The sequence below is a fragment of the Janthinobacterium sp. FW305-129 genome (assembly GCF_020858115.1).
Classification (GTDB): Bacteria; Pseudomonadota; Gammaproteobacteria; order Burkholderiales; family Burkholderiaceae_D; genus Janthinobacterium.
On sequence record NZ_JACYMM010000017.1, the window covers coordinates 1 to 57,035 of the forward strand.

Genomic DNA, 57,035 nt, shown 5'->3' on the forward strand with positions numbered 1-57,035 from the left:
AGCGGGATCGAACCGCTGACCTCTTGCATGCCATGCAAGCGCTCTCCCAGCTGAGCTATACCCCCCGGGCGCAGAAATAATAAAAGCCGCACTTGGCGACTTTGTTCCACTACTTGCTTTCCATCCAGATTCCGCTTTTTACGGGCCTGAACTTACAACAATCAGTACAAACAACTGCCACTACTATACCACAACTACTTGGCGTCCCCAAGGGGATTCGAACCCCTGTACTCACCGTGAAAGGGTGATGTCCTAGGCCTCTAGACGATGGGGACCGCGGAACTTCCAAACAACAACTGCACCACTTCAACGACTAACAAAACCTGACTGCGATTTTGCTGCTGGTGGAGGTAAGCGGGATCGAACCGCTGACCTCTTGCATGCCATGCAAGCGCTCTCCCAGCTGAGCTATACCCCCGTTGGTGCAGAAACAAGAGTATAGCAAAGAAGTTTCACTCTGCAAATACCCTTTTTCGTCTATGAGCAACTTTTCATAGGGGCGGTTTCCGCACGCTGTTTCTGCGACTATTTCAGCGCTTATTTCAGAGCGCCGCTTACAGCCACTTTGCCAGGCGCGCCAGCACGGTGTCGCGGCCGAACATCACCACCACCTGGTCGATGGCCGGCGTCTGCAACTGGCCCGTCAGAATCAGGCGCAAAGGCATGGCCAGCAGCGGCATCTTGATGGCGTGGGCTGCCAGCACTTCCTTGATCATGGCGGCCACGGCTTCCTTGCTCCACTCCACCGTGGCGATGCGCTCGGCAAACTGCGCCAGCACGGGCTTGATCGCATCCGTGATGTGCTGCGTTGCCAGCTCCGCTTCCGGCTGCGGCTCGCGGAAGAACAGCATCGAGCCGGCAGCCAGTTCATTGACGGTATTGGCGCGCTCTTTCATCATGCCCAGCACTTGCGCCAGATCAGGCGCGCCTTCGAAGACGGCGCCGGCTTCCAGCATCTGCGGGCGGGCCAGGTCGGCCAGGCGGGTGTTATCGGCCTGCTTGATGTACTGGTTATTGAGCCACTTGAGCTTTTCCAGGTCGAACTGCGCGGCCGACTTGGTCAGGTGGTCGAGGTTGAACCACTCGCAGAACTGCTCCACCGAAAATACTTCATCGTCGCCATGGCTCCAGCCCAGGCGCGCCAGGTAGTTCAGCATCGATTCCGGCAGGAAGCCCTGCGCCGGGTAATCCATCACGCTGACGGCATCGCGGCGCTTCGACATCTTCTGGCCGTCCGAACCCAGAATCATCGGCAGGTGGCCGTACAGCGGCAGCGGCGCACCGATGGCGCGCAGGATGTTGATCTGGCGCGGGGTATTGTTGACGTGGTCATCGCCGCGCAGCACGTGGGTGATGCCCATGTCCCAGTCATCGACGGCCACGCAGAAGTTATACGTGGGCGTGCCGTCCGGACGGGCGATCACCAGGTCGTCCAGCTCGCGGTTCGAGATCGTGATCGTGCCCTTGACCACGTCGTCCCACGTCACGTCGCCATCGAGCGGATTCTTGAAGCGCACGACGGGCTTGCGGTCGGCAGGGATGGCAGGCAGGGTCTTGCCCGGCTCCGGACGCCAGGTGCCGTCGTAGCGCGGCTTTTCGCCGGCCGCGCGCATGCGCTCGCGCATCGCTTCGACTTCGTCGGGCGACGAGTAGCAATGGTAGGCAGTACCCTCGGCCAGCATCTGTGCCACCACTTCGCGGTAGCGGTCCATGCGCTGCATTTGGTAGAACGGGCCTTCGTCGTGGTCCAGGCCGAGCCACTGCATGCCTTCAATGATGGCTTGCACGGCTTCCGGCGTGGAACGCTCCACGTCCGTGTCTTCGATGCGCAGCACGAAGGTGCCGCCGAAGTGGCGGGCGTACGCCCAGCTGTACAAGGCTGTGCGGGCGCCGCCCAGGTGCAGATAGCCGGTCGGGCTGGGAGCGAAACGGGTGCGGACGGGAGTAGCGGTTGTGGTCATCGAAGTAATCAGGCCTGAATAAGTAAAACGCCATTTTACTCTGTTGACCGCCGCCGCTCCACAAGCGCCGTCACAGCTGCAGCAAGCGCCTTTTCACCTCGTCCGCCTGCGCATGCAGCGCCTGCTCGAACAGCGCGACCAGTTGCGACAGGGGCCGGTGCAAGGGTTTCACGAGATTCACCGTGAACGGGAGGGACACGGCAAAGCGGCGGATCTGCAAGCCCTGCCCCGCATAATCGAGTGCGGTGAGCGGATTGACGATGGCCAGCCCCACGCCTTCGCGCACCATGGCGCACACGGAGGCGGCGCTGTGCGTGTCGAGCGCCATGCGCCGCTCCACGCCCGCCTGCGCGAAGATGGCGTCGATCTGCTGGCGGTAGGGGTCGACGGCGGCCAGGCTGATGAAAGGCTGGCCCGCAAAGTCCGCCGGCTGCAGCACGGCCTTGCCAGCCAGCACATGGCCGTCGGGCAGCACGCACACTTCATCGACGGACATCAAGGTGGCCAGCGCGGTGCCGGGCGGCGCATTGTCCACTTCCGTCAGGCCGATATCGTGGCGCTGCGCCGACAGCCACTCTTCCAGCAGCGGCGACTCCTGCGGGGTGATGCTGATGCTCACCTTGGGAAAATCGGCGACGAAGCGCTTGCACGCCTGCGGCAGCAAGGACTGTGAAAACACGGGCAGGCAGGCGATCGACAGCTGCCCCTGGTCGAACTGGCGCAGGGCCGCCGCCGTGCTGACGATGCGTTCCAGGCCAAAGTACGCGCGCTGCACTTCCTCGAACAGCTGCAGCGCCTGGGCCGTGGGGCGCAGCCGCCCCCGTTCGCGCTCGAACAGGGTCAATCCCGTCAAGTGCTCGAGGCGCGCCAGCTCGCGGCTGACGGTGGGCTGCGAGGTGTGCAGCATGGCGGCGGCGGCCGTCACGCTGCCGGTCGTCATGATGGCGCGGAACACTTCGATATGGCGCAGGGAGATAGTCATGCCCATATCATAAATGAATAAGGTAGCCTCAAATGGATATTTTATGTTTACACAGAAAACCCGCATCATGACCAGCATCGTAGGATTAGCGGGCAAAGCCCGCGCAATCCGACACCACCTCCGACGCCACCCATCACATAATAAAGACCACCGCCATGAAACCAGTGCCAGACGCCACCCTCGCCCAACTCGCCCAGGAACACGGCACGCCCCTGTGGGTGTATGACGCGGCCACCATCCGCGCGCGCATTTCCCAACTGGCGCAGTTCGACACGGTGCGCTTCGCGCAAAAGGCCAACTCGAACATCCATCTGCTCACCGTGATGCGCGAAGCGGGCGTGCACGTGGACGCCGTCTCGCTGGGCGAGATCGAGCGCGCGCTGCAGGCGGGCTTTGCGCCAGCGCAAACGAATGGCGCCGCCGGCCTGGTGTTTACCTGCGACCTGTTCGACCGCGCCACCCTGGCGCGCGTGGTGGAAGCGAAGATCGAGGTCAATTGCGGCTCGGTCGACATGCTGCGCCAGCTGGGCCCCGTGTCGCCCGGCCACCGCGTCTGGCTGCGCATCAATCCCGGCTACGGCCATGGCCACAGCAACAAGACGAATACGGGCGGTGAAAACAGCAAGCATGGCATCTGGCACGAAGAGCTGCCAGAGGCGCTGGCCGTCATCCGCGCGCATGGCCTGCACCTGGTGGGCCTGCACATGCACATCGGCTCCGGCGTCGATTACAGCCACCTGGAAACCGTCTGCGGCACCATGGTCGACCTGGTCAAGAGCATGGGCCACGACCTGGAAGCCATTTCCACGGGCGGCGGCCTGTCCGTGCCATACCGCGAAGGCGAGCAACCCGTCGATACGGACCATTACTTCCAGCTGTGGGATGCGGCGCGCAAGCAGATCGAGGCGCACCTGGGCCATCCCGTGCACCTGGAAATCGAACCGGGCCGCTTCCTGGTGGCCGACGCGGGCCTGCTCGTGGCCGAAGTGCGCGCCACCAAGCAAATGGGCGGCAACCACTTCACCTTGCTCGATACGGGTTTCAATGAACTGATGCGCCCCGCCATGTACGGCAGCTACCATGAAATGTCGGTGATCGCGCACGACGGCCGCGCCCTCGACGCCCAGCGTGCCACCGTGGTCGGCGGTCCCCTGTGCGAATCGGGCGACGTGTTCACCCAGCGCGACGGCGGCGTGGTGGAAACCCGCCTGCTACCTGCAGCGCAGGTGGGCGACTACGTCGTCTTCGAAGGCGCGGGCGCGTATGGCGCGTCGATGTCGTCGAACTACAACAGCCGCCCCCATGCGGCTGAATACCTGGTCGATGGGGCGCAATCCCGTTTGATCCGCCGCCGCCAGACGGTGGCCGAGCTGATTGCGCTGGAACAACTGTAAATCCTCGCCCGCGTGCGGGCATGCGCATCTGCTAACATCGGGGCAACTCGATGAAAGCCCGCCATGCCCGCCCAAGCACTTCCCTTCCGCAGCGCCACCCGGCTGCTGCTGTCCCTGCTGCTGTCCGCCATCCTCGCCGGCTGCGCTACCCTGCCTTCGCTGGACAGCCGCATCCCCTCCACCGTCCTCACCGATACGGCCGATACCCGGCTGGCCATGGCCATTGCGCCCATGGCGGCGCAGCATCCCGGCGTGTCCGGCATCTACCCGCTGGTCGACGGGCGCGACGCCTTTGCCGCGCGCGCCCTGCTGGCCGCCGCCGCCCAGCGCAGCCTGGACGTGCAGTACTACATCTGGCACAAGGACATCACGGGCACCTTGCTGTTCGATGCCTTGCGCCAGGCGGCCGAACGGGGCGTGCGCGTGCGCCTGCTGCTCGACGATAACAACACGGCGGGCCTGGACCAGACCCTGTCCATGCTGGGCAAGCAGCGGAACCTGGAAATCCGCCTGTTCAATCCCTTCGTGCCCCGCGCGCCGCGCGCGCTGGCCTTCGTCACCGATTTTTCGCGCCTCAACCGGCGCATGCACAACAAATCGTTCACGGCCGACAACCACGCCACCATCGTGGGCGGGCGCAACGTGGGCGATGAATACTTCGGCGCGGCCGGCGATGTGCTGTTTGCCGACCTGGACGTGCTGGCCATCGGCCCCGTCGTCGAGGATGTCTCGCACGATTTCGACCGCTACTGGAACAGCGCTTCGGCCTACCCGGCCAGCCTGCTGCTGACCCGCCCAGTCGACGGCGACGCAGCCACCATCGCCGCCGAGGCGGACCGCATCGACGATACCAGGGCCGCCGAGGAATACGTGCAGGCGCTGCGCACCTCGCCCTTCGTCAAGCAGATGATGGAACGCACCCTGCCCTTCGAATGGGCGCGCACGCGCATGGTCAGCGACGACCCGGCAAAGGTGCTGGACCAGGCCCGGCCAGGCACGGGCGTGGCGGACAAGCTGCAAAACCTGCTCGGTGTGCCGGAAAAGGAAGTGGATCTGGTGTCGCCGTATTTCGTGCCCGGCAAGGCCGGCACGCAAGCCTTTGCCGACCTGGCCAGCAAAGGCGTGGGCGTGCGCATCCTGACGAATGCGCTGGAAGCGACCGACGTGGCGGCCGTGCATGCGGGCTATGCAAAGTGGAGGAAACCGCTGCTGGAAGCGGGCGTGCTGCTGTACGAGTCGCGCCGCTCGTGGGAAGCGGGCGACGCGCGCGAGCAGCCGGGCCGCTTCGGCAGCTCCGCATCGAGCCTGCACGCGAAAACCTTTGCCGTCGACGACCGGCGCATCTTCGTCGGCTCCTTCAATTTCGATCCGCGCTCGATCGACTTGAACACGGAAATGGGCCTCGTCATCGATAGCCCCGTGCTGGCCAGCCAGCTGGGGCAAGCCATGCGCACGGCCATCCCGCAGCGCGCCTACCAGGTACTGCTGAACCCCGACGGTTCGCTGTACTGGCTCGCCCGCGACGCCAGCGGCGCCACCACGCGCTACGACACGGAACCTGGCGCCAGCGTGTGGAAGCGCATGGGGGTGGCGATTCTGTCGGTGCTGCCGATAGACTGGCTGCTGTAAACACCATGAACCTCCACGGTAAGCGCGAAATGAACCTGTTCAATCTGCTGTCATGCAAGCTTGAAAATTTCATCAACATCCGGCCAGCTGCGTGCGCAACAGGGCCTGTTTTTTACCAGGAAAACGAGGTATCGCTGCTCTGCGTCGCCGCCAGAAAACGCAATGGCGCAATTTGCTACGCAAGCCGCTGGCACGATCTGTTTTCTGTCGGCGCTTTTGAAAAGACCATGTCGAAGCAAGGCTATACGGAAGCGGATTGCCATGCGCTGCTGCTGTTGCTGGGACGGTTCGGCTTGCTGCTCGAAATCGACAACCGTCAACGCAGCAACAAGGAATATTTTATTTTTTTCTATCTGATCCAGCTGATCAGCCTGAAAAACAGCCATTGCGACGCCGATGCACGGTGGCGTAACCACATGCTGCGCTTCCTGCTTTTTGAATTAAGCATGGACGACGAAGCCTATCGTCGCTTCAGCATCCGCGACCAGCAGCTGCTCATGTCCACCGATTGCCAGGGACAAGTGACTGTACTGGACATGATCGAGGTGGCATACAAAGCGATCAGGGCGGATGACAGAAAGGAGCATGCAATACTGAGTACCCTGAAAAGTTATCAGACAGGCGTAGTCAAGCTATTGACGCAAGCTGATGACACGAGGTACCGCTTCAGCCTTGACGACAGGTATAGCGAATTGATGTACCCCGACGTCTTCCTGCATGCCTACGCTCATGACCGGCCCCTGGTATTTGCGGCCTTGCAGGACACCGTCAACCCGCTTCAATCGACGGAAAACCTGTTCGTTTCCAATATCCTGCTGATGAATTACGCGTTTTATATTTTGAAAAACAATCCTCGCGATATTCTGGCATTGAAAAAATACGTAAATGACCAAGTGGTGTTCGGAAAACTGCTGGAGGCAATCATCAAGCGCCGCATGGCGGTCGGCAAAGCGTCGTTTGAAAAGATCGCCATCGGCCACGACTTATCCCTGATCGCTGAACCTCCGGGCGCGTTCTACAATATTCTGTATACCCTGTAACCGGACACCAGCACCGGCAATGCCAACACTGTTGCCGGATGACGGGGGGCTACCGGACTGCCTCGGTCAAAATACGCCCCTCCGACGCCGACGGCTGGCGTATGCGCAGCAAATGGGCCAGCGTAGGCGCGATATCGACCACTTCCGCGTACTGGCCATAGGCGCCCGGCTTGATCCAGCGGGGGCCGAAGACCATCAGCGGCACGTTGGTGTCGTACGTGTACGGCGTGCCGTGCGAGGTGCCGCCGCTGCCCTTGCCGAAGTACCAGGCCGGCTTTGTGACGACCATCAGGTCGCCCGACAGCTGGCGGTTCCAGGCGCGGCGCATCAAGGTATCCATGCGCGTGGCCACCGCCCCTGTTTCCATCTGCGTGCGCGTGTAGACTTGCGCCAGGCCGTCCTGCTGCAGCAGGAAGCGGGCCGCCGCGTCTTCCAGGGCCGCGCGATGGACGCCGCTCTTTTCCGCCAGCGCGTAATCGAGGTAGATGTTCGGCAGCGACGACGTCGTCACCAGTTTATCGATGCCCAGGCTGGTCGCCAGGTGCTGGTTCAAGGCATCGACCAGCTTGGCGCCATCGATGCGCCTGGCCGAGAAGCCGCGCGTTTCGGCGAATTCCGGCACGTTGGCAAAGCCATGGTCGGCCGTCAGCACCACCAGCACGTTGTCCATGCCGACTTTTTTATCGAGATCGGCAAAGAAGCCGGCCAGCATGCGGTCCAGGCGCTGCAGGTGGTCATGCGACATCTTGCTTTCCGGGCCGTAGGCATGGTTCACATAGTCGTGCGCGGACAGGCTCACGCCGAGGATGTCGGGCACGCCGGCCGGGTTGCGGCCCAGGTTTTCGCCATCGATGGCGGCGCGGGCGAATTCCAGCGTCAGCTCGTCGAGGAAGGGACCGGACTTCAACCGGCTGTAGTACTCGCCATCGAGCTTGCCGCTGTCGCTGTAATAGGCGAACGGGAAGGTGTTGCGCGTGCCCGGCTTGGCCGCCACCAGATCGTCACGGGCGTCGCGCGCATAGGCTGAATCGGCCAGCAGCGGCGTCCAGCTCTTGCCATAATAACGGTCCTGCGGTTTGGCAGCCTGGTAGCGCTGCACCCATTGCGGATGCTGCTGCATGTAATAGGTGCTGCTGGCGAAATTGCCCGTCTTTTCCATGTACATATAGGCAGTGCCCGTTTTCCCGGCCAGCAAGATGGCGCCCCGGTCCTTGCCCGACACGGTGACGACCTTGGCCTGGTCGCCCGTGGAATAGCGCAGCTCGTCGCCCAGGGTGCTCACGCGCAGTTTGGTCGGCGCCGTGCCGTCGTCGGGCTGCGTTGTTTCGCCGATGTAATGGAAATTGCCGTCCTCGGTGCAGTACACGGATTTTTTCGTGACGGGATCGATCCAGTTATTGCCGATCACGCCATGCTGATAAGGATAGGCGCCCGACAGCACGGCCGAGTGGCCGATGGCGGTCACCGTGATGCCATGCGCCTGGTGCGCATCGCTGAACCACGCGCCCTGCTCCAGCAGGCGGCGGAAGCCGCCCTGGCCGAACTGGTCGCGGTAGCGCGTTACCTGTTCCTGCGGCAAGCCGTCGACCACCAGCACCACGACCAGCTTCGGCTGCGCCGCAGCATTGGGAACAGCCTTGGCCGCGTGCGCCTGGCACGCCGCCACGCTAGTCACCAGCAGCAGCGCCTGCGCCAGTTGCCGGGAAAGGGAGAAATGTTTCGTCATATCCGCTCATCAAAAGTTAGGCCACCGGCCAGCATACGCCGACTATATGACACAATAATGACAAGAGGCAACAATATGAAAAAGGCCAGACTCCATCGCTGGAATCTGGCCCCATGCCTAAACAAATGAATATGCCCGAGTTACTTGACCGTCACTTTGATGCTTTTGCTCAACTCCGGCCCATACGACTGGTGCGCGCCGTTGGCGAACTGCATCGTCAGGGTGTACTGGCCCGGCGGCAAGGTGACGTCCGTTTCCGTTTGACCTTTGCCAAAATGCAAATGTTTGTCATCCATGGGTATCATCTCGCCCGCCTTCATCGGCCCCGTATTGATGAGCAGATGATGGTGGCCCGTCTTGACCGTCATGTCACCGGCCGGCTTGACGTCCATGCCGCTGACGGCAAATTTCACTTTGAACGGGCTCGTCACCGTCGCACCATCGACTGGCTCGACGAACGACACGGATTGGGCGAAGGCGCTGGCGGCCAGCAGGCTGCCGGCAACCAGGACTGCGGCCTGGCGCAGGAATACGGTGGTCAATTGCATGATGTCTCCTCTTGTTTAATAACAACACGGACTGCATGAAACCATATTCCTGCCGGCAGTGGCGCATAGGAGCGCCAAGTCCAGCCGCTAGTCGTTCTTGATGACGATCGACGGGAATTTACTTGTCATATCCTTCGTCTTTTCCGCCACCTTGATGGCGATGGTGCGGGCGATCTGCTTGTAGATGACGGCGACGGGGCCTTCCGGCTCGGCCACGACTGTCGGCGTGCCCGAGTCCGTCTGCTGGCGAATCGCCATGGTCAGCGGCAAGGCGCCGAGGAATTCCACGCCAAAGTCCGCACACATCTTCGCGCCGCCGCCGGCGCCGAAGATTTCTTCCGCATGGCCGCAGTTCGAGCAGATGTGCGTGCTCATGTTTTCCACCACGCCCAAAATCGGAATGCCGACTTTCTCGAACATTTTCAAGCCCTTGCGCGCGTCCAGCAGCGCGATGTCCTGCGGCGTCGTGACGATCACGGCACCCGTGACGGGCACTTTTTGCGACAGGGTCAGCTGGATATCGCCCGTGCCTGGCGGCATGTCGACGATCAGATAATCGAGGTCGCGCCAGTTGGTCTGGTCCAGCAGTTGCTGCAAGGCTTGCGTGACCATCGGGCCGCGCCACACCATCGGCTCGTCCGGATCGATCATGAAGCCGATTGACGACACTTGCAGGCCGTGGTTTTCCATCGGCTCCATGCTCTTGCCGTCCAGCGTCTTCGGCTGGCCGCTGATGCCCAGCATCATCGGCTGCGACGGGCCATAGATATCGGCGTCCAGCATGCCGACGGTGGCGCCTTCAGCAGCCAGGGCCAGGGCCAGGTTGACGGCCGTGGTCGATTTGCCAACGCCGCCCTTGCCGGAAGCGACAGCAATGATGTTTTTCACGTTGCTCATCGGCTTCAAGCCGCGCTGCACCGTGTGCGAAATGATCTTCGACGACACGCCCACGCTGACGTTGCCCACGCCCGGCAGCACGCGCAGGGCGGCCAGCACGGACTTGCGGATCAGGTCAATCTGGCTCTTGGCGGGGTAGCCCAGCTCGATGTCGAGGGAAATATCAGCGCCATCGACCTTCAGATTCTTGACGGTTTTGCTGGAAACGAAATCTTTATGTGTATTTGGATCAATAACCTGGGCCAGCGCGGCCTTGACGTCTTCTACTGTGATGCTCATGTAAATCTCCGTGTGTACTACATATGTGCAATACGCGCAGTCTAGCGCAAATTTGCATGGCGCGATGGCGGCAAAAGCATCACTTGCCGGCGCTGCATCTGCTCATATTGCCTTTCCGCTGTTAAAATGTCCTATTATCCATCCCAAAAGTGCATCAATCATGACTCGCAAGCTGTTCGTCACCACTGCCCTGCCTTACGCAAACGCCGCTTTTCACATTGGCCACATCATGGAATACATCCAGGCTGATATCTGGGTCCGGTTCCAGCGAATGCAACGCGATGGCGCAGCCGGCCGTGAAGTGCACTTTGTGGGCGCCGACGATACGCATGGCACACCCATCATGATCGCCGCCGAAAAGGAAGGCATTACGCCGCAGCAATTCGTCGCCAACATCGCCGCCGGCCGCGCCCAGTACCTCGATGGCTTCCACATCGCCTTCGACAACTGGTATTCGACCGATTCGCCGGAAAACGTTGATCTGTCGCAATCGATCTACCGCAAACTGCGCGATACGGGCCTGATCGTCACGAAAACCGTCGACCGCTTCTTCGACCCGGTCAAAGGCATGTTCCTGGCCGACCGCAACATCAAGGGCGAATGCCCGAAATGCGGCGCCAAGAACCAGTACGGCGACAATTGCGAAGTGTGCGGCGCCGCTTACCAGCCGACCGACCTGGTCAACCCGTTCTCCGTGTTTACCAACGCGACGCCCGTGATGAAGCCGTCGGAACAGTATTTCTTCAAGCTGTCCGACCCGCGCTGCTTCGAATTCCTCAAGGATTGGCTGAATACGCCAGGCCGCTTGCAGCCGGAAATGGTCAACAAGGTCAGCGAGTGGCTGGGCGAGGCGGGCGAAAAGCTGGCCGACTGGGACATCTCGCGCGATGCGCCCTATTTCGGCATCCCGATTCCCGATGCGCCGGGCAAGTTCTTCTATGTGTGGATGGATGCGCCCGTCGGCTACCTGGCCAGCCTGAAAAACTATTGCGACAAGAAAGGCATCGATTTCGACGCCTTCCTGAACGACCCGACGACGGAACAGATCCATTTCATCGGCAAGGACATCGTCTCGTTCCACCTGCTGTTCTGGCCTGCCATGCTGAAATTTGCCAATCACCCGGTGATCGACAAACTGAAAGTTAATGTTCACGGCTTCCTGACGGTCAACAACGAAAAAATGTCGAAGTCGCGCGGCACGGGCATCTCGCCGCTGCGCTACCTGGACCTGGGCATGAACCCGGAATGGCTGCGCTACTACATCGCGTTCAAGCTGAACTCGAAAGTGGAAGACCTGGACTTCAACGGCGAAGATTTCGTGGCCCGCGTGAACAGCGACCTGATCGGCAAATACGTGAACATCGCCAGCCGCTGCGCCGGCTTCATCGCCAAGCGTTTCGACGGCAAGCTGGCATCGACGCTGTCGGAAGGCGCGCAAAGCTGGATCAACCGCGCGTTGACGGTGGACGTCAACGGCGTCATCGTCGAGCGCCAGGCCAGCATCGCCGCGCATTTTGAAAACCGCGAATTCGGCAAGGCCTTGCGCGAAATCATGGAAATCGCCGATATCACCAACCAGTATGTCGATGAAAACAAACCGTGGATCCTCGCCAAGGACGTCGAAAAGACGGCCGAACTGCACGACGTGTGCACGACGGCCCTGATCCTGTTCCGCCAGCTGACGATTTTGCTGTCGCCGGTGCTGCCGGGCGTGGCCAAGAACGTGGCATCGTTCCTCAACGACGCCGAGTTCACTTGGGCGGATACGCAAGTGTTCGGCGACGCCGTCTCGAACAGCATGCTGGGCCGCACCATCGGCGCCTACAGCCACTTGATGACGCGCATGGATGCGAAGATGATCGAAGCGCTGTTTGACGCGCCGCAAGCGGCCCCCGCCATCGCGGCACCGGCCGGCGACGCCGCCAACGACGCCGCAGCAGCCCCTGCCGCTGCAGCCATCGAGGAACTGGCGCCCGAAATCAAGATCGACGACTTCCTCAAGGTCGACCTGCGCATCGCCAAAATCGTCAACTGCGAACTGGTCGACGGTTCCGACAAGCTGCTGCGCCTGACCCTGGACGCGGGCGAAGGCCGCTTGCGCAATGTCTTCTCCGGCATCCGTTCGGCGTACCAGCCGGAAGAACTGATCGGCAAGCTGACGGTGCTGGTGGCCAATTTGGCGCCGCGCAAGATGAAGTTCGGCATTTCGGAAGGCATGGTCATGGCCGCCTCCGCCGCCGACGAGAAGGCCAATCCGGGCATCTACATCCTGAACCCATGGCCGGGCGCCGAACCTGGCATGCGCATCCGTTAAGCCACCACAAGGACCGATGATGAATATCGTGGTGCGCGAAGCAACGAATGCCGATGCACAACTGATCGCCGAGCTGACCCGCGCCGCGTGGGCCGGCAAGGTGGCGGCCTCGTCCAGTGGACACCACGAGACGGCGCAGCAGGTGGAAGCGCAACTGCGCCACGGCGGCGGTTTTCTGTTGCTGATCGACGACATTCCAGCCGGTTCGCTGCGCTGGATGCCGCTCGACAGCGATCCCGCCATCTGGAAGATTTCGCGCATGGGCGTGCTGCCCGCCTACCGGGGCAGCCACGTCTCGCAACATTTGCTGGAAGCCATCATTCATCATGGCCTGTCGTGCCAGGCCGAGGAATTGCGTCTGGCCGTGCGGCGCGACCAGCGCAAGCTGATCGATTTTTATGCGGCCTTCGAATTCGACCTGGCCGAAGAACTGGAATATTCGCACGCCAACCCCGCCGAACCGGCGCCGATGGTGATGCGGCGCTTGTTACGTTATTGATTGCGTTATTGATTTTTAGCAATTTCGCCCCGGACTTGCCGATACGACAACCCGCCAAGCGGCACGGCGCGGTAAAATACGGCCGGCTGACCTTACCCATAAGACACTCAGAAGAGAATATGAAACTGCCTGCAAAACACAACAACTACGTATCCGACCACACCTTGTTCATCGCCGAACTGAAGGCCAAGAATCCTGGCATGGAAGCGGGCCAGCAAGCGGGCCGCGCCCTGCTGTGGGACAAGCCGGCCATCAGCATCGATGAGCAGGAGCGCCAGCTGGCGTCGGCCGTCAAGCAACAGGCTTACGTTTACCAGAACAAGAACTAAGATCTGGAACCGGTACGATGTTGCCTGAAGAGTCTGCAGTCACGCCGGAAGCCGACGCTTCCGGTGCCGGCGCAGTCATCGAGTCGCCCGAACCTGTCGCTGACGGCGACGGCAGCGGCGACCCTGCAGCATCCGCCACGGCAGTAACGGACGCGGCGCCCGCCGCCGACCCGCTGGGCATCGCCCGCCTGTACGGCGAGCCGATGATGCGCATGCCGACGGATTTGTACATTCCGCCGGACGCGCTGGAAATCTTTCTCGAAGCCTTCGAAGGCCCGCTCGACTTGCTGCTCTACCTGATCCGCAAGCAAAACTTCAACATTCTCGATATCCCGATGGCGCAGGTGACCCTGCAATATCTGAAATATGTCGACCAGATCCGCGTGCGCAACCTGGAACTGGCCGCCGAGTATTTGTTGATGGCTGCCATGTTGATCGAGATCAAGTCGCGCATGCTTTTGCCATCGCGCAAGAGCGACGTCGAGGAAGATGGCGGCGACCCCCGTGCCGAACTGGTGCGCCGCCTGCTCGAGTACGAACAGATCAAGCTGGCCGCCTACGACCTGAACGCCATTCCCCAGTTCGAGCGCGATTTCGTGCGCACGCAGATTTTCATCGAGCAAAGCCTGACGCCCACCTGGCCCGACGTGGAACCGGTGGACTTGCAGCAGGCGTGGCTCGACGTGCTGAAACGCGCCAAGCTGACTCAGCATCACCGCATCAGCCGCCAGGAACTGTCCGTGCGCGAGCACATGTCGAGCATCCTGCGCCACTTGCAGTCGTCGCGCTTCGTCGAGTTCAGCGAGCTGTTCGACATTGCCGGCGGCGTGCCCGTGGTGGTGGTCAACTTCGTGGCCTTGCTGGAACTGGCCAAGGAAACCCTGATCGAAATCACGCAGGCAGAACCGTTTGCCCCCATCTACGTCCGGCTGGCGTATTCGCCCGCCTGATCCCTTCCCTTTGTCACTGACCACCGTACAACGGGGTTTTAGCGAAAGCAATCCATGAAAATTATTTCCGACATTGAAGAATTGCGCGACCAGCTCAGCGGACAGCTGCGCACGGCGTTCGTCCCCACCATGGGCAACCTGCACGAAGGCCATCTGTCGCTGATGCGCCTGGCGCGCAAGCATGGCGACCCCGTCGTCGCCTCGATCTTCGTGAACCGCCTGCAATTCGGCCCGAACGAGGATTTCGAGAAATATCCGCGCACCATGGCGGCCGACATCGCCAAGCTGGAAAAGGAAGGCGTGTACGTGCTGTTCGCGCCGACGGAAAAGGAACTGTATCCGGAGCCGCAGGAATACCGCGTGCGCCCGCCCGATGACCTGGGCAATACCCTGGAAGGCGAATTCCGCCCCGGCTTCTTCGAAGGCGTGTGCACGGTCGTCACCAAGCTGTTCTCGTGCGTGGGTCCCCGCGTGGCCGTGTTCGGCAAGAAGGATTACCAGCAATTGATGATCATCCGCAACATGGCGCGCCAATTCGCGCTGCCGACGGAAATCATCGCCGCCGAAACCTACCGTGCAGAAGATGGCCTGGCCTTGTCTTCGCGCAATATGTATCTGTCGGAAAGCGAACGGGCGGAAGCGCCGGAACTGTTCAAGGGCCTGAATTTCGTGGCCGAGGAAGTGCGCAAGGGCAACCTGGCCGTGGGCGAACTGGAACAGGCCAGCATGCAGTTATTGAACAGCCGCGGCTGGAAGTCGGACTACATCGCCGTGCGCAAGCGCGCCAACCTGCAAGCGCCAAGCGCCGCCGAACTGGCCGCCGGCGAACCGCTGGTGGTGCTGGCCGCCGCCAAGCTGGGGCAGACTCGACTCATCGACAACCTGGAAATTTAAACGCAGTCACAGCGGGGCCGTTCGGCCCCGTTTCTTTTATTACTTCTCCATCCCCACCAGCTTGAGTTCGGCAAATAGCGGCTTGTTGCTGCCGCGCGCCGCTTGCAACAGCTCATAGCTGGCCGCATCGAGCGCGATTTCCTCCCCCGCCCACAGCTTGCGCTGGTTCGCCGGCAGCCTCAGGCTGCGCAGGATGGCCCGCACCTGGGCCGGATCGGCTGCCAGCAGGCGGATGGCGTGCGCATGGCGCTGCGTCCCCGTGAGTATCGGCAAGCCGCCCTCGGGACCATGCTGGCTCAGGCTGACATAGTCGCGGCCTCCCACGCGGTGCAGATAAGCATGCCGGCCATCAGCTTCGGCAGGCAACTGCGCGGCCGGCTCCTGCATCTCGACGACGGTAGCCGCGACAGGTGCGACGCTGGTTTGTTCAAGGCTCACGCCGCAAGCTGCCAGCAAGGCCGTGCTCAGGGCAAAAAATAATACGGGTGCTCGGCGCATGTTGCGCTCCTTCTTGTCGGGGTCGGGGACAAAGGGAATAGTGCAGCGATCATGGGCCAAATTATTTGACGTGTAAAGTTAACTTTGGGAAATATTTCATTCCCTTGCGCAATGACTTGCGGTCAGCGGCACCACGCCTGTCCATACCAGCCAGACCGGCAATCATTGTTAATCCAATTTGCACATTGAAATCAAGATCCCTATCTTTATCCATGGATCAATAAAGATCACAATGGCTGCACTGGCCCATGCGGGCCGCCACCACGACAGGAGAAGACCATGAATACCGCATCCACCCCAGCCAAAGTTGCCATCGTCACGGGCGCCTCGCGCGGCATCGGCGCGGCCATCACCCGCCGCCTGGCGCGTGACGGCATGCAGGTCGTCGTCAATTACTCCAGCGGCAAGGAGGCGGCGGACGCGCTGGTGGCGGCCATCGCGGCCAGCGGCGGTGCCGCCATCGCCGTCAAGGCCAACGTGGCCGATGCGGGCGAGGTGCAAGTGCTGTTCGATGCGGCCGAAGCGGCCTTCGGCGGCGTCGACGTGCTGGTCAACAACGCCGGCATCATGCCGCCCGCGCTGCCGTCCCTGGCCGACACGGACGACGCCACCTTCGACAGCCTGTTCGCCATCAACGTCAAGGGCAGCTTCAACACCATGCGCCAGGCGGCGACGCGCTTGCGCCACGGCGGCAGCGTGCTCAACTTCTCGACCAGCGTGATTGGCCTGGCCCTGCCCGGCTATGCCGTCTACGGCGCCACCAAGGCGGCCATCGAGACGATGACGGCTATCTTCGCCAAGGAATTGCGCGGCAAGAACATCACCGTCAACGCCGTCGCTCCCGGCCCCACGGCCACGGCCCTGTTCTTGAACGGCAAGACGGAAGAAACGATAGAACGCATGGGCAAGATGGCGCCGCTGGAGCGCCTGGGCACGCCGGAAGACATCGCCGCCGCAGTCGCCTTCCTGTGCGGCCCCGATGGCCGCTGGATCAACGGCCAGACCCTGCGCGCGAATGGCGGCCTGGTATAAGCGAGTTCAGCCGACGAAAAAAAACGCTGCCTGTTTGCACAGGCAGCGTTTTTCTTGATCGGTATCAAACCGTGATCAGGCGCCGGCTTTTTCCAGCTTCTCGAAAATCTTGTTCAGCTTTTCATCGAGGGTCGCGGCCGTGAACGGCTTGACGACATAACCGCTGGCGCCAGCCTGGGCGGCGGCGATGATATTTTCTTTTTTCGCTTCGGCGGTGACCATCAGCACAGGCAGCTTGGCCAGTGCGGGATCAGCGCGGATATGCTGCAGCATCGTCAGGCCATCCATGTTTGGCATGTTCCAGTCCGAGACGACGAAATCATACGATTCCGCGCGCAGCTTGGCCAGGCCCATCACGCCGTCTTCCGCCTCATCGACGTTGGCATAACCCAGTTCCTTCAACAGATTCCGGACAATGCGGCGCATCGTCGAAAAATCGTCAACGACTAAAAATTTCATCTTTGGATCAGCCATGAATAACTCCGTTGTTTCTGTAGCGGTTTGTTAATAATATCGACATGAATGCCGACATTATGGTCGACACTACGGCAGCAAGTTGTAGGATAGCATTTTCGTTGCTTTTAGGCGAACAAACTTGCCTCAGATCATATAAAACGTGGCTTACACGCGCAAAGCACGCATGCCGTGCGCAGCCAGGTGTCCCAGCACCATGCCAGGCAGCGCCGTCAGAGCGCCGACCTCATGCGTAGCACCGATGGCGATCGCCTCGCGCGGCATGCCGAACACCACGCAACTGGCTTCATCCTGCGCAAAATTATACGCTCCTGCGGCCTTCATCTCCAACATGCCTTGTGCGCCATCCTTGCCCATGCCGGTAAGGATCACGCCGACGGCATTTTTACCGGCCGATTGCGCTGCCGAACGGAACAGCACGTCAACCGAGGGGCGGTGGCGGTTGACCGGCTCTCCCTGGTCGATTTTGGTCATGTAGTTGGCGCCGCTGCGCGTCAGGGTCAGGTGCGAATGGCCGGGCGCGATGTAGGCATGGCCGGGCAGCACGCGTTCGCCGCCTGCCGCTTCCTGCACCGAGATCTTGCACAGCGAATCGAGACGGCGCGCAAACGAGCGCGTAAAGCCTTCCGGCATGTGCTGCGTGATCAGGATGCCGGGGCAATCGGACGGCATCTGCATGAGGAATTCGCGGATCGCTTCCGTGCCGCCCGTGGAGGCGCCCACGATGATCAGCTTTTCGCTCGACGTCAAGGGGCTGCGCAGCGCAGGCAGCGGAGCGGCCACCTTGTCGCCGGCAGACGGCAGGGTACGCGCGCGGATGCGTGCCTTCGAGGCGGCGCGGATCTTGTCGGCGATCATGTCGGTGTACTCGCGCATGCCGCTCTGGATGGAAATTTTCGGCTTGGTGACGAAATCGACGGCGCCCAGTTCCAGCGCGCGCATGGTGATTTCCGAACCGCGCTCGGTCAGGGACGACACCATCAGCACCGGCATCGGGCGCAAGCGCATCAGCTTTTCCAGGAAGTCCAGGCCATCCATCTTCGGCATCTCGACGTCGAGGGTCAGCACGTCGGGGTTGGTCTGCTTGATCATCTCGCGCGCCACCAGCGGATCGGGCGCCGCCCCCACCACTTCCATGTCGGGCTGGCTGTTCACGATTTCCGTCATGACGCTGCGAATCAGCGCCGAATCATCCACGATCAATACCTTGATCTTCATAAATATCCTTCCAGGCCTTGCGGCCCTTGTATCTTATTAAATTAGTACCCCGGACCACACCGCCGCACGCCGCACAAGGCGACGCGCAGCAAGTTTGGTCCGCTGTCACTAGAACAGTTCGACCTCGCCACCCACCGGCGCGACCTTGAGGCGGCTGGCGTAATCGAGTTCGCGGCGCACCAGCGTATCGTTATGCGTCTGCATCAGCTTTTTCACCAGCACCTTGCCGCTGCGGGGGAAAAAATACACCTTGCGCGGGTGGATGTCGTTGAGGTCTTCGGCCACCACGCGCATCTTTTCCGCCTTCAGGTAATTAATGACGAAGGCCGCATTGCGCTCGCCCACGTTGATCGCCGTGAAGCCGCGCAGCACGGCGCCGCCGCCGAACACTTTCGCTTCCATGTTCTCGCGCCGCGCGCCAGCCTTCAGCAAGTCGTTGATCAATATCTCCATGGCGTAGGTGCCATAGCGCATCGATGCGGAAATCGGGCTGTTCGGATCGCTGCCGCCGTCGGGCAGCATGAAATGGTTCATGCCGCCCAGGCCCGTGACGCGGTCGCGGATGCAGGCCGAGACGCAGGAGCCGAGCACGGTGACGATCAGCATGTCCTTGTTGGTAAAGTAATACTCACCAGGCAAGATCTTGGCGGCGTCACAATTGAACGTCCTGTCGTAATAGACGTTAGTGGCGAATTGCTCTTTGGATTCCAGGCTCATATTTCACTCTCATGTACGATGCGACGATGCCTTGGGCGCGGCGCCCCGAGGCTGATCGAGCTCATAGACTGTTTTACCGCGCAGCTTCAATGAATCCGACACGTACAGAAAATTCTCCGAATGGCCCGCAAACAGCAGGGCATCGGACTTCATCAATGGCACAAAGCGCGACAGGATCTTGCGCTGCGTCGCCTTGTCAAAATAAATCATCACGTTACGGCAAAAGATGACGTCGAACTGCCCCGTCAATGGCCAGCTGTCGGCCAGCAGGTTGAGCGGCTTGAAGGTGATCATCTGGCGCAGTTCCGGGCGCACCCGCACCTGCCCTTCGCGGTCGCCCTTGCCGCGCAAGAAAAAGCGCCGCGCACGGTCGGCCGGCATCTTGTCGAGCCGGTCCAGGTTGTAGACGCCATTGGCGGCCGTGGCCAGCACATTCGTGTCGATGTCCGTGGCGATGATGGTGACGGGCGGCGTGAGCGTATTGAACGCCTCGCACACCGTCATGGCGATCGAATACGGCTCTTCGCCGGTGGAGCTGGCCGAACACCAGATGGTGATCGGCCCGCTCAGTTTTTTCACATGCTCGGCCAGCAGCGGGAAGTGATGCGCCTCGCGGAAGAACGACGTCAGGTTGGTCGTCAGCGCATTCGTGAACGCTTCCCACTCGTCGCCCATGCGGCCCGCTTCCAGGTCGTCCAGGTAGCGGACGAACGAGGAGATGCCGGTCGCGCGCAGGCGCCGCGCCAGGCGGCTGTAGACCATCTCCTGCTTGCTGTCGGCCAGCGCGATGCCGGCCCGCTTGTAAATCATGGCGCGGACCCGTTCGAAGTCCTTGCCAGTGAAATCAAATTCCTTGACCGAATCCGTTTTAGTTTGCGGCATTTTGTTTTTACCTCTCTATGACTACTCTGACCAATGCCTTTGCAAGTATAACTAGCGGGACCGGGTTGGCGTCAGAACTCTTCCCAATCGTCGCCGCCGGCCGCCGCCAGCTTTTTCGCGGGCGGTGGCGTGCCGGCTTGCGCCGTCTTTGCCAACCGCCGTGTAGTTGCCGCCACTGCAGGCGCCGGCCGTGCCGCCGCCTTTACCGGCACGGGAGCGGGTGTGGCCGCTGGCGCAACGCTCTCGCCACCCAGCTTGAAGATGCTGACGGCGTCGGCCAGTTTCTGCGCCTGGTCCTGCATGCTTTCGGCCGCCGCCGCCGCTTCCTCGACCAGCGCCGCATTTTGCTGCGTCATCTGGTCCATTTGCGCGATGGCCTGGTTCACTTCCTCGATGCCATGGCTCTGTTCCTGCGTTGCCGCCGTGATCTCGCCCATGATGTCGGCCACCTGCCGGATCGACGTGACGATCAGGCCCATGGTCTGCCCCGCCTCGTCCACCAGGCGGCTGCCAGCATCGACCTTGTCGACCGAGTCGCCGATCAGGCCCTTGATCTCTTTCGCCGCGCCGGCGGATCGTTGGGCCAGATTGCGCACTTCCGACGCCACCACCGCAAAACCGCGCCCCTGCTCGCCTGCGCGCGCCGCCTCGACGGCCGCATTCAGCGCCAGGATATTCGTCTGGAACGCAATGCCGTCTATGACGCCGATGATATCGACGATCTTGCGCGAGCTGTCCTTGATGGAACCCATGGTGTCGACCACTTGCGCCACCACCTTGCCGCCCTGCTCCGCCACCGACGATGCCGACACGGCCAGCTGGTTGGCCTGGCGCGCGTTGTCCGCATTCTGCTTCACGGTCGACGTCAGCTCTTCCATCGACGATGCCGTCTCTTCGAGCGAACTGGCCTGCGTTTCCGTGCGCGCCGACAGGTCCGCATTGCCGCTGGCGATCTCGCGCGACGCCACGGTGATGGTGTCCGTCCCATTGCGCACGTCGCTGACCGTCTGCACCAGGCTCTCGTTCATGTCCTTGAGTGCCTGCTGCAAGGCGCTCGTTTCATCCTTGCCTTCAACCACCACGCGCGCCGTCAGCTCGCCGGCAGCCACCTTCTGCGCCACCGCCAGGGCGCCCGACAGCGGTACCGTGATCGAGCGCGTGATGAAGATGGCGCACCAGGCGCCGATCGCCACCGCCGCGCCGCCCAGGATGAACAATACCGTCATCAGGCGCGCATCGGCCGCCAGCGAATCGTCCATGAAGCTTTGCTGCGCCACGTGCTGCAAGTCGAGCAGCTTGTTGATATCGGCCAGGGTCGTCTTGTTCAAGGGATCGATGCGGGTGGCAATCACCTTCGCCGCGCCCTCGCTGTTAAACGCCAGCACCTGCCCCATCGCTTCCTTGAAGGCTGCATCAACTTCGCCGTCAGCCTTGGCGATATTGGCCAGCAGCGCCTTCTCGCCCTCGGACAGGCCCAAGGTGGCCAGCTTGCCGCGCGCACCGTCATACAGCTTGCGCTGCTCGCGCACCTTGCCCTCTTCCACCTGCATCAGGCCCACATCGCCCTGCAAGCCGATATTGCGCATGGCGATACCGGTTTCCAGCATCGCGCTTTTCATCAGCGACGCCTGCGTATTCTTTTCGCTGGCCACAGCCAGACCCGTGAGCAACTGGGCCTTGTTACGGTAATTCAGCGCATTCGCCGAAACGATCACCACCACCAGGATGGCCAGGATGCTGCCGAAGCCTATCCCCAGCCGGGTGCCTATCTTGATATCGCGCAAACTCATTACAGTCTCCAATATTTATGTGAACGGCGCCCGTTCAACCGGACGGCGCCGTGTTGTGGCCGGGTCTCTGACGGACCTTGCAGCCTGCCGGCGCGCCTCTGGCTGATGCCCGCGCCGGTACATGCATATCTGTAGTGATTCTTTGCGTGGCCATACGGCGGCGCACCGGGCGCCGCCTTGCTGCCGCTTACGCCGCCAGCTTGTCGATCAGGCCCATCTCGCTGCTTGACATCAGCTTGTCGATGTCGACCAGGATCAGCATGCGCTCGTCGATGGTGCCCAGGCCGATCATGTAGTCGGTCGAGAAGGCGGTGCCCATTTCTGGCGCCGGCTTCACCTGCTCCGGCGTCAGGGTGGTGACGTCGGAAACGCTGTCGACCACCATGCCGACGATGCGGCCGCCGATGTTCAGGATGATCACCACCGTGAACTGGTCGTATACGGGCGTGCCCAGGTTGAACTTGATGCGCATGTCGACCACGGGAATGATGATGCCGCGCAGGTTGATCACGCCCTTGATGAATTCAGGCGCATTGGCGATGCGGGTAACCGCTTCGTAACCACGGATCTCCTGGACCTTCAGGATATCGATGCCGTACTCTTCGGAGCCCAGTGTGAAGGCCAGGAATTCACGGCCGGCGATGTCCTTGCCGTCGCCCGCATTGCTTCCGGATGTTTGTTGAGTATCTGACATGGTGCGTTTTCCTATCTTTTATCTATCGGTATTACGAAAAAATGGACTCGTCGGCCAGCTGGCGAGAGGAACGGATCAGGGCGGCGACATCGAGAATCAGCGACACGCCGCCATCGCCCAGGATGGTGGCGCCGGAAATGCCCACCACCTTGCGGTAGTTCGATTCGAGGTTTTTCACCACGACCTGCTGCTGCCCCACCAGGTCGTCGACAAACAGGGCCGCCTTGCGCCCTTCCGTCTCGAGGATCACGCAGATGCCTTCCGAGGGACTGGTAAAGCGCGGCGCAATGTCGAACATCTGGTACAGCGGAATCAACGGCAGGTATTCGCCGCGCACTTTCACCACTTGCCCCTTCCCGCTGATGTCCTTGACATCCTCAACGGCTGGCTGCAGGGATTCGATGACAAAGCCCAGCGGTAAAATATACACTTCGTCGCCGACGCGGATCGACATGCCGTCCAGGATGGCCAGGGTCAGCGGCAGCGAGATCGAAATCGTCGTGCCGAAACCCTTGGCCGAACGGATGTCGACGACGCCGCCCATGGCGCTGATATTGCGCTTGACGACATCCATGCCCACGCCGCGGCCCGACACGTCGGTGACCGCTTCTGCCGTGGAAAAGCCTGGCGCGAAAATCAGCTGCCACACGTCGGCGTCGCTCATCGACTCGGACACGTCCAGGCCTTGCTGCGCGGCCTTGGCCAGGATGCGCTCGCGGTTCAGGCCAGCGCCGTCGTCGGACACTTCGATGATGATGTTGCCGCCCTGGTGGCTGGCCGAGAGGAACAAACGGCCCGCCTCGGTCTTGCCGGCGGCCACGCGGGCGGCCGGCATTTCCACGCCATGGTCGATGCTGTTGCGCACCAGGTGCGTCAGCGGATCGACGATGCGCTCGATGAGGCCCTTGTCCAGTTCCGTGGCGGCGCCATTCGTGATGAAATCGACCTTCTTGCCTAGTTTCGTCGCCAGGTCGCGCACCATGCGCGGGAAGCGCGAGAAGACGAAATCCATCGGCATCATGCGGATCGACATCACCGCTTCCTGCAAGTCGCGCGTATTGCGCGTCAGGTGGCTGACGCTGTCGAGCAGTTTTTCATGCAGCATCGGGTCGAGCGCGCTGGCGCGCTGCTCGATCATCGCCTGCGTGATCACCAGTTCGCCCACCAGATTGATCAGCTGGTCGACTTTTTCGATCGAGACGCGGATCGACGACGATTCGGCGCCGGCCTTGTCGCCCTCTTTCTTGGCCGGTTTCTTTTCCTGCTCCGTTTCGGCCACGGCACTCGCCACGGCCGGCGCGGCGGCGGCGCTGGCGTTGCCCGCCTTGGCCGCGTCGGCGCGAATCTGTTCGAGCGGCTGGAAGAAACCGTAGCCCTGTTCGGCCTCGCTCTGCACGCCGGCGGCGGCGCGGATGTCCTCGATCGGCTGGAAGAAGCCATAGCCGGGATCGGCCGCGCCCTGTGCGGCAGGCGCGCCTGGCAGCGGGTCGAAGAAGCCGTAGCCCTGGGCCTTTTCCTGCGCCGCGCGGGCCGCATCGGCTTCGCCCGGCGCCAGTGGCGGCGCCTGCGTGATCACCATGTCGTCGGGATTGAGCACGAACGAGCAGATGGCCAGGATATCGTCCAGGCTTTCATGCGTCGTCACTTCCAGCACCTTGCGCGCGTCGGGCAAGCTCGATACGGCGACGTCGCCCAGCAAGCCCAGTTCGGCCGCCAGCGCATCGACTTCGCGCTCTTCCATCTTCGGCAGTTCCAGGCGGATGCGATGTCCGCCGGCATGGCTGACGGCGGCCTTTTCCGCCGTATGGAAGGCTGGCGCGACGGGCGTGAGCGCCGCCACGGGCACGTCTTGCGAGAACGACTGCAGCATCATGCGCACATTGGCCACGGCATCCTGGTCGACGGCGCTGCCCAGGCGATGGCCGTCGAGCTGCATCTTGAGGATATCCTTGGCCGCCAAAAAGGCGTCGACGTGTTCCGCCGTCAGGGCCATCTGGCCCTGGCGAATGCGGTCGAGCAGCGACTCGAGGATGTGCGTCACCTCGCTCATGTCGGAGAGGCCGAACGTCGATGCGCCGCCCTTGATCGAATGGGCGGTGCGGAAAATGGCATTCAGGTCTTCGGCGTCGGGCGCCGCAATATCGACGGCCAGCAGCAGCCGTTCTTTTTCAGCCAGCAGTTCTTCGGCCTCATCGAAAAAGACCTGAAAAAACTGGCTAATATCGATGGTCATAGGGTGACTCCGTCATTTGCATCGTTGCGCTGCGCGGCTGGCATCAGCCGATCACCTTCTTGACCACTTCGATCAGGCGTTGCGGGTCGAACGGCTTGACCAGCCAGCCATTGGCGCCGGCGGCACGTCCTTTCGATTTCATCTCGTCCGACGACTCCGTCGTCAGCATCAGGATGGGCACCTTCTGGTAGGTCGGCAGTTCGCGCAGCAGCTTGATCAGCTCCAGGCCATCCATGCGCGGCATGTTCTGGTCCGTCAGGACCAGGTCCACGGTTTGCAGTTTGGCTTTTTCCAGTCCGTCCTGGCCGTCGACGGCCTCCACCACCTGGTAACCGGCGGCTTTCAGACTGAACGCCACCATCTGGCGCAATGAGCTGGAATCGTCCACTGCAAGTATCGTTTTGGCCATCTTTGCTCCCACTTATTCCGGGCATCCTGCCCGAGTATTTGATTAATCAATCCATGCAACCACAAGCATTCCGCACTGGCATGCTAGAACAGCTCGATGTCGCCACTTTCCAAATGCTGTTGACTGACAGCCTTGCGCAGCACGCTGCGCAACTCCAGGCTTTGAATCGCCAGCGCCATGCTGACCCGCCCCAGCAGGGCGACAATTTCTTCATTGTCGCTCTCCGGCAACATCTCCGCGCCATGCGAACCCAGGGTGCCGAGGAACTCGCGCAAGCCCGTCACGCGCTTCAGGGTGCGCTCGATCAGCTGGCTGGTCATATCCTGGAACTGCAGGCTGGTGATGGCCGCATTCACGTAGCCGCCCACTTCATCCTGCAACGCCAGCAGTTTTTCCCGCTGCTGTTCGGCCGGAATACCGCCGTCGAGCAGCAGGGCGATGGTATCTTGCTGCGCTGCGACGGCTGCGTGTATCGCCATGAAATTGAAGGACAGCTTCTCGATCGCCTCTTCCAGCAAGATGCCGGTCTGCACCAGGTCGGTTTCCACCTCCGTCAAGTGCTTGCGGCCATGGTCCGACACGCCAGACAGCAGGCGCTTTACATGCGAGCCAAGTATTTTCTTTCTTGTCATAAAGGTCTCATTGTTTCAATACACCACGCGTTGACAGCCTTGCGTGTTACTTTTTCGCCGCTGCCGGGCCGGTGGCTGGCGCCGCCGCGGGCGGCGCACCGGCCGCCAGCCCCGACGCCACGGCGGCGGAAGCGGCATCGGTCACCGGCAGTTCGATCGCCGCCCCATCGCGCAAGACATTTTCTTCCGTGCGCTTGTTCATGACGATGATGCTGATGCGCCGGTTGATCGGATTGAAGGGGTCGAGCTTGTCCAGGTGGGCGGCCGAGCCCAGCCCCACCACGCGCAAGACTTTTTCTTCCTTCATGCCGCCAATCACCAGTTCGCGCCGCGACGCATTCGCGCGGTCGGCCGACAATTCCCAGTTGCTGTAGCCGGCATCGCTCATATAGGGCGTCGAATCCGTATGGCCGGACAGGCCGATGCGGTTCGGCACTTCATTGAGCACGAAGCCGATGGCGTGCAGGATTTCCTTGGTGTACGGCTGCAGATTCGCATTAGCGAGCGCAAACATCGGACGGTTCTGCTCGTCAACGATCTGGATGCGCAAGCCTTCGCTGGTGATATCGAGCAGCAGCTGGTTCTTGTACTTTTTCAGCAGGGGATTGGCATCGATGGTTGCCTCGATGCGCGCCTTGAGCGCTTGCAGGCGCTTGCCCTCTTCGCGTTCGAGCGCGGCCTTGGCGGAATTGAGGTCGAAGGACTTGCGCTGCTGCTCTTCCTGCGCCTTGCGCACCTGCCCATCCTGGCGCGACAGATCCTGGCCGCCACCCTGGATCACGGAATTGCTCTCGCCGCTGCCGGAGCCGCCCGCCATGGCCACTTTCAACGGCGTCTTGAAGAACTCGGAAATGCCGTTCAAGTCGCCTTTCGAGGTGGAACCGAGCAGCCACATCAGCAGGAAGAAGGCCATCATGGCCGTGACAAAGTCGGCGTAGGCGATTTTCCACGCCCCGCCATGGTGCCCGCCAGCCGTCTTCTTGATACGCTTGACGATAATCGGGCGCATGCCTTCATCGGCCATGGCGTCCCCCTTCCGTGTGCTGCAAATGACTCATGGTGTCCAGGCGTATATTCACTGCTTACTTCGTTTTCGATTTCTTGATGTGGTCTTCCAGCTCATTGAACGTCGGACGCTCGGTCGAGAACAGCACCTTGCGGCCGAACTCCACGGCCAGCGCCGGCGCATAGCCGTTCAGGCTGGCCAGCAGCGTCACTTTCACGCACTGGAACATCTTGCTCGACTCTTCCAGCTTCTGCTCCAGCAGGCTGGCCAGCGGGCCGACGAAGCCATACGCCAGCAAAATGCCGAGGAAGGTGCCGACCAGCGCGTGCGCGATCAGCATGCCCAGCTCAGCCGGCGGGATGCCCACCGACTCCATCGTGTGCACCACGCCCATGACGGCGGCGACGATACCGAACGCGGGCAAGCCGTCGCCCACCTTGGCGATCACGTGGGCCGGCACGGCGCCTTCGTGATGGTGCGTCTCGATCTCATTATCCATCAGGTTTTCGATCTGGAAGGCATCCATATTGCCCGACACCATCAGGCGCAGGTAATCGGTCATGAATTCGACGATATGGTGGTCGGCCAGCACGGCCGGATACTTGGAAAACAGCGGACTCTCTTCCGGCTTGTCGATATCGCCTTCGATCGACATCAAGCCTTCCTTGCGCACCTTGCTGAGCACTTCGAACAACAGCGACATCAGTTCCATGTACAGCTCTTTGGTATAACGCGAACCCTTGAACAGGCTCGGCAAGGCGGCGATCGTCGCCTTGATGGCCTTGTTATTGTTACCAACAAGGAAGGCGCCCAGGGCGGCGCCGCCGATCATCAGCAACTCCAGCGGCTGGAACAGCGCCGCCAGATGGCCGCCGGCCATTGCGAAGCCGCCAAAGACCGAGGCGCAGACGATGATGTATCCGATTATGACTAACAAGTGCCCTGACTCCCAATAATGGCCGGGGCTGTGTGCCCGGCATGTTCAAACCTGTTTCTGTCTTCTGGCGGCTGCGCCGCCGGCAAAGACAGCGGCAAAAAAAGCAACCGGAAGTTAATTGAAATGCGTTGCTTTTCAATGCAATTCCGAGAAAATGCCGTGTGGAACTACAATAACGTGAGATTGCCCTACGGGCAAGCAAATAACGCAGACAATTGCTTAAAAGCACCATATGTAAAGTAAAGGGCCACCCTCTGTGGCGGCGATGGTCTTATCGGGCTCGCGTGCCGCAATCTGGAATTCGTAACTAAGAAGCATGCTACCGGGCAACATTTCCTTTTCCGCCTTGCTCCACAGGGCCGCCATCGCCGCCGGCGACAGGTAGGCAAACACGGCATCATAGCGGCCGAAATCGAGTGCCGCGTAGTCGCCGCGCAGGAAGCGCGCGCGGCTTCCCGCCAGCCGCGCGCGCAAGCGGCTGACCAGCCACGGCAACGGCGCCAGCTCGATGCCGGAAAACTGTCCATCGGGCCGGCGCCGCGCCAGTTCCAGCACCAGGCCGCCCAGGCCGCTGCCGATATCGACCAGCCGCACGCCGGGCCTGTCCGCGATCAGCCCGGCCACCGCCTGCCACACCTTCGGCCCCGACGGGTAAAACGGCACTTGCGTGCGGAACGTGGACCAGTACAGGCTGAGCAGGAAAACAAAGGCGGCAAGGAACACGGCCGGGGGCAAATCGAGCAGGCTGGCGCCCAGCAAGGCGGGCGCAAACAGCAAGCCGATGGCGCACCACCAGCGCGCCAGACCCGCGCGCCACGTGATGAGCGCCGCCAGCCCGCCCTGCAGAACGGCCACGGCCGGCAGCGACATGGCCGCGCCGGCGCGCGCCAGAGCATATACCAATAGCAACATCAAGGGAAAAGCCAGCATCTGGATCAGGATGGCCTTGAGCGCGGGCGCACGCAGGATTTGTTGCAGCATGGGATGATCGAAGGAGGAAAACGCCAGTGTAAGCGAAAGCAGCGGCAAAAAGCCGGAGTCCGGTCTGGCGACCGCTCCGGCTTTCACTGAGATACTTATCGGGGCAGGATCAGGCGACGATGCCCGGCGGCGCGACGGCGGCCGCTTCATCGCGCGCCTTCTTGGTCTTGCCGGCGCGCGAAGGCATGTGGCACAGGCCGCACACATAATCGGCGTTCAGGTCGAGGCAGTTGACGACAAACTTGCCGCCGCATTTGCCGCAGGGCGCCATGTCCAGCATCTTGCTGCTGAAAAAGCGCACCAGGGTCCAGGCCCGCGTCAGCGACAGCAGCGGCTCTTCGCCCGCTTCGGGCGGCATCTGTTCCAGATACAGCTTATAGGCCTTCATCACCGCTTCGATACCGGTGGCGCCCGCGTGGTCAACGAGGAATTTGTGGATATTGATGAACAGCGAGGAATGGATATTCGGTTGCCAGGTAAGGAACCAGTCGGTGGAAAACGGCAGCATGCCCTTGGGCGGCGAGACGCCCTTCAATTCCTTATACAGGTTCAGCAGGCGTTCGCGCGACAGCGACACTTCCGTCTCCAGCAGTTGCAGGCGTGCGCCCAGCTGTATCAGTTCGATGGCCAGCTGGATTTCCTGCGCTTCCGATACGACACTTTTCTTGGCCATGCTGTGCGCTCCGCAACTGACTGATACTGACTGACTGACTGACTGATACTAACTAAAAGATTGCCAGAAAAATGTTCAGGGCAATGCAACGCCGCCATGGACGTTTTAATGGGAAGCTTAAGCGATTTCTTCGACGCCCTGGCCGGCCATGAGGATGGCAGCGTGCGACTGGGCCAGCGAGCGGTCTTTATTGTAGTTCGTCAGCATGCCCAGGATGGCGCTGTCGTCGAAGCGGAAGCGTGCCAGCATCATGTTGCCGCCAGCCAGTTTCAGGATCTGCGCATTGCTCATGCCTTCGATGAGCTCGGCGATGTCGGCGGCAATGCCCAAACGGAAGATGGCCGTTACCTTGTCCGCACGAATCATTTGCTGGGCCAGCATCAGGTAGCTCAGGTTAGCGTCGCGAATCTCAGCCATCATGTCGTTAGCAGTCATTTCCATCTCCTCAATCCGTTGAATTCAGCTGGCGTTGTGTGTTGCCAGTGAGATACATTCTGCAGGAGCAACATCAAACGCAACAGAGGCGTAGCGCTGTATTTTTGGTCGGGGAATAGCGGATGGGGCCGTAGGTGTTTGTCTGACAAACACCGCTCGACCATGGTCGCACGCCAGCAACGGCGCGGATTCTTGAGATACGCAAGGAGCCAGATTTGCCTGACTTTCCGCTTGCAATGAAATCACTTTTTTACAACAACTTGACCTTAATCAAGCCATCTAACTGAGGTAACGGCAGCTTCGACGGGAACTTTAGGCTTATTTTTAAAAATATTTAAAAAATTTAGGACGCCTGCCTGACCGATTACCGCCGTTCATGTATTTGTTGACGGCGCCATATCGCAGAACTTTAGGGGTTCTTGAAAATATTTTTTAAAATCGTGATTTTTTTCGTTGACGCCCCGCAAGCGGGTATTTTTTCGCCGCTTTTCCATGCCGGGAATCGCGCTTTGCGGCAGGGATTTGCTACACTGCCACTTCCGCATGATACTTTAAGCCTCAAGCAATATCATGCCATCCAGACAAGTATCAACATGAAAGCCACCATGATTTCTCGACATGACTGCAGTGCGCGCGACCTCGACGATCCCCTGGCGCCCCTGCGCCAGCAATTCGACTTGCCGCAAGGCGTGATTTACCTCGATGGCAATTCCCTGGGCGCGCGGCCGAAGGCGGCCCTGGCCCGCGCCCAGCACGTCATCACGGCCGAATGGGGCACGGACCTGATCCGCAGCTGGAATACGGCGGGCTGGTTCGACCTGCCCAAACGCCTCGGCGACCGCCTGGCACCGCTGCTGGGCGCCGGCACGGGCGAAGTGGTGATCACCGACACCACCTCCATCAACCTGTTCAAGGCCCTGGCCGCCGCCCTGCAGATGCAGGCCAGCGATCCCGCGCAGGCCGCGCGGCGCGTCATCGTCAGCGAACGCAGCAACTTCCCCACCGACCTGTACATGGCGCAAGGCCTGGCCGCCTGGCTCGACCGCGGCTACCAGCTGCGCCTGGTCGACAGTCCCGAAGAACTGGCGCAAGCCATCGACGCCGATTGCGCCATCGCCATGCTCACGCACGTCAACTACCGCACCGGCTACCAACACGACATGGCCGCCATCAGCAGCCATTGCCACGCGCAGGGCGCGCTAGCGCTGTGGGACCTGGCCCATTCGGCCGGCGCCGTGCCGCTGGACCTGAACGGCGCCGGCGCCGACCTGGCCGTCGGCTGCACCTATAAATACCTGAACGGCGGCCCCGGCTCGCCCGCCTTCATCTGGGTGCCGGCAAGACACCAGGCGCGCTTCCGCCAGCCGCTGTCCGGATGGTGGGGCCACGCCACGCCGTTCGCCATGGACCCGGGTTTCGCGCCCGCCGACGGCATCGCCCGCGCCCTGTGCGGCACGCAGCCGATTCTCTCGCTGGCCCTGGTCGAATGCGGCCTCGATATCTTTGCGCAAACGAGCATGGAAGCCATTCGCCGCAAGTCGCTGGCCCTGACCGATTTGTTCATCGCGCTGGTGGAACAGCGCTGCGCCAGCCATCCGCTGGGCCTCGTCACGCCGCGCGAGCATGCGCGGCGCGGCAGCCAGGTCAGCTTCACGCACCCGCACGGCTATGCCGTGATGCAGGCGCTGATCGCGCGCGGCGTGATCGGCGACTACCGCGAGCCGGCCATCATGCGCTTCGGCTTCACGCCCCTGTACACGAGCTTTGCCGACGTGTGGGATGCCGTGGAAATCCTGCGCGACATTCTCGACACCCAAGCCTACGACATCGCCGCCAGGCGCGATGCCGTCACCTGAACCATCCCATGAGCGACGACAAGAATATGAACAAGGAAAACACCAGCGGCTGCCCCATGCATGCGGGCGCCCAGGATGCGCAGTGGCATGGCGCGCAGATGGATTTCAGCGAATCGATGAGCTACGGTAACTACCTGGCGCTGGACCGCATCCTGACGGCCCAGCATCCGCTCTCCCCCAACCACAACGAGATGCTGTTCATCGTGCAGCACCAGACGAGTGAATTGTGGATGAAGCTGATGCTGCACGAAATGCACGCCGTGCGTGCCAACCTGCAAAGCGGCGACCTGGCGCCCGCGTTTAAAATGCTGGCCCGCGTGGCGCGCATCATGGATCAATTGGTGCATGCCTGGGACGTGCTGGCCACCATGACGCCGCCCGAATACACGGCTATCCGGCCCTACCTGGGCGCCTCGTCCGGCTTCCAGTCCTTCCAGTACCGCGAAATCGAATTCATCCTGGGGAACAAGAACGCCGCCCTGCTCAACGTGCATACCACGGCCCCCGACACCTACAAGACGCTCGACGCCGCCCTGCGCGCGCCGTCCGTCTACGACGAAGCCATCAAGCTGCTGGCACGCAGCGGTCTGCCCATCGCCCCCGAGCGCCTGGCCGCCGACTGGACCCTGCCGACCGCCGCCGACGCCTCCGTCAAGGCGGCCTGGCTGGAAGTCTACCGCGACCCGTCGAAACACTGGGCCCTGTACGAGCTGGCCGAAAAACTGGTGGATCTGGAAACGGCCTTCCGCTTCTGGCGCTTCCGCCATGTGACGACGGTGGAGCGCATCATCGGCTTCAAGACGGGCACGGGCGGCACGGCGGGCGTGAGTTATTTGCGCAAGATGCTCGACGTGGTATTGTTCCCTGAATTATTTGCCCTGCGCACGGAGTTGTAACCTCAAGGAGCATCGATGTCGCCTCTCGTACTGACCCTGGCCGGCCTGTGGAATTCCGGGCCGCAGCATTGGCAAACCCATTGGGAAGCGCGCCACCCGCAATGGTCGCGCGTGCCGCACGGGGAATGGCAGACGCCGGACAAGGAAGAATGGGTGGCGGAGCTCGACCGCGCCATCGCCGCCTGCGAGCGCCCGCCCGTGCTGGCGGCGCACAGCCTGGCCTGCACGCTGGTGGCCCACTGGGCGGCCAGCGGTTCGCCGCACAGGATCGCCGGCGCCTTCCTCGTCGCCCCCAGCGATGTGGACGCGCCCTCCTACCCGTCCGGCACCACGGGTTTCTCTCCCATGCCGCTGCAAGCCTTGCCCTTTCCGACCCTGGTGGTGGCCAGCGGCGATGATCCCTATGTCAGCTTCGCGCGGGCGCGCGCGTTCGCCGCCGCCTGGGGCAGCGATTTCACCATGATCGGCGACGCCGGCCATATCAACGGCGATGCCGGCTACGGCCCGTGGCCGGACGGCGAACAGCTGCTGCTGGACTTCTGCGCCGCCCACCAGCCCTGAACCGGGGTGCGCACACGATAGACGCGCGCGCATTTGCCCACAAGTAAGAACGCAGGCAGAATCGTGGCCTTTCCATTGCGGCGCCCCGGTGCCAGCCTTACGATGAAACGTCCGTTCTTGCCCGTTCTCCTGCCCTTGCTCCTCTGTTCCGCGCTGGCCCACGGCGCGCCCTTCTACGAAGGCAAGAGCCTCGCCCATCCCGCCATCAGCGCCTCGCAGGATAGCGGCCTCGACATCGCCTTCCTCAAGGAAAAAGACGGCGTCAACGGCTATTACTGCGAGTGCACGAACAGCGCTTCGAAAACCTTCCTGCTCGACCAGTTCGGCAACGCCGTCATCCGCTCCGTCTTCTACGCGTCACTGGACAAGGAATCGGACAGCAGCGTGCAAACCATGCTGGTGCTGTTCCGCCAGGGCGACAGGAGCGGCCTGCGCGCCTACCGCTACCACCGCAGTTCCGGCAAGTACCGGCGCCTCGACGGCTTGCAGCCGGCACTAAACCGCATCGCCGCGCAAACCACCTTGCCCAATGCGGGCCAGGTCAAGGCGGCACTGGCGAAACTGGCGCCGATGGACTACAGCGTCGCGCGCGGCAAAAGCGGCAATGCAGACTTCGACGCCATCGACCATACGCAAGGCACCGTCGTCGGCTACTACAGCGACGACGGCAAGCCTGTGGCGTCCGACAGCAAGGACGCCATCACCTACAAGAAAACCTTCCAGAAAAAGGGCGAGCGTTTTCTCACGGCCAGCTACACGCTGTACAGCGATGCGGGCGCCGGCATCCTGCCCAATTACCGCCTGTGGCAAGTGACGTGGGAAACGGCGCCGAAACAGTTTACGGGCAGCGAAGACGGCCCGTCCGTCATCTACAGCCTGGCCTGGGACGACGGTTCGGTGGTCGAGCGGGGCCAGTACGCGAAAGGCAAGCGCCAGGGCCTGTGGGTGCGCGAGGGCATGCACGAAGGCAGCGAAAAAGGCCATTTCGTCGACGGCCTGCAAGAAGGCCTGTGGTCCTTCAACTATCCCAAGCAGAGCGAGAGCGGCATGTACCGGGCCGGCAAGCGCGAAGGCCGCTGGACGGTCGTCAACTATGCCGATGAAGAGGAAGTGACGGGCTTCGACACCTACGCGGGCGGCCAGCTGAACGGCCCGCACGAACGCCGCATGGGCGGCAAGCTGCAAACGCGCGGCAACTACGTCAACGGCACACGCCATGGGCAGTGGATCACGGAAGACGGCGACGGCAGCTTTATCGACGGCTTGCGCGACGGCCCGTGGAAGCTCAAGCTCAAGGACAAGGGCACGCAAAGCGTCGCTTTTGTGAAAGGCAAAAAACAGGGCGAGGCCCTGGACACGGATGCGCAGGGCGCGCTGCGCCAGCGCGACCATTACCAGGCGGGCGTGCTCGATGGCAGCCGCACGCGCTACCTGGGCCCGGCCGGCAAGGAATACGTGGTCTACACGGCCACCTACCGCAACGGCCAGCTCGATGGACGCGAACAGGCGTTCGACGACAGCGGCAAGATCCTGCGCCTCGACACCTTATGGGACAACGGCAAGAAGCAGGGTCTCGATGCGCGCTACTACCCAAACGGCAAGCCGGAACGCCTGGCCGTCATCGACCAGGGCCGCCTGCTCACGCACCTGCGCGAATACTATGAAGACGGCCAGCTGCTCAACGACATCCACCGCTGCACCTTCAAGGAGTACGGCAGCACGCGCGACGACGTGTGCGAGTACCACCACATGTACTACCCGGACGGCAAGCCGCAGTATTACTATGCCTTCCAGTATGGCCAGCGCCAGGAAGGCTATTCGAACTACCCGAACGGCAAGCGCAAGGACGAACTGCTGGTCGACCGCGCCGCCGACACCTCCGTCGTCAACGCGTATTACGAAAGCGGCCAGCTCAAATGCACGGAGCCGCGCAGCGGCCACAGCACGCGCACGGTCAACGGCGAAACCATGATCAGCTACGCTTCGGCCGACCGCGATGGCGACAATATCTGCTACCACCCGAACGGCAAGGTGGCCAGCATTTACACCTTCCGCAAGCGCGTGCTCGTCGAATGCGGCAAGCGCTACGATGACACGGGCAAGCAGACGTTTCCCGGCCCGGAGGGCTGCCCGCCCCCCAGGAAAGTCGACTACCCGATAGGACTGTGACGATGACGCAAACAAGACAGCCGCAGCGCATCCAGAATCCCGAGCGCATCGATGCCGGGGCGATCCGCGCCGCCATCGCGGGCGGTCAAGAGGTGCTGGTGCAGTTCAATACCCTGGCCGAGCCGGCGCCGCTGCTGGCCGACCTCGACGCCCTGGCCGCAACCTGCGGTACGGCGCTGACCATCCGCATCTACGGCTACGACCCGAGGGTGTTCGATGCCCGCATCCTGCGCGCGCTGCCGCATGTCGCCAGCCTGTCCATCGATTGCCACCGGCAAGCCATCCATCTGGAAGCGCTGGGCGAGCTGCGGCACCTGAAGCGCCTGAGCCTGGGCGTGTACGAGCTGGCGCAAGGCGACATCTTGCAACTGGAGAATTTGCGCGCCCTCGAATACCTGAACCTGGGCGAATCGGCCAGGAACAATATCGACCTGGCGCCCCTGCGCCAGTATGCGCACCTGGCCAGCCTCGTCATCGAGGGCCACAGCCAGCACATCGAAACCCTGGCCAGCCTGCCGGCGCTGCACGAGCTGTCGCTGTACCGCATCAAGAACAAGGTGGCGCTCGATTTCATCTCGGAGATGAACCGCCTGGACAGGCTGCTGTTGCAGCTGGGCGGCCGCGAATCAATCGCGGACATCGAGGCGCCGCTGCTGAGGAAACTGGAAGTGATACGCGTGCGCGGCCTGGAAACGCTGGGCGATATCGGCCGTTTCCCGCTGTTGCAGGCGCTATGGGTGGAAGACCAGATCAAGCTGCGGCAGATCGCGCTGGGGCCCAATTCCGTGCTCGAACGCCTGAACCTGCACACCTGCAAGACGCTCGACAGCCTGCCCGGCCTGGCCACCCTGCCTGCCCTGCGCCAGCTGTCGGCATCGGAAACCCTGCTCGACGTGGACGCACTGCTGCAGGATCTGCCCGCGTCGCTGACGCACGTGCGTCTGCGCACGGGCAAAAAAACACGCGACGACGCCATCGCGGCGCAACTGGCGGAGCGCGGCTACGCCACGCCACGCCAGTAAGCAGCATTCCATTCACCTCCCGGAACCCGCCCATGTACCAGCCACCAGTGCAGGAACGCATCCATCAACCGGTCCACATCGATGCCGCCGCCGTCCGCGCGTGCATAGACCAGGGCGAACAGGTGGTCATTCAATTCACGCAGGACCGCCTGCCGGCGCCGCTGCTGGCCAGCCTCGATGCACTGGCCTCCACTTGCGGAACGGCGCTGGAGATCCGCTTCTTCGGCGCCAGTACCCGGCCTTTCGACGCCCGCGTGCTGCGCGCGCTGCCGCATGCCGTCAACCTGTCGCTCGACTGCCACATGCGCGCCATCCACCTGGAGCAGCTGGGCGGCCTGAGCCACTTGAAGCGCCTGTGCCTGGGCGTGCATCACCTGGCCGAAGGCGACATCCTGGCGCTGGACAACCTGCGCGGCCTGGAAGCACTGAGCCTGGAGCCAACGGCCAGGGCGCATATCGACCTGGCGCCGCTGCGGCACTGGAAGCGGCTGACGCAGCTGCATACTGCCGGCCACGCGAAAAACATCGAGGCAATCACCGCCGTGCCAACGCTGGCAAAGTTGACGCTGGCGCAGATCAAAAGCAAGGATGACGTGGACTTCATCGGCGCAATGCCGGCGCTGGAGCGGCTGTGCTTTATCCTGGGAGGGCGGACATCGATCGCCCACGTCACGGCGCCGCGGCTGCGGGAGCTTGAAGTGGCGCGCGTGCGCGGACTGGAAGACCTGGGCGACATCGGCCGCTTTCCGCACCTGGAGCGGCTGTCGGTGGAAGACCAGAGTCAGGTGAAGGAAGTACGGCTGGGCGCCAACCCGGCGCTGGCATGGCTGGTTCTGCGCAATTGCAAGGCCATCGAGCACCTGAGCGGCCTCCCGGGCTTGCCTGCGCTACAGGCGCTGGCCGTGCACATGACGCGGCTCGATATCGATGCGCTGCTGGCCGCGAGCATGCCGGCCGCATTAAAGCAGCTGAGTTTTTCGACGGGAGCAAAAAAACGCGACGACGCAATCCGCGCGCAATTGACGCAACTCGGTTACGCCATGGCGCCCTACTATTGACAACAGCTCTGACAGCAACGCTGAAATCAGCGGCTGGCCGCCAGCTTGCGCTGCCATAGCGCCACGTCGATCATCACGCCGTCCGCGCCCGTGTTGCGGATGTAGACGCGGTAGCTGCCCTGTCCCATGTCGCCATCAAGGTAAGCCGTGCGCTCGTTGCGCTGCAGCCTGGCGCCCTTGGCCAGTTGGCGGTAGCGCTCGACCACCGTGTCGAAACTGGCATAGCTGCGCAGCGCCACTTCCAGGTCGCGCGGCGGGCGGCCTTCGGCATGGTCCAGCACATTGGTCTGTTTCTTGCCCTTGAGCGTGAGCGGATAGGCAAACACGCCGGCGCCGGCCGACGTCAGCACCGTCGATTTATCGAGCAGCAGCGGCAGCAGCGCCGGCGGGTAGGCGGGCGGCAGCTGGGCACGGTTCCAGCCCGGCAGGGCCGGCTGCGCCAGCACGTATTCGACGCTGGCGATCTTCTGTCCGTCGGCGCCCGCTTCCTTGTCGCCCGCGATCAGCGCCAGCATGGGCGGCAATTGCCTGGCCCAGGCCAGCAAGGGCGCCGCATCTCCAACCAGCATGCCCTTGCGGTGGAACACCGTCAGCACGGCATTCGGATCGGGATTGCAGACTTTCGCCAGCGGCTGGCCCTCCAGGCGGCAATGTCCGTTGACCAGGCCAAAGGCGATGATGACGCCGCGCTTGTCGAGCAGCATGGCGCCCCGTTCGCGCCCCTGCTTGCGGTCATTCATCGACGCCAGCAACTGGCGGCCATCGGCCAGCACGGTGCGCGTGGCGTCGCGCTTTTCGCTGATCGCCTCGAGCGCCTGCGCCAGCAGCAATTCATCGTCTTCCGTGTAGCTGCCGCGCGCGTAGCCGAAGAAATCGAACAGGGCCGCGCGCACTTGCGGGTCTTCGCTCAGGCGCGGCAAGGGACCGCCGGCCAGCAGGGAGGACAGGCTTTTCCCGGCCGGCGCCGAAGGTGCCGCCGTGGCGCGGGCGGGCTGGGAAAGGACGCAGGCCGCTGCCAGCAAGGCGCCGCCCAGGGTGCGGTAATTCGAAAAGATGATATGCATGATTCTGTCTGTCGGGGGATTTGGCCGCCACCAGTGGCCGCTGGCCACGCATGACGCGCCGCCGATTCTAGCATGGCGCCAGCCCCCATGCGGTGCGGCAGGCGGACGGCGCGCGCATCGGCGGGCTGGTATGATGGCCGCAATGACGATCTCTCACCCCGCCTCGCCACTGCTTGTCCTCCTGCCCGGCATGGATGGCACGGCCCGGCTCTTCCACCGCTTTGACGCCGCCTTGCGCGCGCAGAGCGCCATCGCCACCCAGGCCATCGCTTATCCCGCTGCACCGCTCGACTACGCGGCACTCGAAGCGTTCGTGCGCGAACGCCTGCCGCAGGACCGTCCCTTCGTCGTGCTGGCCGAATCGTTTTCGGGACCGCTGGGGGCCGCCCTGCGCGCCGATCCGCCGCCCGGCATGCGCGCCCTGGTCCTGTGCTGTTCGTTTGTGCGCAATCCGCGCCCGATGCTGGCGCCGCTGCGCCACCTGCTGGGCTGTGTGCCCTTCGGCGCCCTGCCCGGCTTCGCCCTGCGCCAGGCGCTGCTGGCGCCCTGCGCCACGCCGGAACTGCAGGCGGAACTGGCGGCGGCACTGGCGCAAGTGCCGCCTGCCGTGCTGCGCCAGCGCCTGCGCGCCGTGCTGGAAACCGACGCCTCGCGCAGCTTCGCGCGCGGCAGCCTGCCCGTGCTGTATCTGCGTGGCCGCCACGACCGCCTGGTGCCACCGGCGAACGCCGTGCAGATACTGCGCCTGGCACCGGGCGCGCAACTGGCCGACATCGCCGCGCCGCACATGCTGCTGCAGGCGGCGCCGGAAGCGGCCGCCGACGCCGTCGCTGCTTTTATTACAAGCCTGTCAACCCCGCAAATACCCGCTTAAACGCGCGCTGGCCAGCACGGCCAGCCAGCTCAAGCCGCCCGACAGCACGCTGAAGTAGATGGCCCGCAGCGGATGCTGCGGCAGCAGATACGCCAGCACGGCTACGCCCAGCAAGCCGCACAGCGCAGGCTTCCACCAGCCGGGCGGCAGCAGCGCCAGCAGCAGATTCGTGCCCGCATACACGTAAAACACGAGCAGCAGGGCCAGGCCACCCGCCACGCCGCGCGAGCCGAGGCTGCCGAACAGCTGCGTGTACAAATAAAACCCCAGCCAGCTCAATGCGATAAACAGCAGGCAGCCCAGCGCATGCGCACCCAGGCCCGCCATCAGGCGAATTTTCACGGTTGCTTGAGTACGGGAATGAAGCGGTGGCCGCAGGCATGGCACATGAAGGTACGCGCATACTTGTCCTGCAAGGCGGCGGCCTCCTTGTCCCAATTGGCGACGAAGGACGTTTGCGACAAGGCGACGGAGACGACACCCCCTGCCACGAAGATCCAGAACAGGCCATTTGCGCCAGCCTGGTAAAAGATGACGGCGGCGATGACAAAAATGATCACGCCCAACACGATCAGCCCCACCTTCTGGTGGGTCTGCATCGTCGGCCCGGCGGCCTGGCGCGACAACAAGGTCTGGCTGCGCGTATGCGCATGACCGTGGATGAAATCACCATCGATCCTGCCCGAGATATGGGTAGAGGTGCCGGAAATGCCGGAGGCATGCACCATGGAGAGACGTTGAATGTTGGAACTGTCACATGCCGGGCAATGCGCCATTGCTATTTCCATAAAATAAAATAATCGCGCACTGTAGCATAAAAAAGCCGGCCCTTTCACGAGGAAAGGGCCGGCTCGCTGACGTTTGCAGTCAGGTGATTACTTCGCAGAATTGAGCAGCAATTCGTTCAGGCGCTTGACGAAGCTGGCTGGATCGGCCAGCGATCCGCCTTCGGCCAGCATGGCCTGGTCGAACAGGATGTTGGCCCAGTCGCCGAACTTGCCGCCTTCCGCATCTTCATACTTCAAACGCGTCACCAGCGGGTGGTTCGGGTTGATTTCCAAAATCGGCTTCGATTCCGGCGCGCTCTGGCCCGCCGCCTTCAGCATGCGCAGCAGGTTGCCCGACAATTCGTTTTCATCGGCCACCAGGCAGGCTGGCGAATCGGTCAGGCGGAACGTGACGCGCACGTCCTTGGCCTTGTCGGCCAGCACGGTCTTCATCTTGCCCACCAGGTCGGCGTACGAGGTTTCCGTTTCTTCGTGCTCTTTCTTTTCCGCTTCGTCTTCCAGCGCGCCCAGGTCCAGGCCGCCCTTGGCGACGGAGACCAGCTCCTTGCCTTCGAAATCCTGCAGGAAGGACAGCATCCATTCATCGACGCGGTCCGTCAGCAGCAGCACTTCGACGCCCTTCTTGCGGAAGATTTCCAGGTGCGGGCTGTTCTTGGCGGCGGCGTAATTGTCGGCCGTGACGTAATAGATCTTGTCCTGGCCTTCCTTCATGCGCGCCACGTAGTCGGCGAAAGACGTGATTTGCTCGTCGCTGTCGTTGGCCGTCGAGGCAAAGCGCAGCAGCTTGGCCAGGCGTTCCTTGTTGGCCGCGTCCTCGCCGATGCCTTCCTTCAGCACCTGGCCGAATTCCTTCCAGAAGACGGCGTACTTGTCTTTTTTATCTTGCTCGTCCGCGTTCGCCAGTTCTTCCAGCATGCCCAGCACGCGCTTGGTCGAGCCTTCGCGGATCACCTTGACGTCGCGCGATTCCTGCAGGATTTCACGCGATACGTTCAGCGGCAGGTCGGCAGAGTCGATCACCCCGCGCACGAAGCGCAGATAGGTTGGCATCAGCTGCTCGGCATCGTCCATGATGAAGACGCGCTTGACGTACAGCTTGATGCCGCCGCGCTTGTTGCGGTCCCACATGTCGAACGGCGCCTTGGCCGGGATGTACAGCAGCTGCGTGTACTCGCTGCGGCCTTCCACGCGGTTATGCGTGTGCGTCAGCGGCGACTGGAAGTCGTGCGACACGTGCTTGTAGAATTCGTCGTACTGTTCCGGCGTGATGTCGGCCTTGTTGCGGGCCCACAGGGCGCTGGCCTGGTTGACGGTTTCGAATTCGTCCTTCAGAACGGTTTCTTTTTTCTCATCGTCCCACTCTTCCTTCTGCATCACGATCGGCAGCGAGATATGGTCCGAATATTTGCGGATGATGGACTTGATCTTCCAGCTCGACAGCAATTCGTCCTCGCCTTCGCGCAGGTGCAGGATGATGTCCGTGCCGCGCGACGGCTTGTCGATCGATTCGATGCTGTAATCGCCTTCGCCCGCCGATTCCCAGCGCACGCCTTCCGAGGCGTCCACGCCGGCGCGGCGCGTTTCGACGGTGATCTTGTCGGCGACGATGAAGCCGGAATAGAAGCCCACGCCGAACTGGCCGATCAGGGCCGCGTCCTGCTGCTGGTCGCCCGACAGCTTGCCGAAGAATTCCTTGGTGCCCGACTTGGCGATGGTGCCCAGGTGCGAGATCGCCTCGTCACGGGTCATGCCGATGCCGTTGTCGGAAATGGTGATGGTGCGCGCATCCTTGTCGAAGCTGACCTTGATCTTCAATTCGTGATCGTTGCCGTACAGGGCGTCGTTATCGATCGCTTCGAAGCGCAATTTGTCGGCCGCGTCGGACGCGTTCGAGATCAGTTCGCGCAGGAAGATTTCCTTGTTCGAGTACAGGGAATGGATCATCAGGTGCAGCATTTGCTTCACTTCGGTCTGAAAACCCAGGGTTTGCTTTTCGGAGACAGCCATTTTTACCTCATAGTCTTGTGGATGGGACGAGTGTCAGCTAATTGGAGATGATGGCAGCGATTTCAAGATGCCAGCAAGCAAATTTTTCCATCCTTTCCAAGCCAGGACAGTCACTGTCCTGGCGGGCATGGATGAAACTGATACTGGCCATGTACGAGAACTGCATGACGGTTGATGTAACGATTAGATTTTTATCCGGGGAAGTGCTGAACAATTCGTTTTCTTCGCGAAACTGGCATCCGAAATAAATAAAACGAGAGACGATAAGCGCATTTCCGCTTTTTCTGACGCGATGTCTCAAGCCCTTTGCTCACAAGGAGATGATTACGAAATCGGTAATTGCAAAGCTCATACAGACAAGCACCATGTTGGCGAAAGCAAACGAAGATCAACAAAGATAGGGTGTCCTTCACCAAAGAGCGCAGCACCCCACGCTTTTTCAGTATTCCCGGCAAGAAGAAGGAAAAAACTCTGGCTATTTTCGCGGATAAATTCTAGAAATTAATTCTTTGTCGCTGGCAGATAATTCCGTTCCAGCTGGTATTTCCTGCCCACCGGTGTAGGCTGCCGGAAGTGACATAGCCATGATCGAATACCGGTCAAATTTTCGATATTCACCAACCTCTTCCCTCGTCGCCTTCCTTAGTATACGGGTTTGTATCATTTCTTCCGACCAGTTATTCGGCGGGCCGCCCAATTCACTACGGAGCAGTTCCACATCCCATTGTATATTAGCTTCTGGATTTTGCAGCTCTTCGATCAATCCCATAACATGACCAAATTCATGCAAAATATAGTTTTTTTTCATCCAGGCAAGATTTATTGTTGGTGCTGTTTTTGGCAGACCTAAGGCATCGGTTCCCTGATATGACCAAGAACCTCTATTTGGATCAAATCCTACACGAACATCGCTTTCTTCCAGCAACGGTGTAAAAATAAACGATAAACTTGTATTTCTGGTCCACTCTGGCGCAATACTTTCAACCATTTTTCTTTGTTCAGCAGTACCACCGATGAATCCTATACGTATAGTTGCCCCCGCAGCCCAATATTTTCTGTTGCCACTTGCCTTATCAGGATACGCAGACTTTGCCTGAATCGCCATATCTTGTTGCTTCGGCGATAGCGATTTCATGAACGTTACTTGGGCTATTGCCATTTTTCCTTGCTCGCCGATTTCCCCCAGTATTGCTTTTGCATTTGCCAGTACGTTTTCAACTTCTGTCCTTAAAGTGTTGACTGTCGCCTGTGCCTTCTGAAGTTCAAGTTGTGAAGTCTTCAGTGCATTGGAGGCCACATCCACTTCTTTCTGTATCGCAATAACTTTCTCAACTGATTTTTCCAGATTATACCCATACAGCGTCGCACCAACCACCAGAAAAACTGCAAGGATAGACAGACTAAACTTGGCATAACGCACCAGATCATTGTCAACTACATATATAACCTGCTGCTCCCTGTTGATGATTGGAATTGATTGCTGACCATCCAAATTCGATTGGCAATATCGACATTTTATTGCCTCCCCCTGCACTTGCTCTTTGCAATACGGGCATGTTTTCATGGCAAAAGATAGAGAGAACTTTACAGGATTTCTGGTCAATACTGGAATTTCAAAAACCGAAATCCCAGCCACAATTGATCATACTTCAAATTTTTCGGGTTTTTTTAAAGAATTCCATTTTGAAGATTTAGATCAAAAAATATATTAATTAAAGAAATTTCTATTTTTTAATGTCGCCGCAAGATCGTGAATTTACAACAGCATCTACGAGACATCAACAATGGCACGTCAAACTCTCTTCTCAAGCGCTTTGCACAATCAGCCAAATCAAGTACAAACATCTTGACACAGTGGCTGCATTTTTTTGCAGACCCTTATCCGCCCAGCGCGCGGTCGAAAAAGTCCCATACCCGCCCGTCCTGCACCGTGGCCAGGTTCAGGCGCATGCAGGTCGACGGCAGCTGGCGCGGCGAAAACAGGCTGCCCGGCCCCAGCACCAGGCCTTCGGCCAGCGCCTTTTCGGCCAGCACATTGGTGTCGCAGCCCGCATCGGCCCAGATGAACATGCCGGCCGGTGCGGGATCGAAGCGCAGGCCGGCCCGCTCGGCGCGGCGGTACGTGCCCTCGCGCACCTTGTCGAGCCGCGCGCGCAGCCGCTCCGCATGTTTGCGGTACAGGCCTTGCGATAGGATTTTATATACGACCCGCTCGCCGATGTCGCTGGTGGTCAGGGTGGCCAGCATCTTGCGGTCGGCCAGCCGCTGCGCCCATTCAGGCGAGGTGGCGATGAAGCCCACGCGCAGGTTGGCCGACAGGCTCTTGGAAAAGCCGCCCAGGTAAATCACACGGCGCAGCTGGTCCAGCGCGGCCAGACGGGTGGCCGCCTGCACGTCGCCGCCCGGGTGCATGTCGCAATAGATATCGTCTTCGACGACGAGGAAATCGTGCTGTTCGGCCAGGCGCAGCACCTGAAACGCCTTGGCGGCCGACAGCGACGTCGAGCTGGGGTTGTGCAGCACCGAATTGATCACGTACAGCTTGGGGCGGTGCAGCGCCGCCAGCTCGGCCAGCACGGCGATATCGGGGCCGTCTTTCAAGCGCGGGATGCCGATGACGTTCATGCCCATCGCGGCAAAGGCGCCAAACATCAGCCAATACGCGGGATCGTCGACGAAAATGGTATCGCCGGGACGGGCAAACTCGCGCGCCACCAGGTCCAGCGCCTGCATCACGCCCACCGTGGTGACGATCTGCTCGGGCGGACAGGCGATTTCCATGCCCGCCAGTTTCAGCTGCAACTGCTGGCGCAGCGGCAGGAAGCCCTGCGGCGATCCATAACCGAGCAGCAGACTGCCAGGCTGGCGGCTGACGTCGCGCAGGGCGCGCGCGACCAGGTCGCCATCGAGCCACTCGGCGGGCAGCATGCCGGTGCCGGGCGCGGGGATGGCCGGCGTCTGGCGGAACATGTTACGGATCAGCCAGACGACGTCCATCGGCTGCGCCGCCGCGTCCTGCGCGCCGGCGAGCGGCGCCGGCGTGTTCAGCGGCGAGCGCTCGCGCACGAAAAAGCCGGCGCCGCGCCGCGATTCCAGGTAGCCGCGCGCCACCAGCTTGTCGTAGCTGGCCACCACCGTGGCGCACGACACCTCCAGGCTGGCGGCGCACTGGCGGATTGAGGGCATGCGCGCGCCGCCGCGCAGCAGCTTGTCGTCGATGCGCGCCGCCAGCGAGCGCGCGATCTGGTCGATCAGGGTTTCGCCCGAGGCGCGCGACAGCAAGGGCAGGGACGGCAAGGCGGGTGTATTGCTCATATGACCATCACAGTATGTGAAATTATGCGTGAAAGTGTATTTGTACTGTATTGCTATTCAGCTCTAGGATAGCAGTACGGGGCGGATTGTTCCACCCCATCTTATTTACCCATGCAACCCGCACCAGGACAGCCATGCCATCGCACGCCACCACTTCCCCCAGTCACCCCCTGCGCCTCGCCGACGACCGTAAAGGCCTGCTGCTGGGCCTCATCGCCGTCGTCCTCTTCAGCCTGACCCTGCCCTTTACGCGCCTGGCGGTGGCCGAACTCGATCCCACCTTTGTCGCCCTGGGCCGTGCCCTGGTGGCCGCCGGCCTGGCCGGCCTGTGGCTATGGCAGCAGCGGGCGCCGCTGCCGCGCCGCGAACAATGGCTGCCGCTGGCGCTCGTGTCGCTGGGCTGCGTGCTGGGCTTCCCCTGGCTGACGTCGATCGCCATGCGCAGCCTGCCCGCCTCGCACGGCGCCGTGCTGGTCGGCATCCTGCCACTGGCGACCGCCGTGTTTGCCGTCATGCGCGGCAAGGAACGCCCTTCCCCGGGCTTCTGGCTGATGGCCCTGCTCGGCACGGCGCTGGTGGTGGCCTTCGCGCTGCGCCAGGGCGGCGGCAGCTTCCACCTGGCCGACTGGCTGATGTTCGCCGCCGTGCTGCTGGGCGCCCTCGGCTATGCGGAAGGCGGGCGCCTGGCGCAAGCCATGCCGGGCCAGCACGTGATTTCCTGGGCCTTGCTGCTGGCCGTGCCGTTTGTCTTGCCCGCGGTGCTGTGGAACGCCTGGCCGCAGCGCGCGCTGATGGCGCAGGCCAGCGCCGCCGCCTGGCTGGGCTTTGCGTACATTTCCGTGTTTTCCATGTTTATCGCCTTCTTTTTCTGGTACAGGGGCATGGCGCTGGGCGGCGTGGCCCGCGTGGGACAGACGCAGCTGCTGCAACCGTTCCTCACCTTGCTGGGCGCGGCCGTGCTGCTGCACGAGCCCTTGACGGGCGAAAGCCTGCTGTTTGCCGGCGCCGTGATCGCCGTCGTGGCCATCGGACGCAAGCTGAAGTAAGGCTCCCTGACGCCCATTTGCAACGCCGTTGCGCGTGCGGATGGGCAGAGCGGCGTGCAAGCCGTACAATACCGCAGCACCATGGCGACGCCTATCCGGCGCCGCTTGCGCACGCACCGCCACAAGCGGGCCAACAAATCCAGCCGGCGCAGCTCGGCATCTTCTGTGAGACTCGTATGAAAATTGAAAATCCGAATCCGATCCAATGGCGCTTTGCCGAACGCGCGGAACAGCTGCAAAGCTCGTTCATCCGCGAAATCCTGAAGATCACGCAGCGTCCCGAGATCATCTCGTTTGCCGGCGGCCTGCCCTCGCCCGCCACCTTCCCCGTGGAAGAAATGAAGACCGCCTTCGACAAGGTCTTGTCGAACAATGGCAAGGTGGCCCTGCAATACGGCCCCACCGACGGCTACCTGCCGCTGCGCCAGTGGATCGCCGACTCGCTCTCCAGCAATGGCAGCACCATCATGCCGGAACAAGTGCTGATGACGTCCGGCTCGCAGCAGGCGCTGGACTTGCTGGGCAAGGTGCTGATCGACGAAGGAAGCCGCGTGCTGGTGGAAACCCCCAGCTACCTGGGCGCCCTGCAGGCGTTTTCCGTCTACCGTCCCGAATTCGTTTCCGTCGATACCGATGACGAAGGCCTGGTGCCGTCGTCGATCGACCCCGTCGCCGATGGCGCGCGCCTGTTGTACGCGCTGCCGAACTTCCAGAACCCGACGGGCCGCAGCCTGTCCGTGGCGCGCCGCGTGGAACTGGTGGAAACCTGCGCCCGCCACGGCCTGCCGCTGATCGAGGATGATCCGTACGGCGCCCTGAGCTACAGCGGCGAGCCGTATCCGAAGATGATCAACATGAATCCGGACGGCGTCATCTACATGGGCTCGTTCTCTAAAGTGCTCACGCCCGGCATCCGCCTCGGCTACGTGGTGGCGCCGATGCCGCTGGTGCGCCGCCTGGAACTGGCCAAGCAGGCGGCCGACCTGCACACCTCGCAGCTGACGCAGATGGTCGTGCATGAGGTGATCAAGGATGGCTTCCTGGAGCGCCATATCCCCAGCATCCGCAGCCTGTACGGCAACCAGTGCCAGGCCATGCTGTCCGCGCTGGAAGAGCACTTCCCGGCCGGCGTCACCTGGACGAAGCCTGAAGGCGGCATGTTCATCTGGGTCACCCTGCCGAAACACATCGATGCGATGAAGCTGCTCGATGAAGCCATCGCCAATAAAGTGGCCTTCGTGCCGGGCGCGCCGTTCTACGCGAACACGCCGGACACGCATACCCTGCGCCTGTCGTTCGTGACGGTGCCGCCGGAACGCATCCGCGAGGGCATCGCCATCCTGGGCAAGCTGATCGCCGCAAAAATGTAATTTCCCCTTCGCGCCCCGCTCTTGCGGGGCGTGTCGCTGCTGCCCCTGGCGCCAAGGGGCACGCATCTTTTCCGCCTAAAAACCGCCTTCGCGACAGCAACTGCGTGCATCTATTTTTAAAAATATCATAAAAATAATAGTTTACCACCTCTCGCAGCATCGATTTTCTACCCAAAAAATTGGCGAGGCGGTATGATTTGAGCGCCGCAGCCGATTTGAACCCGGTCAACAGCGCCGACAGTGCGGCAAACGCTGGCATCGCAGAGTACATCGAGAAGGCCGGAAGCAATGAGTCCAGGCAGTGCAGGGTATCCCCAGCGGCACGACGCCGCCATTTTGATTGTCGACGATGCGCCGGCCAACCTTGAGCTGCTGCGCAAGCTGATGAGCGAACAGGGCTATCAGACCTATGTCGCCACGTCCGGCGAACGGGCGCTGGCCATCGCCCAGCGCGCCCATCCCGACCTGATCCTGCTCGACGTGATGATGCCGGACATGGACGGCATCGAAACGTGCCGCCGCCTCAAGCAGCACCCGCTGACGCAGGGCATCCCCGTCATCTTCATGAGCGCCAGGACGGAGACGGACGACGTGGTGGCCGGCTTCGACTGCGGCGCCGTCGATTACATCGCCAAGCCGCTGCGCATGGCCGAAGTGTGCGCGCGCGTGCGCGCCCAGCTGCAAATCCGCAGCAACAATGAAACCCAGCAGGAACAGGCCGAACGCCTGCGCACCATCGTCAACAACATGGCCGAGGGCTTGCTGATCATCGAGGCCGATGGCCGCATCCAGTACACCAACCCGGCCTGCGACCAGTACCTGGGCTACCGCGAAAACGAACTGGCCGGGCGCTTCATCGGCGAGCTGCTCAGCCCCCTGGTGACGCAGGAATACCTCGACTACTTCGCCATGTACGCGGCCAATCCGGAGAAGGCGCACAATCACGGCACGCGCGAAGTGGCGATCCGCCACCGCAACGGCGAGACGCTGAGCATGGATCTGACCCTGACGCCCATGTACCTGCGCCAGCCCCTGTATATCGGCCTGCTGCACGACATCACGCACCACAAGCAGTCGGAAGACGCGCTGCAGCGCGCCGCCTATCTCGACCCGCTGACAAAAATTGCCAACCGCCGGCATTTCGACAGTTTCCTGGAAAAGGAATGGCAGCGCGCCGTGCGCGGCGGCGGCGCCCTGTCGCTGGTGGTGCTCGACGTCGACCACTTCAAGCTGTACAACGACAGCCTGGGCCACCCGGCCGGCGACAGCTGCCTGCAGCAGGTGGCGCAAGCCATCGCCTCGCATGCCGCCCGCCCGGGCGACCTGGCGGCCCGCTACGGCGGCGAGGAATTCGTCCTGCTGTTCGCCGACACGGATGCCGAAGGCGCCCTGCACCTGGCCGAAGCCATCCGCGCGCACATCGAGGCACTGCAACTGCCGCATCCGCGGTCAAGCACCTCGCAGTGGATCACCGTCAGCATCGGCGTGGCGACCATCCACCCGCACCAGCTGGACGACCGCAAGGTGCTGTTCGTCGCCGCCGACCGCGCCCTGTACGTGGCCAAGGAAGGGGGGCGCAACCAGGTGCGCGTCACGCAGTCGGGCAGCACGGCCTGGGAAACGGTGAAGGCGCTCGTCCTGCGCTAGCCAGTCACTTTTCAGGATAGCCGGTAATGTCGGCGATTTCGCGGTACAGCGGCTGCAGCCGCGCATACATTTTCTGGTACACGCGCCGGTACAGTTGTTCATAGACCTTGCTGTGCCCGGGATGCGGCTGGAACACCTTTCCCCTGCGCGTCATCGCTTGCACGGCGGCGGGAAAGTCCGCATGCCAGCCCAGGCCCACGCTAGCGGCGATGGCCGCGCCCAGGCCCGAACTTTCATACACGTGGGCGCGCGCGGCCGGCAAGCCAAAGATGTCGGCCGTCAGCTGCATGGCAGCGTCGCTTTGCGAACCGCCGCCCGCGATGCGCAGCTCCGTGATGGCAATGCCGCTGCGCTGCTCGATGCGCTCCTTGCCTTCGCGCAGCGCATACGCGAGGCCCTCGAGGATGGCGCGGTAGATGTGCGCGCGCGTGTGCACGTCGCCAAAGCCGATCATGGCGCCCTTCGCTTCCGGCCCAGGCACCTTGATGCCGGGACTCCAGTACGGCTGCAGCATCAGGCCCATGGAGCCAGGCGGCACGGCATCGACCAGGCGGTCGAACAGCGCTTCGGCGGACAAACCCGCGCCATCTTCGGCGGCCGCCGCCCGTTCCCGGTCGCCGAACTGCTCCTTGAACCAGTTGACCATCCAGTAGCCGCGGAAAATCTGCACTTCCGTGCTGTAGGCGCCCGGCATGGCGGCCGGGTACGGCGGAATGAAACGCGTCACTTCCACGTACTTGCGGCTGGTCGTGTTGATGGTGGCCGTGGTGCCGTAGCTCAGGCACGCCACGTGCGGCTCGACGCAGCCGGCGCCCAGCACCTCGCAGGCCTTGTCGGCCGCCGCCGCCAGCAGGGGCGTGCCCTCCGGGATGCCCGTCGCCGCGGCGGCCGACGCCGTGATGGCGCCCATGCGCGTGCCCGGCGTCACCAGCTCGGGCAGCATGGAGCGTTGAATCGCCAGCGCCTGCCACTTCCAGTCGAAGCGCCCGGCCCAGGCATGGCGCTTGTAGTCGAACGGAATGTACGCCACTTGCGAGCCGGTCGAATCGATATATTTTCCGCAGAGGCGGTGATTCAAAAAGCCCGACAGCAGCAGGAATTTGTGCGTGCGGCGCCAGATGTCGGGCTGGTGCGCGCTGATCCAGTTGATCTCGGCCTCGCGGCGGAAATACGCGATCGTGCCATCGAGGCGCGTGGCGCGGAAGACGGCGCGCCACCATGGCGCCAGGTGGGGAATGTCGCGCGTGCTGCGCTGGTCCAGCCAGGTGATGGCGGGGCGCAGAGGGGCGCCATGTTCATCCACGTTGACCACCGTGCCGCGCTGCGTGGTGACGGCCACGCCGACGACCGACGATTTTTCAATGACGGTGCCGCGCCACAGCTGCTGGCACGCTTCGCACACGGCTTGCCAGTAACCGTCGGCGTCGTGCTCGGCCCAGCCGGGGTACTCCGAGTAATACGCTTCGAGGAACACTTGCGCCTTGGCCGCCAGCTTGCCGTCCCGGTCGAACAACAGCGCGCGCACGCTTTGCGTGCCATTGTCGATGGCGAGGATATACGGGCCATCGCCCGCTACGGTCGCCATGGCTTATGCCACGCTGGCCAGCGCGGCGCGCAGCGCCTGCAGCAGCGCCTGCGGATTCTTGTCAGGCCGGGCGCTGAACACGGGCGCTTCCCAATCCTGGCCGCGCACGGCCACCACGCGTAATTTCCCCACTTCGTTCCAGGCCGGATACCAGCCCACGTCGACGATGCAACCATTCGCGCAGGTGATTTGCAGCAGGTCTTCTCCCAGGTCGTCAACAAGGGCGGCCACGGGCTGGCGCAAGTCCAGCGGCGACAGGCTGTCGTAGGTGATGCGGGCGTCGCCCAGCGCCAGGGACTGGCCAAACAGGGTAGTGTCGATGATGCTCTCCTCTTGTTTATTTTTTATGTTTTTTTAATCGCCCTGCGGCACGCTGTAATGGCGGCGCCACAGGGCCAGGTAGTGCTGCTGTTCTTCCTCCCAGCGCGCATCGCTCCACCCCAGTTCATGCTGGCAGATGGCGCGCAGGCGCGGCATGATAGCAAGCGCGCCGCCGGCCAGCTGCAAACCGAGGCGCGTGCGCCGCAGCAGCAGGTCGTCCAGGTGCTGCACGTCCTCGTTGCGCGCGCCCCAGCGCAGCTGCGCCCATAAAGTCTGCGTGCCGGGCACCGGCGCCAGTTCGCCCTCGTGCGCCGCATCGCACAGCGCCTGCGCGGCCGCACCATGACGGCCCAGCAGACGCTCGCGCTGTTCGCCGTCGAGCAGCAAGGCCTTGCCCGACAGGGGCGGCGTGGCATCGAAAATCGGCAAGGGGCGCAAATCCGCCTGCCAGCCCGGCAGCAGCGGCGCGGCGCGGCGCAAGGCGTCGAGGGCGATCACGCGGAACGTCGTCAGCTTGCCGCCCGCCACCGTCAGCAAGCCATTTTCCAGCCATAGCGCATGTTCGCGCGCTTCCTTCGACGGGTCAAGCTGACCGCTGTCGATCACGGGGCGCACGCCGGCAAAGGTGGCCAGCACGTCGTCTTCGCCCAGCGCCAGCTGCGGGAACTGCCAGCGCAGCGCCGTCATCAGATATTCGAGTTCGCCGCGCGTGATGGCCGGTTCCAGGTCCAGGCTGGCGCCGTGGTCGACATCGGTGGTGCCCACCAGGGTCACGCCCTCCCACGGATACGCGAACACGGGGCGGCCATCGTGCGGGTGCATCAGGCTAACGGCTTGCGCCAGCGGCAAGCGCCAGGCCGGCAGCAGCAGATGGCTGCCGCGCAAGGGCCGCAATTTTGGCTGTTTTCCCACCTGGCCGCGCAAGCCGTCGGCCCAGGCGCCCGTGGCGCTGATCACCAGGCGCGCGCGCACGGTGAATGCCGTGCCATCGAGCGCATCGTTCAAGGTGGCGCCCGCGACCTTGCCATCGTCTCGCAGCAGCGATGCCACGCCCAGGTAGTTGACGGCCACGCCGCCATGGCGGCGCGCTTCCTGCAGCACGCGCAGCACCAGGCGCGCATCGTCTGTCTTGGCGTCCTGGTACAGCATGCCGCCCTGCAGGCCGTCGCGCCGGACGTGCGGCGCCAGCATGGCAAAATCGTCCGCGGCCAGATAGCGGCGCGCGCGCCGGCCCGCCATCACGTCATAGATGGCCAGGCCCAGCATGAACTGGCGCCGGCCCGGCTTCCTGCCCGCGTAGTCGCCAAAGGCAAAGCCCTGCGGCTCGACCAGCCCCGCCGCATCCGCCAGCAAGGCTACCCGCTCGTGCACCGATTCGCGCGTCAGCGCGAACTGGCCCTGCTTGAGGTAGCGCAAGCCGCCATGCACCAGCTTCGAGGAGCGGCTCGACGTGCCCCAGGCGAAATCGCGCTGCTCCACCAGCAGCGCCGTCAAGCCGCGCCGCGCCGCTTCCAGCAGGATGCCGGCGCCCGTGATGCCGCCGCCGACGATCAGCACATCCCAGTCGCGCGCCAGGATGCCGGGCAGCTCTTCCCTGTTCATGACGGGCCGCCGGCGTCGGGCAGCAGTTTGCCGGGATTCATCATGCCCTGCGGGTCGAACTGGCGCAGCAGCGCGCGCATGGCGGCGATGCCCAGCTCTCCCTTTTCCACCATCAGCCAGGGCGCGTGGTCCGTGCCCACGCCATGCTGGTGGCTGATGGTGCCGCCGTTGGCGACGATGGCGGCGCCGGCCGCGTCTTTCAAACTGCGCCAGCGCGCCAAATTGTCTTCATACGTGGGCGCCAGCCGGTACACATACGTGGTGTAGACACTGGCGCCCTGCGCGTACACGTGCGACAAATGCGTGTAGACGTGCACCCGCTCGCCGTGCGCGGCCAGCGCTTTGGTGCCCGCCTGCTCCAGCGCCGCCATCATGGGCGTCACGCGCGGCCAGTCGACGGCCGTTTCCACCGTGTCGATGACATAGCCGTGCTCCCAGGCGCCGTTGCGCAGGTAGACGTTGCGAAAGCGCCCCTGCTTCCATTTATCTCCCATGTGGCGTCCCACGTGCACGCCCCTATGCCGCCGCGCCAGCGCCAGGGCGCCGCGCAGGGCCGCGCGCGCCGGTCCGGCTTCGCCGCTGACGCCCAGCATCAGCATGCACTTGCCTTCCGCGCAGCCGCGCAGGGACAGATAACGCTCCAGCAATCCCACCAGTTTTTTATGCCCGGCCAGGGTCAGCATGGTTTGCGTTTCGACCGCGTTCGACAGGCGCAGCATGCACAGGGGCAGGCGCGACTGGGCCAACGCCCGCACGGCCGCTTGCGCCTGGCCCCAGTCGGCGAAAAACACGGCGTGGAACGCTTCGTATGGCGGCAGCGGCGAGACGCGCACCGTCGCCTGCGTCAGGATGCCCAGCCGCCCTTCGGAGCCGAGCACCATTTCGCGCAGGTCGATGCCGGCCGCCGAGGCGGGAAAGGTGGGAATCGTCAGGGTGCCGGACGGCGTTTCCACCACGCCGCCGGCGAACAGCTGCTCGATGCGGCCATAGCGCAAGGATTGCTGGCCCGACGAGCGCGTGGCGATCCAGCCGCCCAAAGTGGAATATTCGAACGACTGCGGATAGTGTCCCAGCGTGTAGCCGTGCGCGCGCAGCTGCGCTTCCAGGTCGGGGCCATACACGCCCGCGCCGAACGTGGCCAACTGCGCCTCGCGGTCCAGGTGGCCCAGCGCGCACAGGCGCACGAGACTGAGCGACAGCACGGGACGCGGCCCCGCCGCCACCGTCAGGTGGCCCGCCACGCTGGTGCCGCCGCCATGCGGTATCACGGCCACGCACGCCTGGCGCGCGTAGTCGAGCAGCTGGCGCACCTGCAGCGCGCTGTCGGGAAAGGCCACGCCATCGGGCACCGCGCCGATGCGGCCATGGCGCAGCTTGAACCAGTCGGGCAGGCTTTGACCCAGCGCATGGCGCACGCGCACAGCTGGCGTAGTATCGATCAGCGGATGCGGCGCCAGGCGCGAAGCAGGCACCTGCGCGCAGGCATCCTCGAAGGCGGCATCCGGAATGGCGCTGCCGGGCCCCAGGCGCTCGCCCAGGAAAGCCAGCGCCTCGTCACTCAGCGCATACGTGATGCTCTCGTCTCCCCAGCCATTCCAACGTTGCATCGACATCCCCTGTGTTGTGGCCAGTTGCACGCCACGGCGGCTTGCTATACTGTCCTTGTCTGATTTTCTTGCCAGATCAATAGCATATGCCGCCACAAACGAAGGGTATTGGTTTTTCATGACAATCGCCTTGTTCCATCATGACAAATACTGACGGCCGGGTCGCTGGCGCATACCTGCAGCCGCTGCTGGAAGCGGCCGGCGCGCACGGCATCGCAGCCGCCGCCCTGGCGCAAGCGGCCGGCGTGGCGCCGCACAGCCTGGAAGCGACAGCGCCCGGCCTGGCCGCGCGCGACTACGTGCGCCTGCTCGATGCGGGCGCCAGCCTGGCGGGCGATGCGCATTTCGGTTTGCACGTGGGCCAGCGCGTGCGCATGGGCACGTACAGCGCGTATGGCTTGATTTTGCTCAGTTGCCAGAACGTGGGCCAGGCGCTGGAACAGACGGCCCGCTACGAGCGGCTGGCGCACGACCTGGGCCGCTCGACCCTGCAGCGCGACGGCGCCGTCGCGCATTACCGCTGGGCCAGCAACTACCCGGGCGCCAGCCGGCACCTGGTCGACAGCGTCTTTGCCGGCATCCGCGTCTGCGGCGACTGGCTGGCGGGCATGCCGCTGCCGCCGGCCAGCCTGGCCTTCACCCACGATGGCGGCGGCGACTTGCTGCGCCACGCGGCGCACCGCGACGAGTACGTGCGCGTGCTGGGCAGCCTGCCCGCCTTCAACGCCCCCGCCAACACGGCCACCTTCGACGCGCAATTACTGGACTGGCCCGTGCCGAACGCCGACGTCAGCCTGTACCCCGTGCTGTGCCAGCATGCGGAACAGTTGCTGGCACAGCGCCAGGCCGAAGCGGACGCGGGCGGCGGCATCGACGCGCAAGTGCACGCGGCCATCGTGGCGGGCTTGCGCCAGGGTTCGGCGCGGCTGGCCACCGTTGCCGCCGCACTGGCCGTCACGCCGCGCACCCTGCAGCGCAAGCTGGCCGACGCGGGCACCAGCTTCCAGGCCGTGCTGGACCAGGCCCGCTATGGCCTGGCGCGCGACTATCTGCGCGAGCCGGACCTGTCGCTGGTCGACATCGCCTTCCTGCTCGGCTACCAGGAGCAAAGCGCCTTCAACCACGCGTTCCGCGTCTGGGCCGGCACCAATCCCGGCGCCTGGCGCCTGCAGCAATTACAGGAAAAGCAAGCCGGTTTACAGGCGTGCGCGGGCCATGCCTGACGCGTTTTCTGGCTATACTGGCAAAGTCTGACTTCCCACGATCACTCCAACCCGCAATGCAAAGGATTAATATGCAACTCAAAGACAAAGTCGCACTGATTACCGGCGCCGCCAGTGGTATCGGCAAGGAAATGGCCATCGAATACGCAAAACAGGGCGCCAGGGTCGTCATCGCCGACCTGGCCCTGGAAGCGGCCAGCAAGACGGCCGAGGAAATCAAGCAATCGGGCGGCCAGGCGTTTGCCGTCGCCATGGATGTCTCCAGCGAAGAGCAGGTCGACAAGGGCGTGGCGGACGCGGCGGCCCACTTCGGCGGCATCGACATTCTGATCAGCAACGCGGGCATCCAGATCATCAGCCCCGTCGTCGACTACCCGTTCGACCAGTGGAAAAAGATGCTGGCCATTCACATGGACGGCGCCTTCCTCACCACGCGCGCCTGCATGCGCGAAATGATCAAGGCGGGCCGCGGCGGCGCCATCATCTACATGGGTTCCGTGCACTCGCACGAAGGCTCGCCGTTCAAGAGCGCCTACGTTGCCGCCAAGCATGGTCTGCTGGGCCTGGCCAAGGTGGTGGCCAAGGAAGGCGCCAAGGATGGCATCCGCGCCAACGTCATCTGCCCCGGCTTCGTGCGCACGCCGCTGGTCGACAAGCAAATCCCCGAGCAGGCGGCCCAGCTGAACATCAGCGAAGAAGACGTGATCAAGAAAGTCATGCTGAAAGACACGATCGACGGCGAATTCACCACCACGCAGGACGTGGCGCAAACGGCCGTGTTCCTGGCCGCCTTCCCGTCGAACGCCCTGAGCGGACAATCTATAGTAGTAAGCCACGGCTGGCACATGCAATAAGACGTAGCGTCTCCGGCAGGCGGCGCCGTCCGCCTGCATCACCGTATCTGAAAGTTCCCAATTGCAAGACAACACTTACCGTCACCCGCGCGCGGGCTGGCCGGGGCGCCTGTTTGC

52 protein-coding genes and 2 tRNA genes (1 of these 54 running past the window's edge) are annotated in these 57,035 nt (G+C 62.6%); 22 read left to right on the forward strand and 32 right to left on the reverse strand.

Features of this window, described 5'->3' with window-relative positions:
• Positions 1 to 199 precede the first annotated feature (199 nt).
• The 4 genes from IGS61_RS25875 to IGS61_RS25890 form a co-directional block, all read right to left on the reverse strand.
• A tRNA-Glu gene (locus IGS61_RS25875) sits at positions 200 to 275 on the reverse strand.
• Between the two features lie 67 nt (positions 276 to 342).
• Positions 343 to 418, reverse strand: a tRNA-Ala gene (locus tag IGS61_RS25880).
• A 136-nt stretch (positions 419 to 554) separates the two neighbouring features.
• The gene (gltX, locus tag IGS61_RS25885) at positions 555 to 1,961 is read right to left on the reverse strand and encodes a glutamate--tRNA ligase (protein WP_230542210.1); all 1,407 of its coding nucleotides are present in this window, start codon (positions 1,959 to 1,961) and stop codon (positions 555 to 557) included.
• Positions 1,962 to 2,031: 70 nt separating this feature from the next.
• Positions 2,032 to 2,943: a LysR family transcriptional regulator gene (locus tag IGS61_RS25890; protein ID WP_230542211.1), complete on the reverse strand. Its 912-nt coding sequence runs from the start codon at positions 2,941 to 2,943 to the stop codon at positions 2,032 to 2,034.
• Positions 2,944 to 3,098: 155 nt separating this feature from the next.
• On the opposite strand from IGS61_RS25890, the gene lysA reads away from it, so the two are divergent.
• The 3 genes from lysA to IGS61_RS25905 all read left to right on the forward strand — a co-directional run bounded on the left by lysA (position 3,099) and on the right by IGS61_RS25905 (position 7,006).
• Entirely contained in the window at positions 3,099 to 4,337 is a 1,239-nt protein-coding gene (gene lysA, locus IGS61_RS25895; RefSeq protein ID WP_230542212.1) for a diaminopimelate decarboxylase, read from the forward strand.
• Positions 4,338 to 4,400: 63 nt separating this feature from the next.
• Positions 4,401 to 5,966 (forward strand): phospholipase D family protein, encoded by a 1,566-nt coding sequence (locus tag IGS61_RS25900; RefSeq protein WP_230542213.1) that lies wholly within the window; start codon positions 4,401 to 4,403, stop codon positions 5,964 to 5,966.
• Positions 5,967 to 5,971: 5 nt separating this feature from the next.
• Complete coding sequence (locus tag IGS61_RS25905) at positions 5,972 to 7,006, forward strand: hypothetical protein (RefSeq protein WP_230542214.1); 1,035 nt, start codon at positions 5,972 to 5,974, stop codon at positions 7,004 to 7,006.
• A gap of 49 nt (positions 7,007 to 7,055) precedes the next feature.
• Here IGS61_RS25905 and IGS61_RS25910 read toward each other — a convergent pair whose 3' ends face one another.
• The 3 genes from IGS61_RS25910 to apbC form a co-directional block, all read right to left on the reverse strand.
• Entirely contained in the window at positions 7,056 to 8,732 is a 1,677-nt protein-coding gene (locus IGS61_RS25910) for an alkaline phosphatase family protein (protein WP_230542215.1), read from the reverse strand.
• 140 nt (positions 8,733 to 8,872) lie between these two features.
• Positions 8,873 to 9,280 carry a DUF4399 domain-containing protein gene (locus tag IGS61_RS25915; RefSeq protein WP_230542216.1) on the reverse strand — a complete coding sequence of 136 codons (408 nt, stop codon included), beginning with the start codon at positions 9,278 to 9,280 and terminating at the stop codon, positions 8,873 to 8,875.
• Between the two features lie 87 nt (positions 9,281 to 9,367).
• Complete coding sequence (gene apbC / locus IGS61_RS25920; protein WP_230542217.1) at positions 9,368 to 10,456, reverse strand: iron-sulfur cluster carrier protein ApbC; 1,089 nt, start codon at positions 10,454 to 10,456, stop codon at positions 9,368 to 9,370.
• 160 nt (positions 10,457 to 10,616) lie between these two features.
• On the opposite strand from apbC, the gene metG reads away from it, so the two are divergent.
• From metG to panC, 5 genes are all read left to right on the forward strand, one after another.
• Positions 10,617 to 12,770: a methionine--tRNA ligase gene (gene metG / locus IGS61_RS25925; RefSeq protein WP_230542218.1), complete on the forward strand. Its 2,154-nt coding sequence runs from the start codon at positions 10,617 to 10,619 to the stop codon at positions 12,768 to 12,770.
• A gap of 19 nt (positions 12,771 to 12,789) precedes the next feature.
• Complete coding sequence (locus tag IGS61_RS25930; RefSeq protein WP_230542264.1) at positions 12,790 to 13,269, forward strand: GNAT family N-acetyltransferase; 480 nt, start codon at positions 12,790 to 12,792, stop codon at positions 13,267 to 13,269.
• A gap of 119 nt (positions 13,270 to 13,388) precedes the next feature.
• On the forward strand, positions 13,389 to 13,598 hold the full coding sequence (locus tag IGS61_RS25935; RefSeq protein ID WP_230542219.1) for a DUF3460 family protein: 210 nt from the start codon (positions 13,389 to 13,391) through the stop codon (positions 13,596 to 13,598).
• A gap of 17 nt (positions 13,599 to 13,615) precedes the next feature.
• Entirely contained in the window at positions 13,616 to 14,548 is a 933-nt protein-coding gene (locus tag IGS61_RS25940) for a segregation and condensation protein A (RefSeq protein ID WP_230542220.1), read from the forward strand.
• Between the two features lie 54 nt (positions 14,549 to 14,602).
• Entirely contained in the window at positions 14,603 to 15,442 is an 840-nt protein-coding gene (gene panC, locus IGS61_RS25945; protein WP_230542221.1) for a pantoate--beta-alanine ligase, read from the forward strand.
• Positions 15,443 to 15,481: 39 nt separating this feature from the next.
• On the opposite strand, the gene IGS61_RS25950 is transcribed toward panC, so the two are convergent.
• Positions 15,482 to 15,940: a hypothetical protein gene (locus IGS61_RS25950; protein WP_230542222.1), complete on the reverse strand. Its 459-nt coding sequence runs from the start codon at positions 15,938 to 15,940 to the stop codon at positions 15,482 to 15,484.
• Between the two features lie 279 nt (positions 15,941 to 16,219).
• Between IGS61_RS25950 and IGS61_RS25955 the strand changes: the two genes are divergently transcribed.
• Positions 16,220 to 16,972, forward strand: a complete 753-nt coding sequence (locus IGS61_RS25955) for an SDR family oxidoreductase (protein ID WP_230542223.1) — start codon at positions 16,220 to 16,222, stop codon at positions 16,970 to 16,972.
• 75 nt (positions 16,973 to 17,047) lie between these two features.
• Here the strand turns inward: IGS61_RS25955 and cheY are convergent, their stop codons facing one another.
• The 14 genes from cheY to flhD all read right to left on the reverse strand — a co-directional run bounded on the left by cheY (position 17,048) and on the right by flhD (position 30,053).
• Positions 17,048 to 17,446, reverse strand: a complete 399-nt coding sequence (cheY, locus tag IGS61_RS25960) for a chemotaxis response regulator CheY (RefSeq protein ID WP_010396677.1) — start codon at positions 17,444 to 17,446, stop codon at positions 17,048 to 17,050.
• A gap of 147 nt (positions 17,447 to 17,593) precedes the next feature.
• A complete protein-coding gene (locus IGS61_RS25965) occupies positions 17,594 to 18,664 on the reverse strand; it encodes a protein-glutamate methylesterase/protein-glutamine glutaminase (protein WP_152257160.1) in 1,071 nt (356 codons plus the stop codon).
• 108 nt (positions 18,665 to 18,772) lie between these two features.
• Positions 18,773 to 19,381: a chemoreceptor glutamine deamidase CheD gene (gene cheD, locus IGS61_RS25970; RefSeq protein ID WP_034758343.1), complete on the reverse strand. Its 609-nt coding sequence runs from the start codon at positions 19,379 to 19,381 to the stop codon at positions 18,773 to 18,775.
• 9 nt (positions 19,382 to 19,390) lie between these two features.
• Positions 19,391 to 20,263: a CheR family methyltransferase gene (locus tag IGS61_RS25975; protein WP_070278818.1), complete on the reverse strand. Its 873-nt coding sequence runs from the start codon at positions 20,261 to 20,263 to the stop codon at positions 19,391 to 19,393.
• Positions 20,264 to 20,334: 71 nt separating this feature from the next.
• Positions 20,335 to 22,053 carry a methyl-accepting chemotaxis protein gene (locus IGS61_RS25980; RefSeq protein WP_230542224.1) on the reverse strand — a complete coding sequence of 573 codons (1,719 nt, stop codon included), beginning with the start codon at positions 22,051 to 22,053 and terminating at the stop codon, positions 20,335 to 20,337.
• A gap of 187 nt (positions 22,054 to 22,240) precedes the next feature.
• On the reverse strand, positions 22,241 to 22,747 hold the full coding sequence (locus IGS61_RS25985) for a chemotaxis protein CheW (RefSeq protein WP_034758356.1): 507 nt from the start codon (positions 22,745 to 22,747) through the stop codon (positions 22,241 to 22,243).
• A gap of 31 nt (positions 22,748 to 22,778) precedes the next feature.
• Complete coding sequence (gene cheA / locus IGS61_RS25990) at positions 22,779 to 24,980, reverse strand: chemotaxis protein CheA (RefSeq protein WP_230542225.1); 2,202 nt, start codon at positions 24,978 to 24,980, stop codon at positions 22,779 to 22,781.
• Positions 24,981 to 25,023: 43 nt separating this feature from the next.
• A complete protein-coding gene (locus IGS61_RS25995) occupies positions 25,024 to 25,389 on the reverse strand; it encodes a response regulator (RefSeq protein WP_034758362.1) in 366 nt (121 codons plus the stop codon).
• Positions 25,390 to 25,472: 83 nt separating this feature from the next.
• On the reverse strand, positions 25,473 to 26,021 hold the full coding sequence (locus tag IGS61_RS26000; protein WP_077401991.1) for a chemotaxis protein: 549 nt from the start codon (positions 26,019 to 26,021) through the stop codon (positions 25,473 to 25,475).
• Between the two features lie 46 nt (positions 26,022 to 26,067).
• Positions 26,068 to 27,045 (reverse strand): flagellar motor protein MotB, encoded by a 978-nt coding sequence (gene motB / locus IGS61_RS26005; protein WP_230542226.1) that lies wholly within the window; start codon positions 27,043 to 27,045, stop codon positions 26,068 to 26,070.
• Between the two features lie 58 nt (positions 27,046 to 27,103).
• The gene (gene motA, locus IGS61_RS26010) at positions 27,104 to 27,964 is read right to left on the reverse strand and encodes a flagellar motor stator protein MotA (RefSeq protein WP_034758373.1); all 861 of its coding nucleotides are present in this window, start codon (positions 27,962 to 27,964) and stop codon (positions 27,104 to 27,106) included.
• 219 nt (positions 27,965 to 28,183) lie between these two features.
• Positions 28,184 to 28,945 (reverse strand): class I SAM-dependent methyltransferase, encoded by a 762-nt coding sequence (locus IGS61_RS26015; protein ID WP_230542227.1) that lies wholly within the window; start codon positions 28,943 to 28,945, stop codon positions 28,184 to 28,186.
• Between the two features lie 109 nt (positions 28,946 to 29,054).
• Positions 29,055 to 29,618: a flagellar transcriptional regulator FlhC gene (gene flhC / locus IGS61_RS26020; RefSeq protein ID WP_230542228.1), complete on the reverse strand. Its 564-nt coding sequence runs from the start codon at positions 29,616 to 29,618 to the stop codon at positions 29,055 to 29,057.
• 117 nt (positions 29,619 to 29,735) lie between these two features.
• Entirely contained in the window at positions 29,736 to 30,053 is a 318-nt protein-coding gene (gene flhD, locus IGS61_RS26025) for a flagellar transcriptional regulator FlhD (protein WP_010396649.1), read from the reverse strand.
• 605 nt (positions 30,054 to 30,658) lie between these two features.
• Here flhD and kynU point away from each other — a divergent pair.
• The 6 genes from kynU to IGS61_RS26055 all read left to right on the forward strand — a co-directional run bounded on the left by kynU (position 30,659) and on the right by IGS61_RS26055 (position 37,615).
• Positions 30,659 to 31,909: a kynureninase gene (gene kynU, locus IGS61_RS26030; RefSeq protein ID WP_230542229.1), complete on the forward strand. Its 1,251-nt coding sequence runs from the start codon at positions 30,659 to 30,661 to the stop codon at positions 31,907 to 31,909.
• 8 nt (positions 31,910 to 31,917) lie between these two features.
• Complete coding sequence (kynA, locus tag IGS61_RS26035) at positions 31,918 to 32,805, forward strand: tryptophan 2,3-dioxygenase (RefSeq protein ID WP_442908107.1); 888 nt, start codon at positions 31,918 to 31,920, stop codon at positions 32,803 to 32,805.
• Between the two features lie 15 nt (positions 32,806 to 32,820).
• Entirely contained in the window at positions 32,821 to 33,366 is a 546-nt protein-coding gene (locus IGS61_RS26040) for an RBBP9/YdeN family alpha/beta hydrolase (RefSeq protein ID WP_230542230.1), read from the forward strand.
• Positions 33,367 to 33,468: 102 nt separating this feature from the next.
• Positions 33,469 to 35,535, forward strand: a complete 2,067-nt coding sequence (locus IGS61_RS26045) for a hypothetical protein (protein WP_230542231.1) — start codon at positions 33,469 to 33,471, stop codon at positions 35,533 to 35,535.
• A 2-nt stretch (positions 35,536 to 35,537) separates the two neighbouring features.
• Positions 35,538 to 36,557, forward strand: coding sequence for a hypothetical protein (locus IGS61_RS26050; protein ID WP_230542232.1), 1,020 nt, complete (start codon positions 35,538 to 35,540; stop codon positions 36,555 to 36,557).
• Between the two features lie 32 nt (positions 36,558 to 36,589).
• Entirely contained in the window at positions 36,590 to 37,615 is a 1,026-nt protein-coding gene (locus IGS61_RS26055) for a hypothetical protein (RefSeq protein ID WP_230542233.1), read from the forward strand.
• Positions 37,616 to 37,641: 26 nt separating this feature from the next.
• On the opposite strand, the gene IGS61_RS26060 is transcribed toward IGS61_RS26055, so the two are convergent.
• Complete coding sequence (locus IGS61_RS26060) at positions 37,642 to 38,679, reverse strand: hypothetical protein (protein WP_230542234.1); 1,038 nt, start codon at positions 38,677 to 38,679, stop codon at positions 37,642 to 37,644.
• A gap of 142 nt (positions 38,680 to 38,821) precedes the next feature.
• Here IGS61_RS26060 and IGS61_RS26065 point away from each other — a divergent pair, with 142 nt between their 5' ends.
• Entirely contained in the window at positions 38,822 to 39,553 is a 732-nt protein-coding gene (locus tag IGS61_RS26065; protein ID WP_230542235.1) for an alpha/beta fold hydrolase, read from the forward strand.
• Here the strand turns inward: IGS61_RS26065 and IGS61_RS26070 are convergent.
• The 5 genes from IGS61_RS26070 to IGS61_RS26090 all read right to left on the reverse strand — a co-directional run bounded on the left by IGS61_RS26070 (position 39,530) and on the right by IGS61_RS26090 (position 45,663).
• A complete protein-coding gene (locus IGS61_RS26070) occupies positions 39,530 to 39,895 on the reverse strand; it encodes a hypothetical protein (protein WP_230542236.1) in 366 nt (121 codons plus the stop codon). The two genes, IGS61_RS26065 and IGS61_RS26070, sit on opposite strands and share 24 nt — an antisense overlap.
• Positions 39,892 to 40,281 (reverse strand): hypothetical protein, encoded by a 390-nt coding sequence (locus tag IGS61_RS26075; protein ID WP_070219819.1) that lies wholly within the window; start codon positions 40,279 to 40,281, stop codon positions 39,892 to 39,894. Before IGS61_RS26075 ends, IGS61_RS26070 begins: the two co-directional genes overlap by 4 nt.
• A gap of 147 nt (positions 40,282 to 40,428) precedes the next feature.
• Positions 40,429 to 42,348 carry a molecular chaperone HtpG gene (gene htpG / locus IGS61_RS26080; protein WP_076570740.1) on the reverse strand — a complete coding sequence of 640 codons (1,920 nt, stop codon included), beginning with the start codon at positions 42,346 to 42,348 and terminating at the stop codon, positions 40,429 to 40,431.
• Positions 42,349 to 42,823: 475 nt separating this feature from the next.
• Complete coding sequence (locus IGS61_RS26085) at positions 42,824 to 43,984, reverse strand: hypothetical protein (RefSeq protein WP_230542237.1); 1,161 nt, start codon at positions 43,982 to 43,984, stop codon at positions 42,824 to 42,826.
• A gap of 242 nt (positions 43,985 to 44,226) precedes the next feature.
• Positions 44,227 to 45,663, reverse strand: a complete 1,437-nt coding sequence (locus tag IGS61_RS26090; RefSeq protein WP_230542238.1) for an aminotransferase-like domain-containing protein — start codon at positions 45,661 to 45,663, stop codon at positions 44,227 to 44,229.
• Between the two features lie 134 nt (positions 45,664 to 45,797).
• On the opposite strand from IGS61_RS26090, the gene IGS61_RS26095 reads away from it, so the two are divergent.
• From IGS61_RS26095 to IGS61_RS26105, 3 genes are all read left to right on the forward strand, one after another.
• Complete coding sequence (locus IGS61_RS26095; protein ID WP_230542239.1) at positions 45,798 to 46,709, forward strand: DMT family transporter; 912 nt, start codon at positions 45,798 to 45,800, stop codon at positions 46,707 to 46,709.
• 176 nt (positions 46,710 to 46,885) lie between these two features.
• Positions 46,886 to 48,079, forward strand: a complete 1,194-nt coding sequence (locus tag IGS61_RS26100; protein ID WP_230542240.1) for an aminotransferase-like domain-containing protein — start codon at positions 46,886 to 46,888, stop codon at positions 48,077 to 48,079.
• Positions 48,080 to 48,367: 288 nt separating this feature from the next.
• The gene (locus IGS61_RS26105) at positions 48,368 to 49,726 is read left to right on the forward strand and encodes a diguanylate cyclase domain-containing protein (protein WP_230542241.1); all 1,359 of its coding nucleotides are present in this window, start codon (positions 48,368 to 48,370) and stop codon (positions 49,724 to 49,726) included.
• 4 nt (positions 49,727 to 49,730) lie between these two features.
• Here the strand turns inward: IGS61_RS26105 and IGS61_RS26110 are convergent, their stop codons facing one another.
• The 4 genes from IGS61_RS26110 to IGS61_RS26125 all read right to left on the reverse strand — a co-directional run bounded on the left by IGS61_RS26110 (position 49,731) and on the right by IGS61_RS26125 (position 54,841).
• Positions 49,731 to 51,311 carry an FGGY-family carbohydrate kinase gene (locus IGS61_RS26110; protein ID WP_230542242.1) on the reverse strand — a complete coding sequence of 527 codons (1,581 nt, stop codon included), beginning with the start codon at positions 51,309 to 51,311 and terminating at the stop codon, positions 49,731 to 49,733.
• A 3-nt stretch (positions 51,312 to 51,314) separates the two neighbouring features.
• Positions 51,315 to 51,542 (reverse strand): hypothetical protein, encoded by a 228-nt coding sequence (locus IGS61_RS26115; protein ID WP_230542243.1) that lies wholly within the window; start codon positions 51,540 to 51,542, stop codon positions 51,315 to 51,317.
• A 123-nt stretch (positions 51,543 to 51,665) separates the two neighbouring features.
• Positions 51,666 to 53,234, reverse strand: coding sequence for a glycerol-3-phosphate dehydrogenase/oxidase (locus IGS61_RS26120; RefSeq protein WP_230542244.1), 1,569 nt, complete (start codon positions 53,232 to 53,234; stop codon positions 51,666 to 51,668).
• Positions 53,231 to 54,841, reverse strand: coding sequence for an FAD-binding oxidoreductase (locus IGS61_RS26125; RefSeq protein WP_230542245.1), 1,611 nt, complete (start codon positions 54,839 to 54,841; stop codon positions 53,231 to 53,233). Before IGS61_RS26125 ends, IGS61_RS26120 begins: the two co-directional genes overlap by 4 nt.
• A gap of 140 nt (positions 54,842 to 54,981) precedes the next feature.
• On the opposite strand from IGS61_RS26125, the gene IGS61_RS26130 reads away from it, so the two are divergent.
• The 3 genes from IGS61_RS26130 to IGS61_RS26140 form a co-directional block, all read left to right on the forward strand.
• Positions 54,982 to 56,064, forward strand: coding sequence for an AraC family transcriptional regulator (locus IGS61_RS26130; protein WP_230542246.1), 1,083 nt, complete (start codon positions 54,982 to 54,984; stop codon positions 56,062 to 56,064).
• A gap of 71 nt (positions 56,065 to 56,135) precedes the next feature.
• A complete protein-coding gene (locus IGS61_RS26135; RefSeq protein WP_230542247.1) occupies positions 56,136 to 56,918 on the forward strand; it encodes a 3-hydroxybutyrate dehydrogenase in 783 nt (260 codons plus the stop codon).
• Positions 56,919 to 56,979: 61 nt separating this feature from the next.
• Positions 56,980 to 57,035: the 5' end (the start) of a DUF2071 domain-containing protein gene (locus IGS61_RS26140; protein ID WP_230542248.1), read on the forward strand. It continues 793 nt past the right edge of the window; 56 of the gene's 849 nt are visible here — the first part of the coding sequence; it begins with the start codon at positions 56,980 to 56,982; the stop codon falls past the right edge of the window.

Coding starts and splice junctions, on each gene's coding strand:
- gltX (WP_230542210.1), bottom strand. CDS start 1,961: ATGACCACAACCGCTACTCCCGTCCGCACCCGTTTCGCTCCCAGCCCG.
- IGS61_RS25890 (WP_230542211.1), bottom strand. CDS start 2,943: ATGACTATCTCCCTGCGCCATATCGAAGTGTTCCGCGCCATCATGACG.
- lysA (WP_230542212.1), top strand. CDS start 3,099: ATGAAACCAGTGCCAGACGCCACCCTCGCCCAACTCGCCCAGGAACAC.
- IGS61_RS25900 (WP_230542213.1), top strand. CDS start 4,401: ATGCCCGCCCAAGCACTTCCCTTCCGCAGCGCCACCCGGCTGCTGCTG.
- IGS61_RS25905 (WP_230542214.1), top strand. CDS start 5,972: ATGAACCTCCACGGTAAGCGCGAAATGAACCTGTTCAATCTGCTGTCA.
- IGS61_RS25910 (WP_230542215.1), bottom strand. CDS start 8,732: ATGACGAAACATTTCTCCCTTTCCCGGCAACTGGCGCAGGCGCTGCTG.
- IGS61_RS25915 (WP_230542216.1), bottom strand. CDS start 9,280: ATGCAATTGACCACCGTATTCCTGCGCCAGGCCGCAGTCCTGGTTGCC.
- apbC (WP_230542217.1), bottom strand. CDS start 10,456: ATGAGCATCACAGTAGAAGACGTCAAGGCCGCGCTGGCCCAGGTTATT.
- metG (WP_230542218.1), top strand. CDS start 10,617: ATGACTCGCAAGCTGTTCGTCACCACTGCCCTGCCTTACGCAAACGCC.
- IGS61_RS25930 (WP_230542264.1), top strand. CDS start 12,790: ATGAATATCGTGGTGCGCGAAGCAACGAATGCCGATGCACAACTGATC.
- IGS61_RS25935 (WP_230542219.1), top strand. CDS start 13,389: ATGAAACTGCCTGCAAAACACAACAACTACGTATCCGACCACACCTTG.
- IGS61_RS25940 (WP_230542220.1), top strand. CDS start 13,616: ATGTTGCCTGAAGAGTCTGCAGTCACGCCGGAAGCCGACGCTTCCGGT.
- panC (WP_230542221.1), top strand. CDS start 14,603: ATGAAAATTATTTCCGACATTGAAGAATTGCGCGACCAGCTCAGCGGA.
- IGS61_RS25950 (WP_230542222.1), bottom strand. CDS start 15,940: ATGCGCCGAGCACCCGTATTATTTTTTGCCCTGAGCACGGCCTTGCTG.
- IGS61_RS25955 (WP_230542223.1), top strand. CDS start 16,220: ATGAATACCGCATCCACCCCAGCCAAAGTTGCCATCGTCACGGGCGCC.
- cheY (WP_010396677.1), bottom strand. CDS start 17,446: ATGGCTGATCCAAAGATGAAATTTTTAGTCGTTGACGATTTTTCGACG.
- IGS61_RS25965 (WP_152257160.1), bottom strand. CDS start 18,664: ATGAAGATCAAGGTATTGATCGTGGATGATTCGGCGCTGATTCGCAGC.
- cheD (WP_034758343.1), bottom strand. CDS start 19,381: ATGAGCCTGGAATCCAAAGAGCAATTCGCCACTAACGTCTATTACGAC.
- IGS61_RS25975 (WP_070278818.1), bottom strand. CDS start 20,263: ATGCCGCAAACTAAAACGGATTCGGTCAAGGAATTTGATTTCACTGGC.
- IGS61_RS25980 (WP_230542224.1), bottom strand. CDS start 22,053: ATGAGTTTGCGCGATATCAAGATAGGCACCCGGCTGGGGATAGGCTTC.
- IGS61_RS25985 (WP_034758356.1), bottom strand. CDS start 22,747: ATGTCAGATACTCAACAAACATCCGGAAGCAATGCGGGCGACGGCAAG.
- cheA (WP_230542225.1), bottom strand. CDS start 24,980: ATGACCATCGATATTAGCCAGTTTTTTCAGGTCTTTTTCGATGAGGCC.
- IGS61_RS25995 (WP_034758362.1), bottom strand. CDS start 25,389: ATGGCCAAAACGATACTTGCAGTGGACGATTCCAGCTCATTGCGCCAG.
- IGS61_RS26000 (WP_077401991.1), bottom strand. CDS start 26,021: ATGACAAGAAAGAAAATACTTGGCTCGCATGTAAAGCGCCTGCTGTCT.
- motB (WP_230542226.1), bottom strand. CDS start 27,045: ATGGCCGATGAAGGCATGCGCCCGATTATCGTCAAGCGTATCAAGAAG.
- IGS61_RS26015 (WP_230542227.1), bottom strand. CDS start 28,945: ATGCTGCAACAAATCCTGCGTGCGCCCGCGCTCAAGGCCATCCTGATC.
- flhC (WP_230542228.1), bottom strand. CDS start 29,618: ATGGCCAAGAAAAGTGTCGTATCGGAAGCGCAGGAAATCCAGCTGGCC.
- flhD (WP_010396649.1), bottom strand. CDS start 30,053: ATGACTGCTAACGACATGATGGCTGAGATTCGCGACGCTAACCTGAGC.
- kynU (WP_230542229.1), top strand. CDS start 30,659: ATGATTTCTCGACATGACTGCAGTGCGCGCGACCTCGACGATCCCCTG.
- kynA (WP_442908107.1), top strand. CDS start 31,918: ATGAGCGACGACAAGAATATGAACAAGGAAAACACCAGCGGCTGCCCC.
- IGS61_RS26040 (WP_230542230.1), top strand. CDS start 32,821: ATGTCGCCTCTCGTACTGACCCTGGCCGGCCTGTGGAATTCCGGGCCG.
- IGS61_RS26045 (WP_230542231.1), top strand. CDS start 33,469: ATGAAACGTCCGTTCTTGCCCGTTCTCCTGCCCTTGCTCCTCTGTTCC.
- IGS61_RS26050 (WP_230542232.1), top strand. CDS start 35,538: ATGACGCAAACAAGACAGCCGCAGCGCATCCAGAATCCCGAGCGCATC.
- IGS61_RS26055 (WP_230542233.1), top strand. CDS start 36,590: ATGTACCAGCCACCAGTGCAGGAACGCATCCATCAACCGGTCCACATC.
- IGS61_RS26060 (WP_230542234.1), bottom strand. CDS start 38,679: ATGCATATCATCTTTTCGAATTACCGCACCCTGGGCGGCGCCTTGCTG.
- IGS61_RS26065 (WP_230542235.1), top strand. CDS start 38,822: ATGACGATCTCTCACCCCGCCTCGCCACTGCTTGTCCTCCTGCCCGGC.
- IGS61_RS26075 (WP_070219819.1), bottom strand. CDS start 40,281: ATGGTGCATGCCTCCGGCATTTCCGGCACCTCTACCCATATCTCGGGC.
- htpG (WP_076570740.1), bottom strand. CDS start 42,348: ATGGCTGTCTCCGAAAAGCAAACCCTGGGTTTTCAGACCGAAGTGAAG.
- IGS61_RS26090 (WP_230542238.1), bottom strand. CDS start 45,663: ATGAGCAATACACCCGCCTTGCCGTCCCTGCCCTTGCTGTCGCGCGCC.
- IGS61_RS26095 (WP_230542239.1), top strand. CDS start 45,798: ATGCCATCGCACGCCACCACTTCCCCCAGTCACCCCCTGCGCCTCGCC.
- IGS61_RS26100 (WP_230542240.1), top strand. CDS start 46,886: ATGAAAATTGAAAATCCGAATCCGATCCAATGGCGCTTTGCCGAACGC.
- IGS61_RS26105 (WP_230542241.1), top strand. CDS start 48,368: ATGAGTCCAGGCAGTGCAGGGTATCCCCAGCGGCACGACGCCGCCATT.
- IGS61_RS26110 (WP_230542242.1), bottom strand. CDS start 51,311: ATGGCGACCGTAGCGGGCGATGGCCCGTATATCCTCGCCATCGACAAT.
- IGS61_RS26120 (WP_230542244.1), bottom strand. CDS start 53,234: ATGAACAGGGAAGAGCTGCCCGGCATCCTGGCGCGCGACTGGGATGTG.
- IGS61_RS26125 (WP_230542245.1), bottom strand. CDS start 54,841: ATGCAACGTTGGAATGGCTGGGGAGACGAGAGCATCACGTATGCGCTG.
- IGS61_RS26130 (WP_230542246.1), top strand. CDS start 54,982: ATGACAAATACTGACGGCCGGGTCGCTGGCGCATACCTGCAGCCGCTG.
- IGS61_RS26135 (WP_230542247.1), top strand. CDS start 56,136: ATGCAACTCAAAGACAAAGTCGCACTGATTACCGGCGCCGCCAGTGGT.